This is a genomic window from Porphyromonas pogonae, from assembly GCF_036320655.1.
In the GTDB taxonomy this organism is placed as follows: domain Bacteria; phylum Bacteroidota; class Bacteroidia; order Bacteroidales; family Porphyromonadaceae; genus Porphyromonas; species Porphyromonas pogonae.
This window is the reverse complement of sequence record NZ_CP143258.1, coordinates 1,672,472-1,730,142: the sequence shown is the minus strand read 5'-3', so window position 1 is coordinate 1,730,142 and position 57,671 is coordinate 1,672,472. Positions and strand designations below refer to the sequence as shown.

The 57,671-nt window shown below is 45.3% G+C and carries 59 protein-coding genes and 1 pseudogene (2 of these 60 running past the window's edge); 29 read left to right on the top strand and 31 right to left on the bottom strand.

Annotated elements, in window-relative coordinates; all coding sequences use genetic code 11:
- The 15 genes from pncB to VYJ22_RS06730 all read left to right on the top strand — a co-directional run.
- A protein-coding gene (gene pncB, locus VYJ22_RS06800; RefSeq protein WP_329903145.1) for a nicotinate phosphoribosyltransferase crosses the window boundary here: on the top strand, positions 1-423 show its 3' end. The gene continues 756 nt to the left of window position 1, outside the view; the window shows 423 of its 1,179 coding nt (coding positions 757-1,179); its start codon lies beyond the left edge, outside the window; it ends in the stop codon at positions 421-423.
- Complete coding sequence (nadD, locus tag VYJ22_RS06795) at positions 424-1,035, top strand: nicotinate (nicotinamide) nucleotide adenylyltransferase (RefSeq protein WP_329903144.1); 612 nt, start codon at positions 424-426, stop codon at positions 1,033-1,035.
- A gap of 9 nt (positions 1,036-1,044) precedes the next feature.
- Complete coding sequence (locus VYJ22_RS06790; protein ID WP_329903143.1) at positions 1,045-2,109, top strand: agmatine deiminase family protein; 1,065 nt, start codon at positions 1,045-1,047, stop codon at positions 2,107-2,109.
- Positions 2,106-2,978, top strand: a complete 873-nt coding sequence (locus tag VYJ22_RS06785; RefSeq protein WP_329903142.1) for a carbon-nitrogen hydrolase — start codon at positions 2,106-2,108, stop codon at positions 2,976-2,978. Before VYJ22_RS06790 ends, VYJ22_RS06785 begins: the two co-directional genes overlap by 4 nt.
- Before the next feature lie 46 nt (positions 2,979-3,024).
- Complete coding sequence (locus VYJ22_RS06780) at positions 3,025-4,071, top strand: lysylphosphatidylglycerol synthase transmembrane domain-containing protein (protein ID WP_329903140.1); 1,047 nt, start codon at positions 3,025-3,027, stop codon at positions 4,069-4,071.
- Positions 4,072-4,084: 13 nt separating this feature from the next.
- Positions 4,085-5,062 (top strand): GSCFA domain-containing protein, encoded by a 978-nt coding sequence (locus VYJ22_RS06775; protein ID WP_329903138.1) that lies wholly within the window; start codon positions 4,085-4,087, stop codon positions 5,060-5,062.
- Between the two features lie 36 nt (positions 5,063-5,098).
- Positions 5,099-7,573 (top strand): bifunctional UDP-N-acetylmuramoyl-tripeptide:D-alanyl-D-alanine ligase/alanine racemase, encoded by a 2,475-nt coding sequence (locus VYJ22_RS06770; protein WP_329903137.1) that lies wholly within the window; start codon positions 5,099-5,101, stop codon positions 7,571-7,573.
- A 63-nt stretch (positions 7,574-7,636) separates the two neighbouring features.
- Positions 7,637-8,467: an enoyl-ACP reductase FabI gene (locus VYJ22_RS06765; RefSeq protein WP_329905587.1), complete on the top strand. Its 831-nt coding sequence runs from the start codon at positions 7,637-7,639 to the stop codon at positions 8,465-8,467.
- A 332-nt stretch (positions 8,468-8,799) separates the two neighbouring features.
- Positions 8,800-9,708 carry an IS982 family transposase gene (locus VYJ22_RS06760; RefSeq protein ID WP_329903135.1) on the top strand — a complete coding sequence of 303 codons (909 nt, stop codon included), beginning with the start codon at positions 8,800-8,802 and terminating at the stop codon, positions 9,706-9,708.
- Between the two features lie 63 nt (positions 9,709-9,771).
- Positions 9,772-11,079 carry an IS5 family transposase gene (locus VYJ22_RS06755; protein ID WP_329903133.1) on the top strand — a complete coding sequence of 436 codons (1,308 nt, stop codon included), beginning with the start codon at positions 9,772-9,774 and terminating at the stop codon, positions 11,077-11,079.
- Positions 11,080-11,573: 494 nt separating this feature from the next.
- The gene (locus VYJ22_RS06750; protein WP_329903132.1) at positions 11,574-12,932 is read left to right on the top strand and encodes a DUF7033 domain-containing protein; all 1,359 of its coding nucleotides are present in this window, start codon (positions 11,574-11,576) and stop codon (positions 12,930-12,932) included.
- 16 nt (positions 12,933-12,948) lie between these two features.
- On the top strand, positions 12,949-14,013 hold the full coding sequence (locus VYJ22_RS06745; protein ID WP_329903131.1) for a bifunctional 3-deoxy-7-phosphoheptulonate synthase/chorismate mutase type II: 1,065 nt from the start codon (positions 12,949-12,951) through the stop codon (positions 14,011-14,013).
- Positions 14,010-14,450, top strand: a complete 441-nt coding sequence (locus VYJ22_RS06740) for a 2-amino-4-hydroxy-6-hydroxymethyldihydropteridine diphosphokinase (RefSeq protein WP_329903130.1) — start codon at positions 14,010-14,012, stop codon at positions 14,448-14,450. The genes VYJ22_RS06745 and VYJ22_RS06740 overlap by 4 nt, the downstream gene beginning before the upstream one ends.
- A gap of 37 nt (positions 14,451-14,487) precedes the next feature.
- Positions 14,488-15,345, top strand: coding sequence for an endonuclease/exonuclease/phosphatase family protein (locus tag VYJ22_RS06735; protein WP_329903129.1), 858 nt, complete (start codon positions 14,488-14,490; stop codon positions 15,343-15,345).
- A gap of 268 nt (positions 15,346-15,613) precedes the next feature.
- Positions 15,614-16,252, top strand: a complete 639-nt coding sequence (locus VYJ22_RS06730) for a hypothetical protein (RefSeq protein WP_329903127.1) — start codon at positions 15,614-15,616, stop codon at positions 16,250-16,252.
- 731 nt (positions 16,253-16,983) lie between these two features.
- Here VYJ22_RS06730 and VYJ22_RS06720 read toward each other — a convergent pair.
- Complete coding sequence (locus VYJ22_RS06720; RefSeq protein ID WP_329903125.1) at positions 16,984-17,112, bottom strand: hypothetical protein; 129 nt, start codon at positions 17,110-17,112, stop codon at positions 16,984-16,986.
- Between the two features lie 168 nt (positions 17,113-17,280).
- On the opposite strand from VYJ22_RS06720, the gene VYJ22_RS06715 reads away from it, so the two are divergent.
- The 9 genes from VYJ22_RS06715 (at position 17,281) to VYJ22_RS06675 (ending at position 20,963) form a co-directional block, all read left to right on the top strand.
- A complete protein-coding gene (locus VYJ22_RS06715; RefSeq protein WP_008126037.1) occupies positions 17,281-17,496 on the top strand; it encodes a hypothetical protein in 216 nt (71 codons plus the stop codon).
- Between the two features lie 11 nt (positions 17,497-17,507).
- Positions 17,508-17,729 (top strand): hypothetical protein, encoded by a 222-nt coding sequence (locus VYJ22_RS06710; RefSeq protein ID WP_004371749.1) that lies wholly within the window; start codon positions 17,508-17,510, stop codon positions 17,727-17,729.
- Positions 17,730-17,742: 13 nt separating this feature from the next.
- The gene (locus VYJ22_RS06705) at positions 17,743-18,159 is read left to right on the top strand and encodes a PcfK-like family protein (RefSeq protein ID WP_004371748.1); all 417 of its coding nucleotides are present in this window, start codon (positions 17,743-17,745) and stop codon (positions 18,157-18,159) included.
- A complete protein-coding gene (locus VYJ22_RS06700) occupies positions 18,156-19,487 on the top strand; it encodes a PcfJ domain-containing protein (protein WP_028900990.1) in 1,332 nt (443 codons plus the stop codon). Before VYJ22_RS06705 ends, VYJ22_RS06700 begins: the two co-directional genes overlap by 4 nt.
- Before the next feature lie 24 nt (positions 19,488-19,511).
- Positions 19,512-19,769 (top strand): hypothetical protein, encoded by a 258-nt coding sequence (locus VYJ22_RS06695; protein ID WP_004371745.1) that lies wholly within the window; start codon positions 19,512-19,514, stop codon positions 19,767-19,769.
- 19 nt (positions 19,770-19,788) lie between these two features.
- Positions 19,789-20,019: a DUF3873 domain-containing protein gene (locus tag VYJ22_RS06690; RefSeq protein WP_004293898.1), complete on the top strand. Its 231-nt coding sequence runs from the start codon at positions 19,789-19,791 to the stop codon at positions 20,017-20,019.
- Positions 20,016-20,261: a DUF6956 domain-containing protein gene (locus tag VYJ22_RS06685; protein WP_008126028.1), complete on the top strand. Its 246-nt coding sequence runs from the start codon at positions 20,016-20,018 to the stop codon at positions 20,259-20,261. The genes VYJ22_RS06690 and VYJ22_RS06685 overlap by 4 nt, the downstream gene beginning before the upstream one ends.
- 54 nt (positions 20,262-20,315) lie before the next feature.
- Positions 20,316-20,624, top strand: coding sequence for a hypothetical protein (locus VYJ22_RS06680; protein WP_004371741.1), 309 nt, complete (start codon positions 20,316-20,318; stop codon positions 20,622-20,624).
- 117 nt (positions 20,625-20,741) lie between these two features.
- Positions 20,742-20,963 carry a DUF7688 family protein gene (locus VYJ22_RS06675; RefSeq protein WP_004371739.1) on the top strand — a complete coding sequence of 74 codons (222 nt, stop codon included), beginning with the start codon at positions 20,742-20,744 and terminating at the stop codon, positions 20,961-20,963.
- A gap of 51 nt (positions 20,964-21,014) precedes the next feature.
- On the opposite strand, the gene VYJ22_RS06670 is transcribed toward VYJ22_RS06675, so the two are convergent.
- The 18 genes from VYJ22_RS06670 to VYJ22_RS06585 all read right to left on the bottom strand — a co-directional run bounded on the left by VYJ22_RS06670 (position 21,015) and on the right by VYJ22_RS06585 (position 34,885).
- The gene (locus VYJ22_RS06670; RefSeq protein ID WP_004371737.1) at positions 21,015-21,542 is read right to left on the bottom strand and encodes a glycoside hydrolase family protein; all 528 of its coding nucleotides are present in this window, start codon (positions 21,540-21,542) and stop codon (positions 21,015-21,017) included.
- A complete protein-coding gene (locus VYJ22_RS06665; protein WP_004371735.1) occupies positions 21,539-22,042 on the bottom strand; it encodes a DUF3872 domain-containing protein in 504 nt (167 codons plus the stop codon). Before VYJ22_RS06665 ends, VYJ22_RS06670 begins: the two co-directional genes overlap by 4 nt.
- The gene (locus tag VYJ22_RS06660) at positions 22,039-22,941 is read right to left on the bottom strand and encodes a toprim domain-containing protein (protein ID WP_004371733.1); all 903 of its coding nucleotides are present in this window, start codon (positions 22,939-22,941) and stop codon (positions 22,039-22,041) included. The genes VYJ22_RS06665 and VYJ22_RS06660 overlap by 4 nt, the downstream gene beginning before the upstream one ends.
- 7 nt (positions 22,942-22,948) lie before the next feature.
- Complete coding sequence (locus VYJ22_RS06655; RefSeq protein ID WP_004371731.1) at positions 22,949-23,524, bottom strand: conjugal transfer protein TraO; 576 nt, start codon at positions 23,522-23,524, stop codon at positions 22,949-22,951.
- A 2-nt stretch (positions 23,525-23,526) separates the two neighbouring features.
- The gene (gene traN, locus VYJ22_RS06650) at positions 23,527-24,513 is read right to left on the bottom strand and encodes a conjugative transposon protein TraN (RefSeq protein WP_004371730.1); all 987 of its coding nucleotides are present in this window, start codon (positions 24,511-24,513) and stop codon (positions 23,527-23,529) included.
- 36 nt (positions 24,514-24,549) lie between these two features.
- Complete coding sequence (gene traM, locus VYJ22_RS06645) at positions 24,550-25,896, bottom strand: conjugative transposon protein TraM (protein ID WP_004371729.1); 1,347 nt, start codon at positions 25,894-25,896, stop codon at positions 24,550-24,552.
- Complete coding sequence (locus VYJ22_RS06640; RefSeq protein ID WP_174362025.1) at positions 25,877-26,164, bottom strand: TraL conjugative transposon family protein; 288 nt, start codon at positions 26,162-26,164, stop codon at positions 25,877-25,879. Before VYJ22_RS06640 ends, traM begins: the two co-directional genes overlap by 20 nt.
- Positions 26,165-26,191: 27 nt before the next feature.
- On the bottom strand, positions 26,192-26,815 hold the full coding sequence (traK, locus tag VYJ22_RS06635; RefSeq protein WP_004371727.1) for a conjugative transposon protein TraK: 624 nt from the start codon (positions 26,813-26,815) through the stop codon (positions 26,192-26,194).
- Positions 26,816-26,848: 33 nt separating this feature from the next.
- Entirely contained in the window at positions 26,849-27,853 is a 1,005-nt protein-coding gene (gene traJ / locus VYJ22_RS06630) for a conjugative transposon protein TraJ (protein ID WP_004371726.1), read from the bottom strand.
- A 3-nt stretch (positions 27,854-27,856) separates the two neighbouring features.
- Positions 27,857-28,486, bottom strand: coding sequence for a DUF4141 domain-containing protein (locus VYJ22_RS06625; protein ID WP_025072698.1), 630 nt, complete (start codon positions 28,484-28,486; stop codon positions 27,857-27,859).
- A gap of 23 nt (positions 28,487-28,509) precedes the next feature.
- Positions 28,510-28,890 (bottom strand): DUF3876 domain-containing protein, encoded by a 381-nt coding sequence (locus VYJ22_RS06620; protein ID WP_004371724.1) that lies wholly within the window; start codon positions 28,888-28,890, stop codon positions 28,510-28,512.
- 38 nt (positions 28,891-28,928) lie between these two features.
- The gene (locus tag VYJ22_RS06615; protein WP_004371723.1) at positions 28,929-31,433 is read right to left on the bottom strand and encodes a TraG family conjugative transposon ATPase; all 2,505 of its coding nucleotides are present in this window, start codon (positions 31,431-31,433) and stop codon (positions 28,929-28,931) included.
- Positions 31,430-31,762, bottom strand: coding sequence for a DUF4133 domain-containing protein (locus VYJ22_RS06610; RefSeq protein WP_004371722.1), 333 nt, complete (start codon positions 31,760-31,762; stop codon positions 31,430-31,432). The genes VYJ22_RS06615 and VYJ22_RS06610 overlap by 4 nt, the downstream gene beginning before the upstream one ends.
- 11 nt (positions 31,763-31,773) lie before the next feature.
- Entirely contained in the window at positions 31,774-32,091 is a 318-nt protein-coding gene (locus VYJ22_RS06605) for a DUF4134 domain-containing protein (RefSeq protein ID WP_004371721.1), read from the bottom strand.
- A 200-nt stretch (positions 32,092-32,291) separates the two neighbouring features.
- Positions 32,292-33,020: a hypothetical protein gene (locus VYJ22_RS06600; RefSeq protein WP_004371720.1), complete on the bottom strand. Its 729-nt coding sequence runs from the start codon at positions 33,018-33,020 to the stop codon at positions 32,292-32,294.
- 16 nt (positions 33,021-33,036) lie between these two features.
- Entirely contained in the window at positions 33,037-33,390 is a 354-nt protein-coding gene (locus tag VYJ22_RS06595) for a DUF3408 domain-containing protein (protein ID WP_004371719.1), read from the bottom strand.
- A 2-nt stretch (positions 33,391-33,392) separates the two neighbouring features.
- Entirely contained in the window at positions 33,393-33,833 is a 441-nt protein-coding gene (locus VYJ22_RS06590) for a DUF3408 domain-containing protein (RefSeq protein ID WP_004371718.1), read from the bottom strand.
- A gap of 2 nt (positions 33,834-33,835) precedes the next feature.
- The gene (locus VYJ22_RS06585) at positions 33,836-34,885 is read right to left on the bottom strand and encodes a ParA family protein (RefSeq protein WP_081040383.1); all 1,050 of its coding nucleotides are present in this window, start codon (positions 34,883-34,885) and stop codon (positions 33,836-33,838) included.
- Between the two features lie 421 nt (positions 34,886-35,306).
- On the opposite strand from VYJ22_RS06585, the gene mobA reads away from it, so the two are divergent.
- The 3 genes from mobA to mobC are packed head-to-tail and all read left to right on the top strand — an operon-like array spanning position 35,307 to position 39,070.
- On the top strand, positions 35,307-35,810 hold the full coding sequence (mobA, locus tag VYJ22_RS06580) for a conjugal transfer protein MobA (RefSeq protein WP_004371716.1): 504 nt from the start codon (positions 35,307-35,309) through the stop codon (positions 35,808-35,810).
- On the top strand, positions 35,789-37,036 hold the full coding sequence (mobB, locus tag VYJ22_RS06575; protein WP_008125997.1) for a conjugal transfer protein MobB: 1,248 nt from the start codon (positions 35,789-35,791) through the stop codon (positions 37,034-37,036). The genes mobA and mobB overlap by 22 nt, the downstream gene beginning before the upstream one ends.
- A gap of 30 nt (positions 37,037-37,066) precedes the next feature.
- Positions 37,067-39,070 carry a conjugal transfer protein MobC gene (gene mobC / locus VYJ22_RS06570; RefSeq protein ID WP_004371714.1) on the top strand — a complete coding sequence of 668 codons (2,004 nt, stop codon included), beginning with the start codon at positions 37,067-37,069 and terminating at the stop codon, positions 39,068-39,070.
- A gap of 148 nt (positions 39,071-39,218) precedes the next feature.
- On the opposite strand, the gene VYJ22_RS06565 is transcribed toward mobC, so the two are convergent.
- The 7 genes and pseudogenes from VYJ22_RS06565 to VYJ22_RS06535 all read right to left on the bottom strand — a co-directional run.
- Positions 39,219-40,145, bottom strand: a complete 927-nt coding sequence (locus tag VYJ22_RS06565; protein ID WP_004371713.1) for an Abi family protein — start codon at positions 40,143-40,145, stop codon at positions 39,219-39,221.
- Between the two features lie 182 nt (positions 40,146-40,327).
- Positions 40,328-40,933, bottom strand: coding sequence for an RteC domain-containing protein (locus VYJ22_RS06560; protein WP_008125994.1), 606 nt, complete (start codon positions 40,931-40,933; stop codon positions 40,328-40,330).
- Positions 40,934-41,180: 247 nt separating this feature from the next.
- Complete coding sequence (locus VYJ22_RS06555) at positions 41,181-41,594, bottom strand: dihydrofolate reductase family protein (RefSeq protein ID WP_004371710.1); 414 nt, start codon at positions 41,592-41,594, stop codon at positions 41,181-41,183.
- A 279-nt stretch (positions 41,595-41,873) separates the two neighbouring features.
- Entirely contained in the window at positions 41,874-43,196 is a 1,323-nt protein-coding gene (locus VYJ22_RS06550; RefSeq protein WP_004371709.1) for a sigma-54-dependent transcriptional regulator, read from the bottom strand.
- Entirely contained in the window at positions 43,189-45,507 is a 2,319-nt protein-coding gene (locus tag VYJ22_RS06545) for a hybrid sensor histidine kinase/response regulator (protein ID WP_004371708.1), read from the bottom strand. The genes VYJ22_RS06550 and VYJ22_RS06545 overlap by 8 nt, the downstream gene beginning before the upstream one ends.
- Complete coding sequence (gene tet(Q), locus VYJ22_RS06540; RefSeq protein WP_004371707.1) at positions 45,507-47,432, bottom strand: tetracycline resistance ribosomal protection protein Tet(Q); 1,926 nt, start codon at positions 47,430-47,432, stop codon at positions 45,507-45,509. Before tet(Q) ends, VYJ22_RS06545 begins: the two co-directional genes overlap by 1 nt.
- 656 nt (positions 47,433-48,088) lie before the next feature.
- Positions 48,089-49,654 (bottom strand): annotated as a pseudogene (locus tag VYJ22_RS06535) (helicase-related protein); the annotation flags it as partial.
- Between the two features lie 468 nt (positions 49,655-50,122).
- Here VYJ22_RS06535 and VYJ22_RS06530 point away from each other — a divergent pair.
- Positions 50,123-51,202, top strand: a complete 1,080-nt coding sequence (locus VYJ22_RS06530) for a site-specific integrase (protein ID WP_329903114.1) — start codon at positions 50,123-50,125, stop codon at positions 51,200-51,202.
- 142 nt (positions 51,203-51,344) lie between these two features.
- Here the strand turns inward: VYJ22_RS06530 and VYJ22_RS06525 are convergent, their stop codons facing one another.
- The 4 genes from VYJ22_RS06525 to VYJ22_RS06510 form a co-directional block, all read right to left on the bottom strand.
- A complete protein-coding gene (locus tag VYJ22_RS06525; protein ID WP_329903113.1) occupies positions 51,345-52,610 on the bottom strand; it encodes an MBL fold metallo-hydrolase in 1,266 nt (421 codons plus the stop codon).
- The gene (locus VYJ22_RS06520; protein WP_329903112.1) at positions 52,607-53,542 is read right to left on the bottom strand and encodes a helix-turn-helix transcriptional regulator; all 936 of its coding nucleotides are present in this window, start codon (positions 53,540-53,542) and stop codon (positions 52,607-52,609) included. Before VYJ22_RS06520 ends, VYJ22_RS06525 begins: the two co-directional genes overlap by 4 nt.
- Positions 53,543-53,574: 32 nt before the next feature.
- Positions 53,575-55,278 (bottom strand): ATP-binding protein, encoded by a 1,704-nt coding sequence (locus VYJ22_RS06515; protein WP_329903111.1) that lies wholly within the window; start codon positions 55,276-55,278, stop codon positions 53,575-53,577.
- A 141-nt stretch (positions 55,279-55,419) separates the two neighbouring features.
- Positions 55,420-55,647, bottom strand: a complete 228-nt coding sequence (locus tag VYJ22_RS06510; protein WP_329903110.1) for a hypothetical protein — start codon at positions 55,645-55,647, stop codon at positions 55,420-55,422.
- Positions 55,648-55,712: 65 nt separating this feature from the next.
- Here VYJ22_RS06510 and VYJ22_RS06505 point away from each other — a divergent pair, with 65 nt between their 5' ends.
- Positions 55,713-55,892, top strand: a complete 180-nt coding sequence (locus tag VYJ22_RS06505; protein WP_329903109.1) for a hypothetical protein — start codon at positions 55,713-55,715, stop codon at positions 55,890-55,892.
- A 179-nt stretch (positions 55,893-56,071) separates the two neighbouring features.
- On the opposite strand, the gene VYJ22_RS06500 is transcribed toward VYJ22_RS06505, so the two are convergent.
- On the bottom strand, positions 56,072-57,671 hold the 3' portion of the coding sequence (locus tag VYJ22_RS06500) for a DUF262 domain-containing protein (RefSeq protein ID WP_329903108.1). The gene runs 857 nt beyond the window's last position; only the last 1,600 of its 2,457 coding nucleotides appear in the window; the start codon falls outside the window, past its right edge; it ends in the stop codon at positions 56,072-56,074.

Sequence of the window (57,671 nt, the reverse complement as noted above, 5' to 3'; positions counted from 1 at the left end):
ACCACAGACGTATTTATGCGCAATTTCAGCAAAAAGCATGCAATGCTTTTTACCAGCCTAAGGCACGATAGTGGAGACCCCTACACTTTTATAGATAAGGCAATCAATAGATATCAAGAACTAAAGGTAGATCCACAAATAAAATATATCATTTTTTCTGATGGTCTGGATACGGAAAAGGCAATAGAAATCAAAAGGAGTTGTCAAGGCCGCATTGGAGCAGGCTTCGGCATCGGAACCAATCTCTCCAATGACGTAGGTGATCATGTAAAACCCATGAATATTGTAATGAAGCTATGGAAGTGCAAAATGACCGAAAAAGATAAATGGCACAAATGCATTAAACTGAGCGATGTGCAGGGTAAACATACCGGTGACCCCGAAGAAATATTTTTAGCCCAAAAAACTTTGGAGCTTATCTAAATGATAAAGAAAGAAAAAAACGGAAGTCGCAAGATAGGACTATACTTCGGATCGTTCAATCCCCTGCATATAGGACATATGGCTTTGGCTAATTACACTGTCGAGCAATATGGCTTTGATGAAATATGGTTAGTGCTTAGCCCACTTAATCCGCATAAAAACAAATCGGATCAATTGGATTTCGATTTCCGATCACGCCTCATCATCGATACATTTCAAGGTAATCCACGTTATAAATTGTGTTGTATAGAGGCCTATTTACCTCATCCCCATTATACAGTGAATACTGTCAGAGCCTTGCATATGTTATATCCGGGTGATCATTTCAGCCTTATTATAGGTGCTGACAATTGGTCTAAAATTGAACTATGGCATGCTTATGAAGTTTTACTCAATCTTCTACCTATTTACATTTATCCCAGAAACGGATATGATTTTAAAGAAAGGAATATCAGTGGTAAATTTGTATACATGAGTGAGGCCCCTTTACTGGAAATATCTTCCACAATGATACGGCAGGCTATTGCTCAAGGCAAAGACTTCAGGTTTTGGATCAATGATCCTTACAAATGGGAGGAACTGGTGAATGAGTATAATAAACTAAAATTGTAATATTCCATAATGACTGAAAAAATAACACTGATTCCTGAATGGGAAAAACAAGATTTGATAGTGATATCATGGCCTCACAAGGGTAGCGATTGGGAATATATGCTTGATGAAGTAACAAAATGTTACCTGAATATTGCTGAGAATATCCTTGGATACGAAGATTTGCTGATACTGACTCCTGAACCTCAAGAAATAAAGACTCTATTTTCAGGCAAAGAATATCCACACGAACTATTTGTGATGGAAATGCCATCCAATGATACATGGTGCAGAGACTATGCCCCGCTATCTCTAAGAATCCGCAAAGATGATAAAGAGAGGACGGCTGTAGCCGATTACACATTCAATGGATGGGGTATGAAATTTGCATCAAATTTTGACAATCTTTTGGGACGATTACTGTACATTTCCCGAGCTTACGCCAAAGATGTGGAATATATCAACCGCTTGTTGCTCGTTTTGGAGGGAGGCTCTGTGGAATCAGACGGCATCGGCACTATACTCACAACAGAGAGTTGCCTTCTGGAGCCTAATAGGAATCCGGGATTCAGTCCTGATGAATTGACTGATATCATCCAAGAATCATTGGGAGCAGAAAGACTTCTCATTTTGAAAAACGGGATGCTGGAAGGAGACGATACTGACGGACATGTAGATACATTGGCAAGGTTTATAGACCCATGCACCATAGCCTATGTAAAATGCTATGATAATGATGATAGCCATTACCGCGATTTACAAGAGATGGAAAAGGAACTGCAAGGTTTTACGACTTCTGACGGAAAACCCTATCAGTTGATTCCATTGCCACTGCCCAAGCCTATGCATGACAGTAACGGATGCAGACTACCGGCTACATATGCTAACTTTCTTTTTGTCAATGACGCTTTATTGGTTCCTATTTACAATCAACCTGAGTATGATAAGATGACATTGGATGCCCTCAGAAATGCTTTACCGGGAAGAGAAGTCGTAGGGATAGACTGTACAGCTCTGGTGCAGCAACATGGTAGTCTGCACTGTGCCACCATGCAATTTCCCTTAGGTTTTATGAATAAAAATAAATGGAAATGAAAGTAGGAATAATACAGCAAGCTAATACATCGGATATAGAAGCAAACAAATTAAAGCTCGAAAAAAGCATAAGAGCCATAGCAGAAAAAGGAGCTGAACTCGTGGTGCTTCAAGAGCTACACAATGGACTTTACTTCTGCCAAACGGAAGATGTAGAAGTGTTTAATCAAGCTGAAACAATACCTGGTCCCAGTACTCATTATTATGGGAATATTGCGAAAGAACTGGGTATTGTAATAGTCCTTTCTCTTTTTGAGAAAAGAGCACCCGGTCTTTATCACAACACAGCCGTGGTTGTAGAAAAAGACGGATCTATTGCCGGTAAATACCGAAAGATGCATATCCCTGATGACCCCGCTTATTATGAGAAGTTTTACTTCACACCGGGAGATATTGGATTTGAACCTATACAGACTTCTGCAGGCAAGTTGGGAGTATTGGTGTGTTGGGATCAATGGTATCCCGAGGCAGCCAGACTTATGGCTCTTAAAGGAGCAGAGCTTCTTATTTACCCTACGGCCATAGGTTGGGAATCTTCTGATAAAGATGAAGAGCAGACAAGGCAGCGTGATGCGTGGCAGATAGTACAGAGAGGGCATGCTGTGGCCAATGGAGTACCTGTAATAGCTGTAAATCGTGTGGGAATGGAAGAGGATCCTTCATGCCAAACAAACGGAATCAAGTTTTGGGGACACAGTTTTATTGCAGGGCCGCAAGGAGAGATTATTGCCCAACTTGGTCTTGATGAAGAAGCATGTGTAGCAAACATTGATTTCAAAAGAACAGAAAATGTAAGACGATGGTGGCCATTCTTCCGTGATAGAAGAATTGATTATTTCGGAGATATTACAAAACGGTATATCGATTAGTAACGCTTGTGGCAAGTTCGTTGCTGCATGATAAGAAGAATATGAGATGAAAGATGCCGGACAGAAAGTAGCAGGCAACGTAAAGCACGTATGGATACCAATCCTGATAGGGCTCAGCGTAGTAGGTATTATTTTGTGGAATGAGTTTGATCCCAGTGATTTTGATACACTCGTTATTGACATACAGTTCTATGCCGGTCTGTCTGCGGCTCTTGTTTTTTTTGTCATTCAGTTTATGCTTATGACCTACAGGTTTAGGCTACTCTCATCAGAGCAGCTATCCATGAAACAGAGCTTTGAAGTAAACTCGCTTGTTGAGTTTACTTCTGCTGTAACGCCCGGAATAGTTGGCGGGAGTACTCTGCTTATCTGGTTCCTTAATCGTGAAGGACTTAATATGGGAAAATCTACAGCTATTACCATTACTTGTCTTTTTCTCGATGAATTATTTTTCAGTTTGTCCTGCGGTGTAATTTTACTTTTCACTACATTGGATGATCTTTTCAGTAATACGCCAGTACTTTATTCCGGTATTTCAATCGTCTTTTTTAGTTTGTACGTTGTAATTGTTTTATACACTGTAATGCTATATATATCACTTTTCGTCAAGCCTTCTTGGACGGCAAAAGTGCTTTTACTGTTTTTTAGTCTCCCCGGATTGAGAAAATGGAAGCATAATATTGAGATTCTAAACAAAGATCTTGAAATATGTGCCAGAGAAATGAAGCAAAAATCTTTTGCTTTTTGGATGCAGGCTTTCATGATATCCGCCGTTTCTTGGATATTCAGATATATGATCGTCAATGCCATCTTGTTTGCTTTTAATACAGGCGGTAACCAGTTATTGGCATTGGCGAGACAATTTGTTTTGTGGATATTAATGATAGTAAGCCCCACACCGGGAGGGAGCGGATTGAGTGAGTATATGTTCAAAGTATATTATGCCGATTATTTCTCATCATCAAGCATTGCCCTGATGGCAGCGGTATGCTGGCGCTTTTTTTCATATTATACCAATCTGATTATTGGCGTTTTCATTATTCCGGCATGGCTGAGGAGAAAGAAACAAACATCTATTACAGAAAAATTGTAAATTAATTTTCAAAATGGAATTTATTACCAGGGTAACTCCCGAACCAATGACCCGAAAAATCAAGTTCGGTGAACAGATGGTATTCATGGGATCATGTTTTAGTGATAATATCGGGATGTATATGTACCATAATGGATTTCGCACATTGGTAAATCCTATGGGGACATTGTACAACCCCCTTTCTATAGAACGTTGCATAAAAAAACTTCTAAAAGAGGAACTCTTTACAGCAGATGACTTGTTTGAGTACAATGATCTTTACCATAGTTTTATGCACCATGGATCATACTCAGGCATTCATAAAAAAGAAACACTTGACATGATCAATGATTCTTTTTTGAAAGGCATCAATGCTGTGCAAGAAATGGAATGGCTTTGTCTCACGTGGGGTACGGCATTCGTATACAGATACAAAGAAACAGGTGAAGTAGTGACGAATTGCCATAAGATACCCGATTATTCCTTTGAGAGAAAGCTTTGTTCGATAGAAGAATTACTACAATATTGGGAACCTCTTATACAAACCCTTATCAGCAAAAACAATGAGCTTAAGATAATCATTACTGTGAGTCCTATCAGACACCTAAAAGACGGGGCACATGGAAATCAAGTGAGTAAAGCCATATTACACCTCTTTACATACGAATTACAAAAGCAATTCCCTGATCATATTATTTACTTTCCGGCTTACGAAATCATGATGGATGAGTTGCGGGATTACAGATTCTACAAAGAAGATATGGCTCACCCATCGGATCTGGCAATAAAATACATCTCACAAAAGTTTAAGGATTGGATTATTACCCCCGAATTATACGATGCCATGACTATGCTTAGCAAAATTAAGAGTACATTTGCTCATAGACCACTACATGAGGATGACCCTAATTATATGCTTATGATGGAACAGGCTGAACATAAGCTTAAGGCACTCAAAAATAAATATCCTCTACTATACCTCAATGATGAAGAGCTGGAACAGAGACTCTAATAATAGATTATTATAAATAAATTTGGGACACACACGATGTTTACAATTGAAGGAATTGCAAATCTGCTTAAAGCCGAACATAGGCAAATATCGGAAAATATTGAGATCAAAAACTTATTGACAGACAGCAGATCTCTATCCACCGTTGATAATACGTTGTTTTTTGCTATTATCACTGACCTAGGCAACGGACATCTTTATATCCCCTATTTATACAATACAGGAGTACGTAGCTTTATTGTACAGGAAGATTATGAAATCTTTGCCAATGACTTCCCTGATGCTAATTTTATTTTGGTAAAAGATAGCGTAAAAGCTCTCCAAAAAATAGCACAAACCAAACGTGAACTCATCAATTACCCTGTTATAGGCATTACCGGGAGCAATGGCAAAACGGTAGTAAAAGAATTTATGTATCAGCTCCTTTGCCGAGATTTCAATATAGCCCGTTCACCCAAAAGCTTTAACTCTCAAATAGGTGTTCCACTATCAGTATGGCAGCTTTCCAATGAGCATAACCTTGCTATTTTCGAAGCAGGTATTTCCAAACCGGGAGAAATGATAAAGTTGGAGGGTATCATAAAACCAACGATTGGCGTTATCACCGGGATAGGCGATGCCCACCAAGAAAACTTTGAAAGTGTAGTAGAAAAACTTCGGGAAAAAATGATCCTATTCAAGGATTGTCCCACAATTATATATAATGCCGATAATCCCATGATATCAAATCTGATGCAAAGCTCAGGTTTGATAATCAATGGTGTTGGCTGGAGCAAATCTATTACAGACGCTCCTATGTTTATAAAAGATATTGAAAAAACAGATAAAGAGACTACAATTACTTTTCGCTTTATGGGATTGGAACAGTCTGTTACAATACCTTTTACAGACAACGCGTCCATTGAAAATATCATTCAATGTCTCACAGTCTTAATGGTTATTAAACCTAGTATTTTAAGTGATAGTGAAAGGTTCCAAAAACTCAAGGCTGTAGAAATGCGACTTGAAGTAAAAAATGGGTATCGAGGCAATACGATTATCAATGATGCCTATAGTAATGATTTATTATCACTGGAAATAGCCTTGGATTTTCAGAAAAGGCGCGGTCAATCTTCGTCTAATATGAAAGCTGTTATTATATCTGATATTCAGGAGTCCAATAAAAACAGCGCAGTACTTTATAAAGAATTAGCATCTACCCTAGAGCGATTTCATATAGATTATGTAATAGGTGTGGGGAAAAATATCTCTGAAAAGGCCGATTTTTTCAGAAACCTAAACGCTTCCTTTTATGAAAGTACAGAAAAGCTCCTGCTCTCACATAAAATGGATTACTTGCATAATGCTTCTATCTTGATAAAAGGTGCACGTAAATTTGCTTTTGAAAAACTGACGGAGCGTCTTGCTCAACACATGCATCAGACAATACTTGAGGTCGATCTCAATGCCATACGTGATAATGTAAATCGCTACAAGAGCATGCTTGCTAAAGGGGTCAAGATGGTATGTATGATCAAAGCTCAAGGATACGGTATAGGAGCATATCAGATAGCACGCACCCTTCAGGATATGAATATGGATTATCTGGCAGTAGCAGTAGCTGATGAAGGCAAATATCTTCGCAACAAAGGAATCAAAAGCCCTATAATAGTAATGAATCCGGAGCTTGTTACATGGGATACTCTGATTGAATACAATCTTGAACCAGAAATATACAGTCTCAATTTATTGAAAGATTTTGAGAAGGAACTAATCAGTAGAGATATCAAGAAGTATCCTATCCATATCAAGATAGACACCGGCATGCATCGTCTTGGATTTGACATCAATGAATTGGAAGCTTTGGGTGATTATCTACATTCCTCTGACAACATGAAGGTGATGAGTGTATTCAGTCATCTTGCTGCAGCTGATGATCCGTCGAAAGATGATTTCACAGACAAACAAGTAAAGATATTTGAAAAAGGGACAGAAACCTTCATCCGACATCTGGGATATACCCCTCTAAAGCATATTCTTAACACAGCCGGCATAGAACGATTTGCCACCCATCACTACGATATGGCTCGCTTAGGGATAGGTCTTTATGGATTCAGCCCTGTTACCAATCAGGCGTTTAATCCTATTGCGACTTTATCAACAACAATACTTCAGATAAAAACGGTGCCAGCCGGTGATACGATCGGCTATGGTTGTAAAGGTAAACTCACTCGTGATAGCAAAATAGCCATTATACCCATAGGCTATGCCGATGGATTTAGCAGGAAATTGGGCAATGGAAATTATTTCATAATCATAAATGGTATTCCCTGCCCCACTATTGGTAATATATGTATGGATACCTGCATGATAGATGTAACGGATACTAATGTAAACGAAGGCGACCGAATTGTTCTTTTCGGGACATCAGATATGCCTCTATATCGCATGGCTGATGCTATGAGTACCATTCCTTACGAAATACTCACCAATCTATCCTCTCGCATACAACGAATATATTATCAGGAATAGGGTTGGTTGGTACAAATAGTTATCTTTGTAATTCAGATTTTTAAATTTAAACACATATACATGATGAGTCATAATTTATTAGCAGGCAAAAGAGGTATTATCTTTGGAGCGCTCAATGACCAGTCTATCGCTTGGAAAGTTGCTGAACGAGCTGTAGAAGAAGGAGCTATCATTACACTGAGTAATACCGCAGTAGCCGTTCGCATGGGACAAGTAAACGGGTTGGCTGAAAAGTTGGACGTAGAGGTGATCCCGGCAGATGCAACAAGTGTGGAAGATTTAGAACAAGTTTTTGCAAAATCAGTAGAGATCCTTGGTGGCAAAATTGATTTTGTACTACACTCCATAGGCATGAGCCCCAATGTAAGAAAAGGACGCACATATGATGATCTGGATTACAAAATGCTCAATACTACACTGGATATATCCGCTATTTCTTTTCACAAAATGCTTCAGGTAGCGAAAAAACAAGACGCCATAGCTCAAGGTGGCTCTGTAGTGGCACTCACTTATATAGCAGCCCAACGCACGTTCCTAGGCTACGGAGATATGGCAGACGCCAAAAGTTTGTTGGAGTCTATAACACGTAGTTTCGGATACTATTATGGCAGAGAAAAAGGCGTACGTATCAATACTGTATCGCAATCCCCTACCGTCACAACGGCAGGAAGTGGTGTCAAAGGCATGAGTGATCTTCTTGACTTTGCTGAAGATCTATCACCTCTGGGCAATGCCAATGCGGATGATTGTGCAGATTACTGTATCACTCTATTCAGTGATCTTACTCGGAAAATTACGATGCAAAATCTTTTCAATGACGGAGGGTTTAGTAGTATGGGTATGAGTCTCGAAGCTATTGAAAACTTTGCTCGTGGGAGAGAAAACAAGAAGTAATTAACATACGTCCTTACTCGACAATTGATTATCATCTAAAATCAATTATATGATCTTAACCCTCTGGTATCTTTTTGAAGAAATCAGAGGGTTGTTCTTTGTATGTAGTCGCCCCTTAAAATCGCGTTTATTTTCTGATATACAGCGAATTACATTCTTGTACTCTTTGATAAATCTACGTGAGTTCGATATAAGGGATAATAGGAATAATAGAGTTTACAAGGTGTTGTAAATCAGTGTAATTTCTTATGTATTTCATTGCAAAAGTGGTGAATTATTTGTATCTTAGTAGTTGACAATCAATAAGATATAAACAAACAAAACACCACTTTATGAAAACAAATATAGTTGAAATTTTCTGTCTTACCGATGATTTTTCCAAACTTTTCGATACCTTGATTCAGCAAAGAACCCTTTGCGAAGGAAACAAAAAGCGAAGAAATCGCAAGTTTAGGATGTCCGATGCTGAAATCATGACTATTCTGATTCTTTTCCATCATTCGAGGTATCGCGATTTTAAGTCCTTTTATCTTCAATATATTACGCAACAATGTCATTCGGATTTTCCTTCGTTGGTCTCTTACAATCGTTTTGTGGAATTACAAAGCAAGGTGGCATTCAAACTAATTTCATTTCTCAATATGTGTTGTCTGGGCGAATGCACCGGTATCTCATTCATTGATTCCACACCTTTACGCACCTGCCATATCAAGCGGGCACACGGGCATAAGACCATGAAAGGATGGGCCCAAAAGGGCAAATGCAGTATGGGATGGTTCTATGGTTTCAAACTACATATTGTGATTAACGACCGGGGTGAAATCATTCAATATCAAATCACACCGGGGAATACGGATGACCGTGCTCCACTTAAAGGCGGAACCTTCACGAAGAAACTATTCGGCAAACTTGTTGCCGACAGAGGATACATCTCACAAAGTCTTTTCGATAAGCTCTTCATTGACGACATACACATGATTACGAAGATAAAGAAAAACATGAAAAACACTCTGATGAGCCTGTATGATAGGATATTACTCAGAAAAAGAGCACTTGTGGAAACCGTTAATGATCTACTCAAAAACGTTTGTCAAATAGAGCATACACGACATAGAAGCGTCAATAATTTCGCCATTAATTTGATTGCCGGCATAATTGCCTACAATCTGCTACCCAAAAAGCCGGAATTAAACCTCGAAATCATACACAATCCATCAACCCACTTAGTACACCACGCTTAGACCGAACTCACGTTAAATCTGCAAGTTTTTGTATCTTTGGATGTAGAAACTTGCAGATTTTTTATGATACGCCCTACTCAAACAGTTCAATCTCTATTCTCTTCGCTGGACGATTTGCTTAACCAGCAACATCCTCTGTATAAACTTTCCCATAAAATCGATTGGAAAAGGTTCGAAGAGGATTTTTCTTCCTTGTATTGCCCTGACAATGGTCGTCCCGGTAAGCCTATTCGTTTAATGTGTGGTCTTTTAATTCTGAAGCATTTGCGTAATATTTCAGATGAATCTGTTGTAGAACAATGGAGTGAGAACGCTTATTTTCAATATTTTTGTGGCATGCAGGAGTTTACTCCTTCCTTTCCCTGCAATGCCTCGGAACTGGTTCACTTCCGCAAACGTATCGGCGAAAGAGGGATAGAGCTTATTCTTGCAGAAAGTATTCGTGTGAATGATGACAAAAATGAGAAGGATCACCACGATACCGCTTTTATAGACTCCACCGTGCAGGAAAAGAATGTGACTTATCCTACAGATGCCAAGTTGCATAAGAAGATAGTAGGCAAGGTTCTCAAAATCGTAAGGGCTCTCAATCTACCCATTCGTCAAAGCTATACTTTCGTATTGAAAAGAATTTATCGGGATCAACGTTTTCGCAACCATCCCAAGAACCGTAAGAAAGCTCTTAAAGCGGATAAACGGTTACGAACAATAGCGGGACGTTTGGTTCGGGAACTTAAACGAAACCTGGGTAATAACAGGGAGTACGACAAACTCATTTCCCTCTTTGAAAGGATTCTTTCGCAACGGCGTAATTCCACTCAAAAGATTTATTCTATTCATGAACCGGATGTTCAATGCATCAGTAAAGGTAAGGAGCACAAAAAATATGAGTTTGGAAACAAAGTCTCGATTATACGCTCCATGACGGGAGTGATTTTGGGAGCCTCTTCTTTCCGTAATGAGTACGACGGACATACCATAGAGCAAAGCCTCGATCAGGTGAAGAGACTCACGGGAGAAAGGATTAAGAAACTGGCCGGAGATAGAGGTTACCGTGGGAAAAAAGAAATAAACGGTACGCAAATATTGATTCCTGACACTCCAAAAGCTAAAGACAGTTATTATCAACGTAAAAAGAAGCATCGACTTTTCTGCAAGCGTGCAGGAATAGAACCAACTATCGGACATTTGAAGTCAGATTATCGCTTAGGACGTAACTTTTACAAAGGGCTCTTCGGGGATGCTATCAATGTAATGTTAGCTGCTGCTGCATATAACTTCAAAAGAGCCATGAAGCTTCTTTTGTACCTAATAAACAAAATCAGCGAAACACTCCCAATGGAGAGGATTTCGCTGAAATGTGCTTTTTAAGGGACGACTATGTAGAATCCACAGCTTCACGGTTCCGTGGCATTACGATCATAAACTTTTATCATAAAATTTATTATTTTGCCAAACTGCCAATGAGCCTCTTCTGTATCACAGTTAAAACACAAATCTGTTTTAGTTAAAACACTTTTGTATTACAGTTAAAACACCAAAACATTACAGTTAAGATACGATCGTATTTTAACTGTAATGTTTTGGTCATTTCAGCAATTGCTCCACTGCCACCTCTCAAGCATCATCAGAACAATCACATAAATATTTATAATACTCTTGTTATTGAATGACAATCAATAATAAATTCGTAATCGTAAAAAGATGATATCATACCCATAAGACTCATGAACATCAACATTTCAATACTATTATGGAAGCTTTGCATATAGTTGCATGATGTATATATATCATATTCTTTTGTTTTTTAAGAGTGTTCGACCACAAAGCTGTATATTTGTATGGATAATTAATTTGAGTTCAATATGGTCAGTGGTGAAGTCATTTCTTATGTAATAAATTTTATAGTAGGTGCCCCATTAGGAAACAAACGGATGCCTGATAGTATCATTGGCTATACCTCAGATGAAGAAAAGATATCTCAATACCCCATTATCATAAAACCATCTGGTTTTTTCGAATTGGGGATTTACGGTAGCCCTGCTTCATACCCCATAACTCCCCTATCGAGCTGGCATGGGATACCACTGCTGTATGGAGAGGAGAAAGAAGAGATTTACATAGATCAAAAAGGTGTATCACACCTTATAATTCATGCTGACATAATAGCCTCGGCTTATTTCCTCATAAGTAGGTATGAAGAGATGTTCAAGAGGAATGAGCGTGACCATCTGGGGCGGTTCCCGGGGAAAAGCAGCCTGCCATTCAATCAAGAATTCATCCACAGACCTATCGCAGACGAATATGGCAAAGCTCTAAGATCAATATTGGCCGATGCAGGTTTTAAATTCACACCTCCTACTCAACCTCTATTTTCAGGAGTCAATTTTCTCCACAGCATCAACCGAATGTATGAATATACAGGTGTAAAAGATTTCTTGAAACTTCTGTTCATAGAGCGAAAGCCCCCACTCAAAGCTTTTCATCTTACTTTTTCCAATAAGAAAAAAGATCCGTTTTACACTTTTCCTAGATTTGTCGATTGGGAGAATGATATACGTAAGACCTGTACAAGTCTTCAAAATATCAAAACCCTTTTTTTCCTCAAAACACCCGGGGCAAGGAAGGAAGATCGTCCACATTATAAACTAACTAACATAAGGATGCGCAACTTCTGGACGATTGTAAGGAAAAATAAGGTAAAGATAGGCTTACTCTGCAATTACTCTATTTGCCTCTATCCGGATCAAGTGAAGTATGCTCGCAAATATCTTTATTATTTTACCCGATTCGGTATCAATATCAGTATGAACTATGAGTTATGTGCCCGCGAACCGGAAGATATGGTATCTGTACTCAACTCAGGCATAAAGCATGAATTTTCATTGGGGTACTATGATGTACCTGGCTTCCGTCTAGGGACTTCGCGCCCCGTAAAATTTATAAATCCTAATACAGGGATCCTGTATGATCTCATACAACATCCACTTTGTATCTATGACAAGAGCATCACACAAGATCTAAAAGATGACTATGACAATGCTCACCAGAAATGTATAGAGATATTGAATAATATTGCAGCCAACAACGGTGAGCTAAACATACATTTCAGTAACGAATACCTATCCAAAGATGTACACCCTTTGCACTCCCGTCTATATCGTGACTTACTCAGGCATATAGCGGAACTCGAAGAAAACTATATTATAAATAATAATCAATAGAAAATATTACACAGACATGACATTTGATCCCTTAAGATCAGTTCATTCGACAGCATACCCCTTTATCGTTATAGCCGGGCCTTGCAGTGCCGAGACAGAAAACCAAGTAATGGAAGCCGCCCGTGCACTCAAACGCCATCATATCGATATCTTTCGAGCCAGTTTATGGAAACCCCGAACCAAGCCGGGAGGATTTGAAGGCGTAGGTAGTAAAGGTATTCCATGGCTATTGAGAGTACGAGATGAATTGGGAATGAAAGTGGCTACAGAGGTCGCTACCCGAGCACATGTAGAAGAAATCATCCGTGCTAACATTGATATTATATGGATAGGAGCTCGCACTACTTCGAGCCCTTTTGCCATGGCAGAGATTGCAGATGCACTAAGGGGACATCATAATATCACTGTGTTCATAAAGAACCCTATCAATCCTGACATAGAATTATGGATAGGAGCCATAGAACGCCTCAGGGAGGCAGGCATCAACAAAATAGGAGCTATTCACAGGGGGTTCAGTACCTATGGGCAAAGTGTCTACCGAAATCCTCCTCACTGGCAAATACCTATTGAACTGAAAAGACGCTACCCAACCCTCACTCTTATAGGAGATCCAAGCCATATTACAGGAAAAAGAGAGCTGGTAGCAGAAGTATGCCAAACTTCACTTGACATGCACTATGACGGACTTATCGTAGAGTCGCACTGCCATCCTGCAGAAGCCCAAAGTGATAGTCGCCAACAGATAACACCTGATGAGTTGGGTGATATACTTACACAACTCAAAGTCCATAAACGTGGTGATGATAATAGCTTTCTGCTCGAGGCTTGGCGAAAGCAAATAGATCAAATAGATGAACAACTCATAGAGTTATTGTCTGACAGGATGGTATTGGCAGAAATGATAGGGGACTTTAAGGCTAATCATAATTTATGTATTGTACAGCCTCCTCGCTACAAAGACATGTTGGAAAAAAGAATGGCCAAAGGGGGCTCTACCGGTCTTGATGCCTCTTTCATCAAAGATATCTTTAGTACTATACATGAGCAATCGGTGCTGATACAACAAAGTAAAAAGAAATGAAACATCTCAATACATTTGTTATGAGCATGGGGAGTAATGAAAATAGCGCAATGAATTTTTTACGGGCAAAGAAACTTCTGGATCGATGGTTGCCCAATCTCTCCTACTCCACGCCTATGACAAGTTGTGCGTATGGCTACCCTGACGATGCAAATCCATTTAAAGACATTATAATTATAGGGTACACTTCTTTGAGCCGACAGTCCCTTGGTAAAAGACTTAAAGAAATTGAAACTCTTTGTGGCAGAAAACGCAATGACTTTAAGAGTAATGCATACTGTAAACCCATGCCTATCGACATAGATATACTTATATGGAATGGTATACCTGTAAAGATAAAAGATCTGCATAGACCCTATGTAATCAAGGGATTACATAGCTTGGGTATAAAACAATATGACAAACTGATTGAATACATCACAATGAAATATGCCTAAATTAGGTTTTATTTACTAAAAAAAGAGAAAAAGACTTATGAACTTAAAATCATTGATTGCCGGACTTGCTATCACGGCAATAGGTTGCACTTATTGTGCTGCGGCTATCCCATTGAAAGTGATGACTTATAACATCCGTTATAAAAATGATCATGACAAAGGGGACAATAATTGGGAAAAAAGAAAAGGGTATGTGGCATCTATGATCAATCTTTTTTCGCCCGATATTATAGGTTTGCAAGAAGTTCTCTATCCACAACTATTGTTCATGGAAAAAGCTTTGGCTTGTAATCTGTACGGCGTAGGAAGAGAAGATGGCAAGACTGAGGGAGAATATAGTCCTGTAGGAATAAGAAATAAAAGCTGGACTGTAGTAAAGAAAGGATACTTTTGGCTTTCTGAAAATCCGAATAAACCGGGCAAAGGCTGGGATGCGGCATGTGAAAGAATAGCAACATGGAATGTATTGAAAAATAAGATTAGCGGAAAAGAAATATTCTTCATGAATACTCATCTTGACCACGAGGGCAAAACTGCTAGACACAACTCTGCACTTTTATTGCTCAAAAAGATAAATGAACTCGCAGGCAAAAGACCTGTAATCCTGTGTGGCGATTTCAATTCGATTCCTGATGATGATGTTATCAAAACAATCACTGATAAAAACAATCCATCACACCTGAGAGATTGCAGAATTGAGGCTGAAAACGGGATATTGAGCCCGGGATGGAGTTATCAGGAATTTGGGCGCATACCGGGAAAAGAAGTACTCATAGATTATATTTTTGTTAGAGGAAATATTGACGTAAAAGACTACATGGTATGTGATGTAAAATTTCATGGTAACTACCCTTCTGACCACTGCCCTGTCATCGTCAATCTCGAAATCAAGTAATTTGACTTGATTATATGTCCCAAAAACAATTATTATTGATATCCATATCGATGATCTCATGGAGCTCGATTGTCATTTGCTCCATATTTTTTTTACCGATGTGGATATCAATAGTTGTATTGGGCATCCTCGGATTTGAGTTCATCCTTATCCTCATCGCATATCTTATGGCCTCATCTACAACCCGGGCTTTTCTTGCTTATAATTTTAGTAGATGTTTTGGTGATTCCTCTTATATATTGTCATTTGCTCCATATTTTTTTTACCGATGTGGATATCAATAGTTGTATTGGGCATCCTCGGATTTGAGTTCATCCTTATCCTCATCGCATATCTTATGGCCTCATCTACAACCCGGGCTTTTCTTGCTTATAATTTTAGTAGATGTTTTGGTGATTCCTCTTATATTATGTGGCTACGTTGGACATGGGAGATAATTCAAACTCATTTAGGATTGGGTTACGGTCTTGTATTTATTATTTGTCACAGACATGCGAGGCTAACATGGGCATATGGTGTGACATGGATTATTCAAGACAAAAGTTCGAAATACAATGGTATTAGCTTAGGCTCTAATATTATCCTCAATTTACCTTACGACCAACCTTTTATGACCCCTTCCAAAATATGCTCTGACTATCTGTTTATGCATGAATACGGTCACAGCTTCGATAGTCACAGATGGGGGCCTTTGTATCTAATAGTAATAGGATTGCCAAGCCTTGTAAGCATTATGTATTCACAAAAACCTATCGCCGAAGGAGTGACAATGCATGACTTCAGATGGTTTGAGATCAATGCCAACAAGCATGCAGCCAAGTTTTTCAGCAAGTATGGAGTAGTATGGAACGGCAAGCACTTTCCTGTGTTATCTCTAAATGAATGGCTGAGATATTATTCGAAGTAAAAATGTATCTTTGTTAAATGAAGTTACGAAAAGAGTGTAATTTATTGGAAATGAGCGTTGGTTAATCGCTCTTGATAGTAATAGGTTACGATTTAGTTAGTTATCTACTGCATTATCCTTCTGCGCGTTGCGTAACCTTCAAAGAACTCTTCGTATGCAAAAGTAGCTATTTAATCCGAGATTTTGATATAAACTCCCAGATTTTTATCCCCTCATTCATAAGATTTTTCCGTAAAAGCGGTATTATCCGTCGGCACACCATTGCCCAAAACGAGTTTGGAACAAACGTGTGCCAACTACCGCATAGCCGGAGAAAAGGGCATTGCCTCACGCCTAAACGATGTTTAGACAGATGAAGCAATGCCCCTTTCTTTTGCGCCTATGCCAAGAGGTGCTTTTACGGGTTTTCAGATGATTTTTTTTTTTCGCTGTCCCTTTTGCCGGAAGCGGAAAGTGAATGCAGAGTGTGTCCGCCTGCCCCATGAATGAAACAGGTAGCCACACACAGCGGGCAATCCGGGAAGAATGATTGTTGTCGCCCGGCTGGACAAGTCCTGTCGGATCGGAAAACAATCATACTTCCTTTGTAGTGGTTTGCCCTTTTCACGCTTCCGGTGATGTCTTTTTCCTTTTGGTGATTCCTTTTTTACGGATTTTTCCCTGAAGTTTTTTCTACCCAATCAGCCTCTGTTTTCGTTTACCTCCATTTTTGCGCCTTTCAGTGAGCCGCATCAGGCAGTCATTTCCGTTCTGGGCGCAAAGGTAATTCCGGGATTGGACGGGAAAGCAAGGTCAAGCCTCCTGTTTTCGGTAAAAATCTCCAGCCCTGCGGGTAGTATTTTGACCGAAAAACCTTGCATTCCCTAATCCCTACCTTTTCAAGCACCCGAAACGAAAACGACCGATGCGACAGAAAGACGCATAAAAAAAATGTCGGATAAACGAGAGGCAGATAAGATAGTTTGAAACTCAACTCCCTCAGCTCTTGAATCCGCATAAAAAACAAAAAAATCAAAAACAGCGAAGATATGACAGCAACGGCAAATTTCAGACAAGTGGCGCAATACATCGGGTTGGCGATATGCGGCTTGATGATGCGCACCGCCTTCGGGGTGTTCGGCATCCTTTGGGGCATCATCAGAGAGATTGTAAACGGAGTGTTCCGAGTGGCGATAGGTGTAATCGTGGCTATCCTTTTCACCATTGCCTTCTTCGGCTTCATCCTTTGGTTATTCACCCTTTAACCCTTACCGACATGGCAAAGAGAAACTGCAAGACGGTAGCGCAGCAGTGCAAATATTACGAGGTGGACAACATCTTCGTGTATATGGTGGAAACGTACATCAACGGCAATTTTAGCACTTTCCGAAGATTGTACCACGAACTGAACAAGGACGCACGGAGGGACTTCATGGACTTCCTTCTCAGCGAGGTAGAGCCGACCTATTGGAGAGAGATACTTAAACAGACAATCTAAAAACGACAGCGATATGAAAGGAACAGACCATTTCAAAAGAACGATACAAATGTATCTGGAACAGCGGGCGGAGGAAGATACGCTCTTTGCGAAGAAGTACCGCAACCCTGCCAAAAACATAGACGAGTGTGTGACCCACATTCTGAACTATGTGCAGAAAAGCGGTTGCAGCGGCTTCACGGACGGAGAGATATTCGGGCAAGTCATCCACTACTATGAGGAAAACGAGATAGAGGTGGGCAAACCTATGAACTGCCAAGTGGTGGTGAACCATGTTGTGGAACTCACGGAAGAGGAAAAGGCGGAGGCACGTCAGAATGCAGTCCGCAGATACCAAGAGGAGGAACTCCGCAAGTTGCAGAACCGCAACAGACCGTCAGCGAGAAAAGAAACCCACCCCCAACCCTCATTATTTGATTTAGGCTTATGAAACCGAAGACCAAGATACAGAAAGAGGTGGCAAGACTTTCAGCCAACCTCCGCCCCATATCAACGACACAAATTGAATGGGCATACCGCCACTGCATTGAACATATAGGCTACCGCACCAAGAAAGGGAACATCACCTGCTCCGACTGCGGTCACGAGTGGCACAGCGACAGCGTACTGTGCGACACCCTTGAAGGTTGCACCTGCCCCAAATGCCATGCCGAACTCAAAGTGCAGGACACACGCAAACGTATCTACAAGGAAACGCAGTATTTCAGCGTGATAACCACCTGCAAAGGCTATCAGGTAATCCGTGTGGCGCAGGTCAGATGCGAGAGCAGGAAAGGCGAGCCGATGCACTTCTATTGCCACGAGGTTGTGCAGCGTTGGATTTCACCCGACGGTAAGGTTACGGACATGGCGTTGCTCCGTGGCTTCACATTCTGTTACTGCGATGTATGGGCATTGTGCAGCGCGATGGAGATAAGACCGCACAACAGCCTATACGATGATGTTGTGGCAAGAAGCTGTGCATATCCCAAAATGAGGGTATTACCCCAACTCAGACGCAACGGCTTCAAGGGCGATTTCCACGGCATTTCCCCCGTGCGTCTTTTCAAAGCCTTGCTTTCAGACCCAAGAATTGAAACCCTTATGAAAGGCGGTGAGATTGAGGTTATGAAACACTTTCTTTTCAATGCCCGTACTGCCGATGAATGCTGGGCATCATATCTGATTGCCAAGCGTCACAAGTATCTGATAGACAACTTCTCCATGTGGTGCGACTATCTGCGTATGCTCAACAAACTCGGTCAAGACCTCCGCAACCCGAAGAACATCTGCCCCGAAGATTTCATGGCGGCACACGACAACGCAACCCGAAAGATTGAAACCATACACGAGAAGGAACGAGCCGAGCAACGCCGCCGCTGGGAGATTGAAAGGCGTGAGCGTGAGCAACAGCGGCAACTGCAAAGGGAAAAAGATGCGGAGGATTTCATCGCCAACAAATCCAAATTCTTCGGATTGGTAATCACGGACGAGGAAATAATCATCAAGGTGCTTGAAAGTATAGACGAGTATTACAGCGAGGGCAAGGCACAGAACATCTGCGTGTTCGGCAGTGAATACTACAAGAAAGCCGACACCCTCATACTCTCGGCAAGGATTGGCGGTGAGATAATTGAAACCGTAGAGGTGGATTTGCGGACACTCAAGGTGGTGCAGTGCCACGGCAAGTACAACCAAGACACCGAATACCACGAGCGCATCATAGACCTTGTGAATAAGAACGCCAACCTTATCCGTGAGCGGATGAAAGTGGCATAGCATCAACCCTAAAACAACATTGATATGGAAGTAAGAATTGAAAGCATGATTTGTGTGTGGGACGATAAAATCCCTGCATTGTTCCTTGAATTTGTAAACCTCCTCACTCTCACAACGAGTGAGGGGGAATTGAGAAAGAGCGTAAAGGAGTTTGCCGAGAAGCACGAACTTGACAAGTTCTTCCTTTACGGCTTCGGCTCACACCATTTCTACCTGCACCAACGCTACACGAGCAACCCCGAAATGGTGATGAAGAACAGAGTTCTGTCAGTACATTTTTAACCATCTAAAAAGCAACATTATGGCAACACGAATGACCATCAACGGAGTAAGTACCTGCACGGAAGCAGGTACGGAGAAATACGAGCGTTTCCAATCGGGTATCGGCAGACGCAGGCGGACACTTGTGCAATACGACTACCGCCACACGGACGGAGAATTGTTCGCTTGTGTAAAAACCACATTGGACGAGTGCCGAACCGCAAGGGACAAGTGGCTGAACGCAAAGCAGGGAAAGGAGGGCAACCGATGAACACGACCTATCAAACGCTGATAGTCAAATTCAGCGAACCTATCACGGCATTGGACGGTATCTTTGACGATGCCCAAGCGTGGGGAACTGACACCCTCAAAGGGTGGATAGATGATTACGAAAGCACACGTTTCACCGCCACCGACAGCCATACGGCAGTCATCACGAGCGAGTATAATATGGAATGTGTGAAAGAGTGGCTGCAACGGCAGACACCCATTGCCGAGATGCGAGAATTTTGAACAAGTTGGCGGTGCGGACACCGCCAACACTTAAAACCCTAAAAACAACGGTTAATGATAGCACAGACGATATTACAGCAGATAGGCGGAAGAAGATTTACCGCCATGACGGGTAGCCGTGATTTCATCGACATGGGCAACGGCTTACGGATGAGCCTTACACGGAACAAGACAAGTGCCAACCGCCTTGACATCATCTATGATGCGGGGGCAGACCTCTACAATATGCGGTTCTACCGCAGGACATTCAGCAAAAAGACTTTCGAGTGCAAGGAAAAGTACATTGCCGTACACGAGGGCATCTATTTTGATATGCTGGAAGAAATATTCACGATGGTGACGGGACTTTACACACGCTTTTGAGTTGCGGCGGCGAGAGCCGCCCTACTTTCTTTCGGTGAGCATGATGGCGGACAAAGAAAGTAGCAAAGAAACCTCTGTGCCAATCTGCGATATTATTCACAAAAACAAGTTTTTATTATGGAAACAATCAGGCAGGACGGAAAAATCATCTTGCACGGCAACGACGGCATAAGCATAAAGATGATTTTCAAAAACCTTACGGGAAAGAATTTTCAAGGTAGGGAGTATGCGGACTATATCCGTCACATCGCAATCGGGAGCATGGGATTTACACCCGGAAGCATCGAATTTTGCAGGGATGGTGACGTGATAGATACGGGTACAATCCCGAATGTATGAAAAGCGGAAAATCCGATGAAGTTGGCGGCTTCATCGGATTTTCATTTACAGTCACGGGATATACAGCAGTGCAAACTCCGCCTTTCTCCGTTTGAGCAGCATGGCGTGGCGTTTTCCTTTGTAGTTGCAGAAGGCTACATACTCCCGGTAGATGTTCCTGTCGCCAGCCTCCAGCTTCTTTATCAAGGTGCTTTTAGGGATTGTCTTGCTACCCAAAAGCCGGTATGGACCCACGTTGTAAGCAAGCGTGGCAAGTAAAAGACTATCCTTCCCGAACTGCCGGAACATCGCGCAGAACTTCCGCAGGTCTTTCCGCAGGAGCGCGTCCGCCTGCCGCTTCGTCATGGTTCGTGCCGAGTACCTTTCGCCCGGCAAAATCTTGTGACCCCAACCCACGTATGGGTGGTGCTTTTCCGAGTGCCATCCCTCAAAATACTTCGTGCATCGTACCGCCCTCTCGAATAGAGACAGCCGGTAGATTGCCGCCTGCCCGTCCGTTCCCTCTTGGCGGCTGATCTGTGCGGACACAAAACAGACCGTCAGAAGCGAACAGAGCATTGTCATGAATACACGCATCATTTTAGCAAGGGGCTGAAGTTGCCGATGGGAACGATGGTCAAACCGTCATCCTTTGCATTCCGGTTGTTGAAGTCAAATTCCAACTCGAAAGAGTTGCCGAAGTTGTCCTCCACCACCACAATAAAGTTGTGCGCCTCTTCGCCCTCCGCCGTGTAGTACAGGCGGAACTTTTCGTTCTCCAGCAGGTAGCGGTCGTTAGGCAGGAAGGTGATGCCGTTATCCATTTTCAACTTTCCTTCTCCCTCAAACTGAAAATAGCGGATGGTGTAAAGCGTGTTAGCGAAGTCGCCCTCCTTTTTCAGCTCACAGCGGATTTCCACCGTCTGCCCCTTCGTCACCTTGTTCGGCACGGGCATGACCTCCACCGTGAAGGGATAGGACTGCTGGATGTCCATGTCGTCATCGCACGACACGATGGTGAATGACACAGCGGCTATCAGGCATAACGCCACCACCTTAAAGATATTTGTTCTCTTGTTTCTGTTGTTCAGTATGTTCATTTTTCTTCGATTTTTAGATGGTTGTTTTTCTGTTTTTTCGTTGTCTGTTGCAGATACTCGTTCAAGTCCTTGCAACCGCCATAGAGGGAGGAACGGTCGGCGACATGCGCCCCATACCGTTTGGCAAGAGCGTCAAGCGTCCGCCGTCCGGCTTCGTCACGGTCAAGGAAGCATCCGATGCGCCCGTAGCCGTCCAGCAATCCCGCCGCCTTCTCCACGTTGGCGACAGAGTTCAGTACAAGGCAGTCAGCGTTACCGGTTACGCCAAGCGTCACGGCGGAGAGAAAGTCCATGAAGCCCTCAAACACGAGGCACTCGTCAGCCGGGATTTCCTTCGTCCTTGCCAAAGACACATCTTTTGGCGGGATGCACCCCTTGAAATATCGGCTTCGGACTTCATATCCACCTGCCATATTCAGGAAACCGACAGCGAAATACCGTTTTCCACGCACACTGTAGTTCAGGCGGCAACAGTGGCGGGATGCTACTCCGATTGGTATGCCTCGTTCCTCTAAATACTCCGTCAGCGGTGAACGAAACAGCGGAGCGACCTCCACATCCTCAAAGACAGGTTCGGTCGGCTTCGGGAGATAGGCGGGCTTTTCCCATCCGGCAACCGTCATATTGGCGGCTTCCGCTATGAACTTCGCTTGCTTCATGAAGTCATCGCTTTGCAGAAACTCCCCGGCAAGCGTGAAGATGTCACCGCCCTTGCCCAAACCGAAGTCGTACCAAAGCTGTTTCGCCACGTTCACACGGAAAGAGGGGGTGCGCTCGCCCCTGTACGGGGCGATATACCACAGCTCGTTACCGCTCCTTCTGACAGGCTCATGCCCCAACCGTGCGAGAAAATCCGCAAGCGGCATCCTTCTGATAGCATCTATTTCCGTCCGTTCCATGCCCGTGTCAGTTGATGATGAACTTGACGCCGACCCCGAACTGCGTGTGGAACTTCCGCGTGTCGCCACCCCACAGGCAACGCTCACGCAGGTTGGCAAGCAGGGCGATACGGTCTGTCACGTAGCACTCCACATCGAGCGTCAGCGCACCGCCGTAGATGAAGGCGTCCCGGTCGTGCAGCGTGGAGCCGTCATGCAGCACCTTATTCCCCCAATTCACCGATTCATATCCGGCGAGAGCCGAAGCCCCGGCATAGACGAACACGATTTTTCGGGCGTCCGACAGTATCTTGAAGTAATATCCGCCCTCCGCCGTGAACTGCGCCACGGGTATCTTGGTATCCTTGTAGGGATTGTTTTTCAGGAGGTATTCGCCACCGAACACCCACTTGTTCCCCCTCTTCGTGTAAGTGGAGAGAGCCGCCCCGAAACTGTACCCGCCGTCCTTGCCGCCGGGATTGAAGCCGTCCGCCATGTCCGCCCTCACCTCGATGCCCTGCATCTTCGGCAGACACCGCTGGGCGTGCGCCTGCCCTGTAAAAAGGGCAAGCGACGCGATGATTATTGCGATGTACTTTCTCATGGTCAGCGCACTTGAAGTTCGTTGATGGTACCCGCACGTACCAAATCCTCGTTCTCAATCACGAAGGACTGGTGACGGCCGCCGTTCTTCTCGTTCAGCTCCACCACGAGGCACTTGTCATCGGGGATGGTGAACTTCGCCATCGTGAAGACCGTGCGCTCGCTCTTTTTGCCCGGCACGAGGGTGGCGTAGTTCTGCGCGCGGAGCGGCAGGATGATCTGCTCCTGCACGGCGGTACGCTTCGCCACCTTCTTGTCCACGATTTTCCAAGTGATGTAGTCCACATCGAAAGGCACGTTGCTCTGGTTCTTTATCTCCGTGTGGAAATAGAGCAATCCGTTGTGCGTGTAGATGCCTTTGAGAAGATACTGGATGCCGAAACGCTTGCAGCCGATATGCTTCACCTCGCGCTTGTTCTGTTTGTGGATGGACTTCATGATAAGTCGCACCAGCATCGGGCTTTCGCTGCCCAGCTCTTTCAGATAGATTTCCTGTGCGTTATTCGGGCGGTTCACCGTGCTGCCGTCATGGATGAAGTCGCACATCTCCACATTGAGCAACAGCGGTTCGGCGGCGTACTTCACGTTGAAGGTGTAGAAACTGCCGTCCTCCGTGATGACGGACATATTCGTTTCGTTGGGAAAATTCCTTACGGTAGCCTTCACGCGGATGACGTTCTCCGCTCCGTCGGCTTTCCCGGCAATCAGGTCGGGCGAGCCTAAATCGACATAGCGCACCTCCGCCGGAAAAATGACGTGGACGGTCTTGTCGTAGGTCACTTCCAGACCGTGCGGCGGTATCATGCGGTCGAAGGTCAGCTTGCGCGACAGACCGTGATACAGGTCTCCGTCCGCCTCCTTCTGCGGATAGACCTCCTTCGTCAAGGTCGGCTGTTCACTTCCGTTGGTCGTTTCAACGGTTACATTCTCCTGCGCGTTGGCAGTTGCGATGCCCATAGCGAGGGCAAACATGATGATTACTTTTCTCATTACTTTTGGATTTTAGTGGTAATTTTTTTATTGATTTCAATCTTTTTCTTGGTAAAGCATGACCCTGTACCCGGCTTTCAGATGCACCTTGACGGTGCGCATCTTCCCCGCGATGTACTGGCTCGTTCCTTGTATCAGCCCCTTGCCCAAGTCGGAGGCGAGCTGCGCCCCGGCATTGGTGGAGATATTGATGCTGCTACCCAACGAACCTCCCATGTTGGCGGCGACCTCTCGGACGGCGTTCATCTCCATCGAGTTCGGGATGAAGATGCCGGGCTGTCCGTCCGTGTCATAGACCGCAAGCTCCACGGGGATAATCGTGCCGTCGTATTCCAGCGAGGTGATCCCGATGTCGAGTCGTTCACCCTGTATCTTGCCCGTGCCGACCACCACCGCACCCCGTGGGATTGTCCTGCCCGCCACCGCCATAGGCTCCAGCAGGCGAAGCCTTACCGTCTGCCCGTCCGTCACGCTCTGCGCCTCATGCACACACGCCGGGATGGTGTTCCTGTCCGATACCTCCGCCGTGCCGACAGCCGTGTTGAAACCCCGGTTGCGTTCCTGTGAGAAAGTGGCGACAAACTCCGCGTTGCTCATGGGCTGTGCAAGGGAGGAAACGACTTGGCGGGTCACTTGCCTTACGGGTGTCGCCGTGTTCTTCTTTCCCTTCTGCACGGTGGCAGGCTCTGCCGCCTGTTCCGGCTTCCCACCGTTCTGACCGCCCATGTACTTTGCCGCCAGCTCATAGGACTTCTCCATAAGTGCCACCTGTTCGTCTATAGATGAAGTCCTGCCTTTTTCACTTTCCAGTTCCGATTCCAACGAGGCGATGCGCTCCAATAGCACATCCATCTCCGCATTGTCATTCTTCGGCTGTTCGTAAAAGTTGCCGAGGGTGGCGTTCAGGTCACGGTAGGCGGCTGCGGAGGATTGGATGGTTTGCGGCGTGGCAGGCTTTGCCCTTTCTTCCTTGCCGCCCGGATTGGCGAGGTCGAAGTCCGTACCGTCCTCCGTTCCCGCTATCTCGCGGTCGAACATGTCGCCCAGCTGCCCGATGGCACGGTTGCGGCTCTCCAGCCGCTCTTCCATCTCCCCATGCTCGTAGGCTTTCAGCTTGTCGCCGATAATCTGCCGGTTCGCCTTGTCCGCGTCTGGCATCTCGGTGTTGTAGCCGTCCGTTCCCGGCGGTTGTTCCTTGCCGGAGGAAGGGGCGAATATCAACCACATCGCCCCGATGAAGACCAGCACCATAGCAGGCAGGACTATCATCTTCTGCCGTTTCAGCCGCTGCGCCTCTGTCAGCGGTTCGCGCTCCTTTTTCGGCTTTCCCGCGTCGGGAGCGGCTTTGTTCTCTTTCGTTGATTCATTCTTCGTCTGTTCCATATAAATAAGGTGTTAAGTGATTGTCAGTTTCCACCGGGGTCGGTAGTTCCACCCGTCCGGCATGTCCCGTATCCATACGTGAGCCGTCGTTTCTGCCGATGTCATAGACGGCTCTGCCGAAGGTGTAGAGGGCAAGCATCGCGAAGGCGGCGAGCATCCCCAGCACGATGCGGCGGCGTGTTTCCGGCGGCAAACCGTCCAGATACCCTTTGAGCCTTGCCACCAGCCGTTTCCGTTTGTCGTGGAGTTTCCAATACATGCCCCACATTGATTTTCTGATACTTTTCATGTCCTGTTACCGTTTGATTGTCTGTAAATCCTTGTTCTCGATGATGGTGAACCCCTCGATGGTGAAACCGTTTGGGTTGTCGTCCGACCGCGATGCGTTCAGCAGGCGGCAGGTGGTCACGAGGCTGCGCTCGGTGACGTTGCTTTGCCGGATGATTTTCTGCGTGGCGTAGGTCACGGCACGGTAGGGATAGGCGTTGAAGTCGCACACCACGCTGTCCACTTTCAGCACTTGGTTGATGTTCCCGGCGATGATGCGGTTGTAGTACCCCTTCTCCGCGAAGTCCGAATAATAGTGGTACACGCTCTTGTCCGCCAGCAGCAGGGCACGTTTTACGTTGTGTTCAATCGCGCTTTTTTCAGGTGACAGCGTGAAGAAAAGCTCGTGGAAGCGGCGCACATGCTCCCGTGCTTCCGCCGGGCGGTTCTGCGATAAATCCTGAGAGAGAGCCAGCATCAGCGACTTGCCGTTGTCCAGCACATAGATTTTCTCCCGTTGCTTCTCTGCGAAACGGTAGGAGTTCCACACGCTCCACACCGTCACCACAGCGCACAGCGAGAGGAAGACGATACCGAACAGGCGTAGCTGCCTGAACGATGATTCGATGTTTCTGAGTGACTTAAATTCCATTCTTAATTCTGTTTCAATGATTCTACATGATTGTTATTTCAGCAATTTGCCGGCACGTCCCATCATATTGCCTGTCGCAGCTCCGGCAACACTGCCCGCCATTCCTCCGGCACGTCCCGCCATCTGGTTCACGTTGCGACCGTAACCGCCCATGCCTCCGGCTTGGATAATCCAGCCGGCAACGGTGGGAATGGTGAAGTAGCCGATGATGCCGATGCAGAGGAACACGATGTACACCCCGTCGCTCGAATCCAGCGAGAAGTTCGGGTCTGCCTGCATCCGCTCGATGTCGCTTTGCAGCATCAGCACCTGTATCTTCGCCAGTATGGTGCTGAACATGTCCGACACCGGCAGCCACAGATATACCTGTATGTAGCGGCATATCCACTGCGTGAGCGTGCTTTGGAAACCGTCCCACACCGATATGGCGAAGGCTATCGGACCGAGTATCGCCAGCACCACGAGGAAGAAGGTTCGGACGGTGTCTATCACGAGGGCGGCGGCTTGGAACAGCAATTCCAGTATCTCGCGGAAGAAGTCGCGGATGTTTTTCTTCATGTTGTACATTCCCCGGTCGATATACATCCCCGCCATCGTCACCATGTCGGAGGGCGACCAGCCGAGTTCCTCCAGCTGCTTGTCAAACTCCTCGTTGGACACGAGGTAGGCGGTTTCGGGGTTGCGCATCATCGCCTCGTATTCCAATTTGTCCTTCTGCTGGCGGTAGGTGTTCATGTCCAGCGTTTCCGCCTCCAGCATCTTTGCCGTGCCCTGTACGACGGGTGAGAGGATGCTGTTTATCGTGCCCAGCACCACAGTCGGGAAGAACATGATGCACAGACCGATGGCAAAAGGACGGAGCATCGGGAATACGTCTATCGGTTCGGCTCTCGCCAGCGACTGCCATACCCGGTAGGCGACGTAGAACAGCGCACCCAGTCCGGCGATGCCTTTCGCCACACCCGCCATGTCTCCGCACAACGGCATCATCTGCTCGTAAAGCGAACGTAGAATCTGGTGAAGGTTGTCGAAATTCATAGGCTACCAGTATCTTTCGTTCATGTTTCCGTACAGCCCCATGATGCGGTCGAGGTCGTTCTTCTTTTTCGCACGCAGGTAGCTCACGGAGATGTTCTTGTTCGTGTAGTAACTTACGAGGTTGCGGTAACGCTTCATCTTCGAGTGGCAGCGTTCCACCACGTCCATGCGCTCCTTGTCGGTCATGGAGAGCGTGGTGATGTTCACCACATTCTTCAGTTCCGTCAATACTTCGTTGCTCTCTTCCAGCAGTTTCGTGTAACCGAAAGCGATTGCCGACAGCTCTTCTGGTCTGAAATTTCCATCACGGAGCATCCTTTGGAAACTGTTTACATAAATGTCGGTGATGTCGCCTACCATCAGGATGGTCTGCTGCACCTTGCGGGCGTCCTTGACGAGATTGTTCACCGATTTGAGAGCATCGTAATACTTTTTGCCCTGCTGATAGATTTTCACCGTTTCCTGAAAGTTGCTCACCATGTTCGTGGCAGTCTTGGAGGTATGGATGATGTTTTTGGAGGCATTGATGATACCCTGCGCCAGATTGCCCGGATCGCTTACGACCCACTGTGCGCTTGCCCTGCCTGCGAAAAGCAGGCACAGGCAGATAATCATTGTTATTCTTGTTCTCATGTTACTTTGGATTTTAGTGGTTGTTATTCTTCTGTCGGGTGTCCCGGCTGCGGTTTCACCCGCACATAGTCGCCGCCCGGCGAGAAGGTCAGCACGTCCGTGGCCTCGTTATAGGACACGTCGATGCGGAAGCCGGTGTTCATGAACAGGTTGCCGGTTTTCTCCTGCAAGAGATAGGTTTCCGGTTTCAGCTTGCGGCGCAGACCGCTCCGGCGGAACACCGTCACCTTGTAGGCTTCGCCCTCCTTGTAGATAAGCACGTCGGGCTTCCCCTCCACGCTCTCCCAGTTCCCGCACAGCATATCACGGCGGTTGTCGGCCACGTCGCAGGATTGCAGCATCATGACCGCCAATCCGATCAGACACTTGCTGACTTGCAGCATTTTCACTTTTGGTAAATTCATATGCGTTTTCCTTTTTTTGTTGATACATTCTGTTTTAGTTATTCCTTGTTCCTCCGCCTTTCGGCAAGCTGCCGGATGGCGGCTTCGATGTCACCGCCCAGCTTCTCCGCCAGACGGTAAACCTCCACTTTTTCCGTTTCTTCGGTAGTGTACGCCAGATACTCTTCTGCACTGACCTCGGTGGCATAGACCGCCGATTGTGTGCCACCCAAGCCTATCCACACCTCCTTGTAGAGCCGTGAAGGGTTGTTCGCCATGTTGATGGAGAGTATCTGCGACTTCTCCTTTTCCGTCAGTCCGAGCAACGCCTGTATCTGGTCGAACTTGTTCATATACTTGCGCTGGTCGAGAAGTATCTTGCAGTCGGAGTTGTTGATGATGCTCTCCTTGACCACCGGAGAACTGATGATGTCGTCCACCTCCTGCGTCACCACGATTGCCTCGCCGTAATATTTTCTGACCGTCTTGTACATATAACGTAGGTATTCAGCCATGTTTGCCGAAGAGAGGGCCTTCCAAGCCTCCTCCACGATAAGCTGTTTCCGCACCCCTTTCAGCCGCCGCATCTTGTTGATGAAGGCTTCCATGATGATGATAGTCACGACGGGGAACAGTTCGCGGTTCTCTTTTATACTGTCAATCTCGAAGACGATGAACCGCTTGCCGAGCAGATCGATGTTCTCCGTGGAGTTGAGCAGGAAGTCGTAACGTCCGCCCCGGTAATACTGCCGCATGGTGGTGAGCATGTTGTCGATGTTGAAGTCGGACTTCTCCACCTTGATGTCGCGCTGCGCCAGTTCCGTGCGGTAGTCGTCGCGCATATACTCGTAGAAAGTGTTGAACGACGGCACGATGCTACGGTCGGATTGGATACGCTCGATGTAGGCACTCACGGCACTGCCCAGTTCGCCGCTCTCCGTCTTCGTCACCTTGTCGTCCTCCGATTTCCAGAGCGTAAGAAGCAGGGTCTTGATGCTGTCCTTCTTCTCCACATCGAAGATGTAATCATCGGTGTAGAACGGGTTGAATGATATGGGCTTCTCTTCCGTGTAGGTGAAATACACGCCGTCCACTCCGCCTGTCTTGCGCCGGATCATGCCGCACAAGCCCTGATAGGAGTTTCCCGTGTCCACCAATACCACATGTGCGCCTTGCTCATAATATTGGCGCACGAGGTGGTTCATGAAGAACGACTTGCCGCTGCCCGAAGGACCCAGCACGAACTTGTTGCGGTTGGTCGTGATACCCCGCTTCATCGGAAGGTCGCTGATGTCGAGGTGCAGCGGTTTCCCTGTGAGCCTGTCCACCATCTTGATGCCGAAGGGCGAGAGCGAGCTGCGGTAGTTGGTTTCCTCCGTGAACAGGCACACCGCCTGTTCGATGAAAGTGTGGAAACTCTCTTCCGCCGGGAAGTCCGCCGCATTGCCGGGTATCGCCGCCCAGTAGAGTGTAGGGCAGTCGATGGTGTTGTGGCGCGGCACGCACTCCATGCTTGCCAGCTGGCTGCCCACGTCGTTCCTTATGTGCTTCAGTTCCTCCGCGTCGTCGCTCCACGCCATGACGTTGAAGTGCGCCCGTACCGAGGTCAGCCCGTAGGACCGGGCTTCGTTCAGGTATTGGTCTATCCACTCGCGGTTGATGCTGTTGCTCCTTGAATAGCGTGAGAGCGACTGCATGTTACGGGCGGACTTCTCGAACTTCTGCAAGGCTTCCTCGCTGTTATTTATCAGCACATACTGGTTGTAGATATGGTTGCAGGAGAGCAGCAGCCCCACCGGGGAGGCGAAGGAGAGGCGGCAGTCGCTCCGGTCGGTGGAGAGCTTCTCGTAACGGGTGTCGGTAGCCACCTTGCCCGGCAGGTCTTCCGCGTCGGAGAGGGTGTGCAGACACAGGCGGTTGTCGCCGATGCGCATCTCCCTTGCCGAAAGTTCGATGTCCTGCAAGGTGATGTCACCTTCCGGCATGAGCGAGAAGTAGCGTTCTACCAGCCCCGCCTTACCCTCCGTCCCCACAATCTCGTCGGTGGAGAGGCGGCGCAACCTGACAAGCCCGCTGTCGTTCATGATACGCTCGAACTGTTCGCAGGCTTCCATGAACTTGGTCGTGGTTTCCCTGTCCAGCTCTTTCGGGATGATGTGCCCTCGGCACAGCGTGCTGAAGTTGCTCTGCATCCGGCTACGCTCCTTCGTCGTCTTGGTCAGGTAGAGGTAGCAGGTGTGTTTCAGGTACGGACGCTCGTTGAAGTGACGCTCGAAGCTCCGTGAGAGGAAACTCATGTCGTCCTTCTGAAGCTCCGGCTTGTAGCGTTCCTTGATAAACCAGTCCTGCTTGTGAACGACGGAGTAGTCCGGCAGCACCTTGATTGCCTTGCACCAGCAGCCGTGTATCGCCTCGTACTCCGCGCCCGTCACGGTGTAAAGCTCCGGCAGCTCCACCTCGAAAGCCACCGTGATGTCGGCGTCCTTTGAGATGATGCAGCCATGCTCCACCGCAAGCAGGGGAAACTTGTTTTCCAGTGTTGTCATTTTTGATGTATTCCTCATGTCGTTTCTTCCTTTCGTTGTCGTTTGAACAGACGGGTTATCCGCCGCCGGTTGATAAGGTATCGGGGATGGCTCCGTGACGCTCCCAATTTCATCAGCCCGTGTTCGCCGTACCGGGCGTTCAGCGCGAAGGTCTGCCACACAAGGAGGGAGGACGATGCCGCGCCGAAGCCGATACATATCCACTGGTCGATACCGACCATGTAGAGGATGACGAACAGGACGAAGAGAGCCAGCAGACCTCCGCAGAAAATGAAGAGGTACTGTGCCTTCAAGCCCTTGAACTCTACCGGACGGCCGATACCCTTGTTTACCGGGTATTCAGCCATACATTATTACATTAAAGGAAGAATGAGCGCAGGATGGTGGCGGCTACAATCAGGAAGATACACGCGCCGAACCAGCTTGCTGCTGTTTTTGAGGTGTCGGGGTCACCCGATGAGAATTTTCCGTACACTTTCACGCCCCCGATAAGCCCGACGACCGCGCCGATGGCGTATATCAGTTTAGTTCCGGGGTCGAAATACGAACTCACCATAGAGGTGGCTTCGTTGATGCCCGCGATGCCGTTTCCTTGCGCGAAAGCGGAGGCGGTTGCGGCGATGAAAAGTGCCGCGGATAGGATTGCTTTTCTGTTTTTCAAGATGTTCTTGTTCATGAATTGTCCTTGTTTTTTGCCGTCGAAAGGGTGGATAGTCCTTTGTCGGGCGGTTGTTACTCTGTTACTTTACTTTGGTTTTAGTGGATGCCCGTTTGTTTCCACAGACGTGGGCGTGTCCGTTGCGGACGGGATACGCCTTGCGTTTCCTTGCCGCGTGGGTTGATGTCACTATTTCATGTCCATTCCTTTTTCAGTTGTCATACATAGTTTCGGATGTCGAAATCCTCGATGTTGTCCGGCACGATGAACTCCTTTTCGGGTTTCTTCAGCCGGATCTCGATAAGCCCCTTGATGCGGATGCCTATCTCCGAAGAGCCTTCCATCATTTTCTCGTACAGCTCCGTGCCTTCCATGTCGGTGAACACCTTCGCCGCCTTTTCACGTTCCGCCTGTGTCGCGTCCGGGTTCATGGCGGTCTTGCAGGCGTCGTCAATCTCGTCAAAGCTGCTGCCCGAAGCCCGTGGCGTGTCCGAAGCGTCTTCATCCGGTTCGTCCTCCCCGTATCCCAGTTCCTCCGGCGGCATGCTCGTGAAGGTCTCATCGAGCTTTTCCTCCGGGACTTGCGCCGGGCGGGACGCGGTTTCCGTGTTTCCGTCGTCAAAAGTAGCCTCTTCCTCCGACAGCTCAATGCCTTTTTCCAAAGTGGCGGCTTCTTGCGCCGGTATGGCAGCGATTGTCCGGGTGGATGCCATTTTGAAACGGCTCTTGCCGATGATGTCCCCCTTTGCCGTGGAAACTTCCTCATGTGCCGCTACGCTCTTTGGCCCATTCCTGTCCAACGACCGCCATAATCCGGCGATGCCCTTGAAGAAGCGGACAAGCCGCATGTCCATGATGCGCTCGTAAAGGAGCAGGAACAGGAACCATAGGTTGCAGCCGACCGATACCGCCAGCAGAATGTCTGTCATGCTGATTGTTTCATTCATATACTTCCGGTTTTAGTTAGAATACTGAATTGTAATTCCGGGCGTAAAGGCTCTTTATAGCGTCCTCGCACTGGTTGAAGTGGTGCGTCAGCACATGGTCGATGTAGGCGGACAGTGTAAGCCTATCATGCCCGATTACACGGGTGATGCGCATGATACGCTCGTGGTACTCCGGACGCACATACGCCATCTTGCCCTCCCGCGCCTTTACTTCCGGGTCGCGGATGAATAGACGTTCATAGTCCTTCTCGCAGCATTTGCCGCTCACCGGGACGGGCGACAGTATTTCCACGCTCGCCTGCACTTGGGCAAGCATGCCTCCGCAGTCCTGCTGCGGTCTTTTTTCATTCGGTGTCATTTCTTTTTCCATTTTCAAATCAGATCTTCACGTTGTTTCTTGTACAGTTCGTTGATTCTCTCCTTGTGCTGTTCCAGATGCTGGCGCAGCACGGTATCCACATAGCCGCCCACAGAGATTTCCCCTCCGGCGATGTCGTTCACGATTTTGAGGATCTTGCCGTGTACGTCGCGGCTGATATAGACACACTGGCGGGTCTTTATCTCGTTGCGGCGCAGGAACAGCTCGTTATAGTCCTCGTCCTGCCTTTTCCGGCGGCCGCCTTCCCTCTGCGCTCTCTCCCGTGTCACGGGTTGAGCCGGTGGCGGCTCCGGTGCGGCGGTGTCCTCTCCGGTCGGTACGGCTGCGGGGTCTTCCTGCGCCGGGCGTAGTGTCCCGTCCTGTGTGCGCCGCCCGATAGATGCCAACAGCAGTTCCTCGTCGATGCCTTCCGTGTTTACTTTCCTGCTGCCCATGCTCACTGCGGTCTGATGATGTCGCTTATCTCTTCGGAAAACTCACGGATGCCGCTCCCTTTCAGCAGTGCCGTGTCCATCGGGAAGATGGTGGAGCGGAAAACGCTCTTGCGCTCTTCCGAAAGGTCGCGGCGGAACTTCTTGCTGTCGGGCAGGCGGGTGGAAAGCACCGGGAAGCCCATTTCGGCTATCACTTCCTCGTAGATGCCGTACAGGTCGTTCCTCTCCCTGCCGTCCACCATCGTCCAGAACAGATGCAGCCCCTTTGTTTTCGCTTGCCCGGTTGTCATCAGCCTGTCGCGGAACATCGTGACGAATTTCAGGGTACTTTCCACGACAAAGCGGTCGGCACTCAGGGGCGTGAAGATGTAGTCCATCTGCGAGAGCGTCTTTATCACGCCGTTGCTCCGGAGTGTCCCCGGCATGTCGAAGAAAACCACGTCGGGCTTCACGACCTCGGCGGCGATCATCCTTTCCGCATCGTCGAGGGCGTTCACCGCGTTGCTCTTGATGACCGGATAGGCGTTCTTCTTTATCTTGCGGAAATGGTCGCACGCGAGAGCCTTGAAGTAGATGCTCCTGCCGATGAGTGCCGTCTCATGTTCGCGCAGGCCGTGGATGCTGTGCTGCGGGTCGTCGCAGTCCACGACGGCGACATTGTAGCCTTTCACGTTGTGCAGGTAGCTGGCGGCGAGTGCCGTGACGGTGGATTTGCCGATGCCACCTTTCTGTGTTGCGAATGCAACGAAGATTTCCTTACTCATGGTTCTATTCAGTTTAATTGTTGATGATTTTGTTTTCTGTTTACATGCGAATTGAATTACCGCATTATCCGTTTCCGTGAACAGGCACACGGGCGGGTCACCGCGTATCCGGTTCTGCGGTGAAGCGGTGCGGCGGACAAGTGATGAATGACGACACTGCGTCATGAAGTCATTGAATCCATGCGTCACCGAATTGTCGGACAACCGGGTTTCCGACGGTTCGGGTATCCGTTTCGGCAAGTGTCCGCCGAAGCGGTTGTCCGGGTATTTGAATATTCCTTTCCTCATATCTTCAAACCGTTAGTTTCTTGAATCATGCTGCAAATAAACAAGTATATTTTTGAACTTGTATCACTTCCCAAGCAAGTGGCGGCATGTTGCGCCGGTTGGCAGCCATTGGCCGGGTCAAGTATCTGTTCGTTACCGCTTTAAGAGCGTAACTTTGCACCCGGACGGCAGGGTTCGCCGATGGCGCGCGGCCCGGAGTCCTGAAAGGTATTTTCCCAATCCGTCCCCTGACGGATTTTTATGTTCACCTGAACATAGCAAGGTATGTTTTCAGCCGCTCAAAATATTTTGAGCATCCCGGAAAACGCCTTGCCCTTGCAGGGGGCGGGCTTTCCCTCCGAAGTCGGGAAGCCTTTCAGAACTGCGGTGCCGTGACCCGAAGCGGCGGCTTATGCCGTCAATCCGCTAAATCCAAAGTAATATGAAAGAGAAAAGGAAAAGCAAAGCAGGGAGAAATCCCAAACTTGATCCGGCGGTGTACCGGTACACCGTCCGTTTCAACGAGGAGGAACACAACCGTTTCCTCGCCATGTTCGGAAAATCGGGTGTCTATGCGCGGTCGGTTTTCCTCAAAGCGCACTTCTTCGGACAGCCGTTCAAGGTGCTGAAGGTGGACAAGACGTTGGTGGACTATTACACCAAGCTGTCGGATTTTCATGCGCAGTTCCGCGCCGTAGGTACGAATTACAACCAAGTCGTGAAGGAACTGAGGCTGCATTTTTCAGAGAAAAAGGCGATGGCGTTGCTCTATAAATTGGAGCAACACACCGTCGAACTCGTGAAACTGAGCCGTCAGATTGTGGAACTGTCAAGGGAGCTGAAAGAGCAGCGAGAGCAGAGCCAAACTTGTTTGGACTCTGCCGAGTCGCGTTTGAAGAAGAGTGAAACTCAAATGGAGGCGAAATGGTCGCAAAAATCAGTGTAGGCAGCTCGTTGTACGGCGCGATTGCCTACAACGGGGAGAAGATTAACGAGGCACAGGGGCGGCTTCTCACCACCAACCGCATCTATAATGACGGTTCGGGGAAGGTGGACATCGGCAAGGCGATGGAGGGCTTCCACACCTTCCTGCCACCGCAGATGAAAGTGGAGAAACCGGTGGTGCATATCTCGCTCAACCCGCACCCGGAGGATGTGCTGACCGATGCGGAATTGCAGGACATCGCCCGCGAGTATCTGGAAAAGCTCGGTTTTGGCAACCAGCCTTATCTTGTATTCAAGCACGAGGACATCGACCGTCACCATCTGCACATTGTGACGGTGCGGGTGGATGAGAACGGGAAATGTATCAGCGACAAGAACAACTACTACCGCAGCAAGCAGATTACTCGTGAGCTTGAAAGGAAATACGGGCTGCACGATGCGGAGCGCAGGAACCGCCGTCTTGACACGCCGCTATGTAAAGTGGACGTATCGGCAGGCGATGTGAAGAAGCAGGTAGGCAATACCCTGAAGGCTCTGAACGGGCAGTACCGTTTCCAGACGATGGGCGAATACCGTGCGCTCCTTTCCTTATATAATATGACGGTGGAGGAAGCGAGGGGTAACGTGCGCGGACGGGAATATCACGGGCTGGTCTATTCCGTCACGGACGACAAGGGCAACAAGGTCGGCAACCCGTTCAAGTCCTCGCTTTTCGGGAAGTCCGCAGGCTATGAAGCCGTGCAGAATAAGTTTGCCCGTTCCAAGCTTGAGATTAAGGACAGGAAACTCGCCGACATGACGAAACGCACCGTCCTTTCCGTGCTGCAAGGCACTTATGACAAGGACAGGTTTGTGTCCCTGCTCAAAGAGAAAGGCATCGACACCGTGTTGCGCCATACGGAGGAAGGGCGCATCTACGGGGCTACTTTCATCGACCACCGCACGGGGTGCGTGCTGAACGGCTCACGCATGGGCAAGGAGCTTTCGGCGAATGCCTTGCAGGAACATTTTACCCTGCCATACGCAGGACAGCCGCCGATACCGCTATCCATCCCTGTGGATGCTGCGGACAAGGCGCACGGGCAGACCGCATACGACCGTGAAGACGTATCGGGCGGAATGGGCTTGCTCACTCCCGAAGGTCCGGCGGTAGATGCCGAGGAAGAGGCTTTCATCCGGGCGATGAAGCGCAAAAAGAAGAAAAAGCGCAAGGGCTTGGGTATGTAATCGGAGTATCAACAATTAAAAAATCAATGTATGTCACAACAAGAAGACGATTTGAGGGCATTGGCGAAAATCATGGATTTTCTGCGTGCCGTGAGTATCATTTTAGTGGTCATGAACGTGTACTGGTTCTGCTACGAAGCCATCCGGCTGTGGGGCGTGAACATCGGTGTGGTGGACAAAATCCTGATGAACTTCGACCGCACGGCGGGGCTGTTCCATTCCATACTGTACACGAAGCTGTTTGCCGTCCTGCTGCTTGCCCTGTCCTGTCTGGGTACGAAGGGTGTCAAGGGAGAGAAAATCACTTGGAGAAAAATATGGACGGCACTCGCCATCGGGTCCGTGCTGTTTTTCCTGAACTGGTGGATACTGGCTCTGCCGTTGCCGGTCGAAGCGGTGACGGGGCTGTATATCATTACCATCGGTACAGGCTATGTCTGCCTTTTGATGGGCGGTCTGTGGATGAGCCGTCTGTTGAAACACAATCTGATGGAGGATGTTTTCAACAATGAGAACGAGAGTTTCATGCAGGAAACAAGGCTCATCGAAAGCGAGTATTCGGTCAATCTGCCCACACGCTTCTATTACAAAAAGCGTTGGAACAACGGCTGGATCAATGTGGTGAATCCCTTCCGTGCGTCCATCGTGTTGGGTACGCCGGGCAGCGGCAAATCCTACGCAGTGGTGAACAGCTTTATCAAGCAACAGATTGAAAAGGGCTTCTCAATGTATGTGTACGACTTCAAATTCAGTGACTTGTCCACCATAGCCTACAACCATTTGCTGAACCACCCGGAGGGCTACAAGGTGAAGCCGAAATTCTATGTGATCAATTTCGACGACCCGCGACGCTCACACCGTTGCAATCCCATACACCCGGATTTCATGGAGGATATTACGGACGCTTACGAGAGTGCCTACACGATAATGCTCAACCTCAATAAAACGTGGGTGCAAAAGCAGGGCGACTTCTTCGTGGAGTCACCTATCATTCTGTTTGCCAGTATTATCTGGTATCTCAAAATCTATCAGAACGGGAAATACTGCACGTTTCCCCATGCCATCGAGTTTTTGAACCGCCGTTACGAGGATATTTTTCCGATACTGACTTCCTATCCCGAACTGGAGAATTACCTTTCCCCGTTCATGGATGCTTGGCTCGGAGGGGCTGCGGAGCAGCTCATGGGGCAGATAGCGTCGGCAAAAATTCCGCTTTCGAGGATGATTTCCCCGCAGCTCTACTGGGTGATGTCGGACAGCGAATTTACGCTGGACATCAACAATCCCGAAGAGCCGAAAATCCTATGCGTGGGCAACAATCCCGACCGTCAGAACATTTACGGGGCGGCTCTCGGTCTGTATAACTCCCGTATCGTGAAACTCATCAACAAGAAGGGGATGCTGAAGTCGTCGGTCATCATCGACGAGCTGCCCACGATATACTTCAAAGGGTTGGACAATCTTATAGCTACCGCCCGAAGCAACAAGGTTGCCGTGTGTCTGGGCTTTCAGGATTTCAGCCAGTTAGTGCGCGACTACGGCGATAAGGAAGCAAAAGTCGTGATGAATACGGTCGGTAACATTTTCTCCGGGCAGGTGGTAGGAGAAACGGCAAAGACACTATCGGAGCGGTTCGGGAAGGTGTTGCAGAAACGGCAGTCTATCTCCATCAACCGGCAGGATGTTTCCACCTCCATCAACACGCAGATGGACGCGCTTATCCCGCCGAGCAAGATTTCCGGGCTTACGCAGGGTATGTTTGTCGGTTCGGTGTCCGACAACTTCAACGAGCGCATCGAGCAGAAGATTTTCCACTGCGAGATTGTGGTGGATGCCGAGAAGGTGAAGCGGGAGGAAAGTGCCTACAAGAAAATACCTGTCATTACCGATTTCACGGACGAGGACGGAAACGACCGCATGAAGGATACGGTGCAGGCGAACTACCGGCGCATCAAGGAAGAGGTGAAGCAGATTGTGCAGGATGAACTGGAACGCATCGCAGGCGATGACAACCTGAAGCACCTGTTGCAGTAGAAATAAAAAAACAGAGGTGGCGGAAAATATCTCCGTCACCTCTTAAAATGAAGAACGCCTCCCAAGTATGCTGTCTTACGATGCGCCCAGGAGGTTTATTGTATTGCTTCTCTTTTTGTTTTTCCGCACCTGTAAACAGGCACTTTTTTCATTTCCAAATCGGCTCTTCTTTCCAGCGGTTGAAGAAGCCTATCTTGTAGATGGGCACATCCGCATACTCCTCAAACAATGCCAGCAGTTTCTCTTTGAACGTATGCCCCTCGTCTATGGCATTGCAGAGATATAACATTGCCGTAATCACATAGAACGGTTTTTTCTGCTGTACCTCGGTCAATGGACGGGAAAGCCATGTCATTCGCGGATTATGAATTTCACAAGGCCGTTTGACCATGTTCCGACTCCATATTCTGGAATGGTGCGCGATTATGTTGCGCATATATGAAATGGCTTCAAGCCATCCCGAAAGTTCATTGTGTAGATTCAGCCCCATATCATTGGCTATTGCTGATTTTTCGGGCAGTTGGTGGTTAAGGTTCTTGTATATCTTGGAAAGTGTGCCGAATGTGGCCACTTCAAATATAATCCACGCATCCGGGTGTTCGTCAAGCGTCTTTTCACCGCTTGCATCAGTCACAAGGTGCTTGCGCCTGTAGTCTTTCACAAAAATCTCATTGCTCCGTAAGAATTCTTCTATCAGTTCTTTGAGGTGCTGTGTGTGAAAAGCGACATCAGCAAACAATCTCGGGTCACGATACCACAGCCCTCCGTAGGATTGTGAAAGATGATAAATCATCTTTGTGCGTAGCGTGATTTCTATTGTTTCGATGGCATCAAATAAAATAAGGCGCAGTTCCTTGTCGAAATAATAGCGTGTGATTACATCTTCCAGTTTGGAATCCGGCTGAAACAGATGATTGGCTCTATCGGACTGCATGTCCCACCAATATCCCTTCAAACGATAGTAGCTGATATGAGCCAAATGTCGGGCAGCGAAACCTTCATCGCCGACAAGCATTCCTCTTTGTTTGAGCAGTTCTATTTGTTCATCAATGGAACGTGATTCCTTATTTGCCATACCGTTATAAAAAAGAATGACCCGCCGGCAGATCTTACGGTATGCCAAACGGGTACTGTTATCGTTGAACACGGTCAGAACCGCATGTCTTCTTAATTGTAGATGCAAAGATAAGACTTTTTTATGTAACGACAAAAAATAAGCCGATTTTTCATTCAAACGATGAAAAGGTATAGAAATACTTACCGTCTTTTTATTTCCAGTTCCTCATCGCGCATCATCCTCTCATTCAGTTTCTCCTGCATCCTGTCAAGGAAGTAGGTGCGGCTTTCGTTCTTCCGGCGTTTGATATCGGTGTAGAAGCGGTAGCAGTCCTTCGACTCAACCCCGAATATCTTGTAAAGAAGCGGGGCAAGCTGTTTGAGCGGCATATTGCCGTTGTTGATACAACCCATCTCGTCGATGCCGTAGATAAGCTCCACGAGGTCTATGGCGTTGCCCGTCCATTGCAGGAGGCTGGCGGTGTTTTCAGTTGCGTTGTTGGCGGATATTAGTGGCGGCACTTGGGGCGTGGCAAGGAATTTTTGCATCTTCCTGATGAAAGACAGGGCCTTGCTGATGTAGGCGGCAATCTCTTTTCTTTCTTCTGATAGATTGCGCACGGGATGGTGCTGCAACTCGATTTCGATGTAAGCAAGCGCGATAATGGTAAGGTTCGCATCCATGCCGCCGTTACACAGTTCAATCACTTGGGTGGCGAAAGCCGTATATGCCGTTTCCATATTGCAGTCACCGGCTTCGTTTATCAGGCGGAAGAAGTCGGTTTCCGCCAGCAAGAAATAATTCATGGTTCTGTCAATTTTGAAAATTACACTTTGTTTTCTGCGTGCGCACATAAATATAATTGGCAAAACATGTGTCAGAAAGCAAAAAATCCGGCACCGGCTTTTTCAAGGTGCTGGAATTCAGTGGTATAAAATTCAATATTTTTCCAAAGGAATGAATTTATACGGGATTAAATTGTTCATAATCAGAACATTTCTTCTATTTCCGAAAACAAAATTGTATGACTGCCGTACATTTTGGCTGTCTTGCTTATTTGTCAAGGGTGTAGATACTTCGGCATACACCGTTAGGATAGCTTTTCACAGAGGAAAGCGTCCAGTGTTGCTTTGGCAGAGCCGATTTGAAAAAATGCCGCCCACTTCCTAAAATGAAAGGAACGTTGTATAGTATGATTTCATCCACAGCGTGCATACGCAGTAGTCCGTTTATATAATCTGCCGTATCCGGTGTGGCTTCCGCGAGGTAACGGATGTTTGTGCCGTCTTTTCTCCATTCGTGCAGCATTGAAATGGAATAGTCCGGTGTCACACGGTAAAGGGCTTTCTTCCTGATTTCATCAAGACCGCAACGGTCAAGGCACAAATCCTGATGTGTTTTATCATATAACTCTGAAGAAAGACATCCGTCCATCGTCAGTACAGCGAGAATCTGAACTTTACCCATAATCGTTTCTTTTCGTTAGGCAAGGGTAAAAAAGTAGCGTGCAATTCACACTACCTTCAAGCGATGGCTCTGGTAAAGCCTTTACGGAGAGTACGTGAATGCACGCTATGCGTAAGCATAGCATAAGCATCACGCAATCGTCTCCGTAGTTCCAATTTACCAGATTTTCGCTTGAAACGCCTTGCGGTCTTATCCTATATGTTGGCGGCGAAAAGCTCCTGCCAATCGCCGTTTTTCTCAAATGTTATGCAAAGATAGCCAAATTCAGTGAATTACAGGCTATGATTGCTTGAATTTATATTTAAGTCCATACTCTTCAAGTTTGCTGTATAGTGTTGTCCTGCCTATTCCGAGCAGTTCGGCGGCGACACTCCGGTTGCCGTTTGCCTGTTTCAACGCACGCAATATCCGCTCCTTATCCTCCGCGTCATTGCGCAAGGCGAAGCTGACAGTAGAGGTCGGTTTCGTCACGGCAAGTTCCAGATGCTCTTTCATGACAACACCTTCCTGCGCCTGCAATACAGCACCCATAACTTTCTGCCGAAGTTCCCGCACGTTGCCCGGCCATGTGTGGGTCAGTAACGCTTTTCGGGCTTCGGAACTGAAACCGCTCACATTACACTCCAGTTCCTTGTTGGCTATCTCGCGGAAGAACTCCGCAAGCGGCATGATGTCCTCCTTACAGTCACGCAAAGGCGGCACGGTTATCACGAAGTCATGCAAGCGGTAGAGTAAATCCTGTCGGAAACGCTTTTCATTCACCGCTACTTCCAAATCCTCGTTGGTGGCGGCGATGATGCGGACATTGAAACTCCTGTCCGATTTGTCACCAACCGGGCGATACCGCCTCTCTTGTATGGCACGGAGCAACATCTGTTGGGTTTCCAACGCGAGGTTTCCCACCTCGTCCAGAAACAACGTGCCGCCTTCCGCTTCATGGAAATACCCTTTCTTGGTGCTGTCCGCACCTGTAAACGCTCCCTTGACGTGTCCGAAGAATGCCGACGGCGCAAGTTCTTTTGAGAGTGAACCGCAGTCAACCGCCACGAAGGGTTTGCCCGTACGTTTGCTCTTGTCGTGCAGGTGGTGGGCGATATGTTCCTTGCCCGTGCCGTTCTCTCCGAATATCATCACGCTCATGTCGGTTGCTGCTACCAGCCTTATGCGGTGCATGATTTTCTGAAAGGCGGAACCTTCACGGGCGAACACGGGCATACGGGATTGTCCCGCCTGCCGTTCTTTCTGTATGGAACGGAGAAGAGGGACAAGTTTATCCTCCACAAGTTGTTTGGGGATATAGTCTATCGAACCGAGCTTCATGCTTTCCACTGCGGTATGCACTTCGGCATAGTCTGTCATGATAATGAAAGGTTGCATCTTTCCCTCCTTTCGCATCCAGCGCAAGAGGTCTATGCCGTTACCGTCAGGCAGGCGCAGGTCGGCAACCACGATGTCATTATCCGTCGCCTGTTGCAGATGTTTCTTCGCTGTTGACAGGTGGTAAGCCTTCACGGTACGGTAGCCCTCCCGTGACAGCATGTTGCAGACAAACTCGCAGTACACGATGTTGTCTTCCACCACAATTATTTTTGTCTTATCCATTTTCGTATTTTCTCCTTTCCTCTTCTGCCAACCGGATTATTTCCGCTCCCTTGTTCAACACGGCGATCACGGCATGGCTTAACACTTCTTCATCTGGGATTACATCGCTATGAAGCAATCTGTAAAGTTCCCTCAACGGTTGGTCAGCACGGAGTATCTCCCATGAGCTACGCAGGTGGTGTGTCAGGGAATCTAACTTTCGCAGGTCTTTTTCTGTTGCCGCTTCCCGTATTGTCTGCATCTCCTTTTCGGTTTCCGTCATCAACTTTTCCAGCATAACGGCTTCATTGCCGTAGGACAACAAGGCTGAAAAATCCGGTTTCCCGTCCGGTGTTTCTTTTATGGCACACCTGTCGGAAACCTCCATCAACTCCGATATGGAGAACGGCTTGAACAGGCATCCGGCAAAGCCTTTTGCCAATAGTTCCCCTTTGTTACAACTGCCCGAAGCGGTTGCCACAACCACCGGGATTGTTGGTGAATTGCCCACGTTGGACGAACGCAATAGTTCCAGCAATTCGAAACCGTTTATACCGGACATATTCAAGTCTGTCAGCAACAGGCTGTATTCTTTCTGGCGTATCATTTCCATCAGTGCCGCAGCATCGGTGCAAGTGTCGCAGTGTATTCCTTCTTGGGAATACATCTCTTTCAGCATCAGAAGTAATACCTCATCATTGTCAATGGCGACAACATCATGGAATTTATTGTTATGATAAACAGGTGTATTGCTTGTATATCCAAGCTGTTCTTCAGCTTCCTGCATAGAAATTTCAACTGTGAAACGACTGCCTTTCCCTTTCTTGCTGTCCAAACGGATTGTTCCGCCAAGCATCGACACAATATTACGCATTATGGCAAGCCCAAGCCCGAAACCCTCCTTTGCGGCGGCATTTGATAGACGTTCAAACGCACCGAACGCTTGTTTCTGTTCCTCTTCTGTCATGCCTGTACCTGTATCTTCAACGACCAGTGTCAGAACTCCATTGTCATATTCAGTAATCAAAGAAACACCGCCTTCTTCTGTGAACTTGACAGCGTTTGACAGCAGGTTATTCCCGATTTGTATTATTCGCTCTTTGTCGGTCAATACAATGGCATCGTGTCCAGTCTTCACGGACAAGGACAACCCTTTGTTCACGGCAACAGGCATGAACTCCGTTTCAAGTGTGTGCGTGATTGCAGAAATCCGGCAGGGTGACAGACGGGGCTGTTCCTTGCCGTTGTCCAGGCGGAAGAAGTCAAGCAAAGTGTTGAGCATATCCCGCATACGGTCGGAGGATTGCAGTATATTTTGGATATATTGCCCATTATTACCGCTATTGCATTCTTTCCGCAAAAGTTCGGTATAGCCGGTTATTGCCGTCAGTGGTGTACGCAACTCATGGGTAATAGTATGTACCGCTTTCTTTCGGGAGGTTATGAGTACCTCATTTTGTTGCACGGACTGTTCCAATTGCTCGATCAAATCCGTTGTCTTGCGTTTGTATCGTTTAATGTTCTTTGCATCACGGTGTATGATGATATCGGAAATGACCAACAGCAAAAGAACAAATCCCATCAAGCCGCCTATCTGCATAAATGATTTTTTACGCATGGCTGTTATCTCGCTTTCTCTATTTTGTAAATCAGATTGTACCTTCTTTTCGATTTGGCAAATCAATCCTTGCAGTTGTCTGTTAAGTTCTGCATTACGGGCAGCAAGACTATCGGCTTGTTCTGACAATCGACGGCTCTGCGCTTTCTGTTCGTTGACCATGTTTCTATTGGATGAACGGAGCGTAGTCGTTGTTGTCGTTGGCTTCGTTCCCTCTTTTTTGCCGAAGATGCTCAAGAAACCTTTTCGTTTTGGCTTTTTGGACTGTTCCTGCACACTTTTCTGCACAATAACCGGAATTTGATTGGCTATCTTCTTGTTAATAGATTGTTGTTCATCCATTAACCGGACTATCTGGAACATCTGTCGTTCCTTATCCTCTAAAAGACTGCGCACACTATCGATGCGCTCTGCTGGATAGGTGGCCTTGAAACGGCAGAGCATACTGTCCATTGCCATACGCCGTGCATGGTAATGCTCGATATCTTTATCGTTCCATTCCAGTATTGTTTCACCCAATAGAGAAAATTTTATCATTTGAATATTGATATTGTTTATTTCTTTTCGGAGCTCGTCTATTTTTTTATTGCCAAGTTCTAATGCTTCTATCTCCTGCCATTCATAGAGGCTATTATATGCCATACATCCGATAAGAATGGAGATAAGTATATATCCCAACCGTATTGCCTTATAGAAATTTCCTGACCGCTCCATTATTTTGATGACATTGATTTTTGAAACATGAATAAAAGTTTATCTTTTTCGTTCATACGGATATTATCAGAATAATCGCCTTTTGTTATTTGATACCCGCATGGCTTAACCATAAAAACGCCTAAGCCCTTAGTGTATGAACTTACTTCTGAGGCGTAGTCTTTACTTGTATTTAATGGAACTTTCCCTTTAATATGACACCACTCATTATTGCAACTGATGTCTTCAATCTCAGACATCATTTTTTGCAAATCTGTAATAGCTTTGGAACTTGCCGATTGGGGTATCTGCAACTCAAAATAGAGCATCGGTTCGAGGATGTCCACACCTGACTGTTGCAAGGCCAGCCTGAAGACATAAGGGGTCAGCTGTCTGAAATCAGCAGGTGTACTTACCGGGCTATAATACTCGGCTTGAGTAAAAGTTACTTTCAGATCAGTCACTTCCCATCCATGTAAACCAGATTGGCAAGACATACGAATCCCTTCAAAAACGGCATTTTGAAAAGAATGGTTCAGATAACCATAGGAGATGTCACTTTCGATTTGCAACCCTGTCCCTAACGGTAAGGGTTCAATAGTCAGCCCTATTGTGGCCCAATAAGGGTTGGGCGGCACTTCGATCTGAATAATCTTATTCACCTTTTTTATAGGTCGTTCTTTGTAGATAGTCTTGATCTCATCAAAATGGACCTTGACGGAAAATCGTTCTTCCAGCAATGTCTGTATGATTTCCTTTTGTGTCAAACCATATAACGAGATTTCCAATTCATCACTATATGAGTTTATGGAAAAGGACAAAGACGGGTCTTCAATCCACAATGTATTCAGAGCGGATATCACCTTGCTTCTCTCTTCGGGCCTGTCTGGCCGGACGGAGGATTTGAGAGCGGGATGCTGACGAGATAACCCTTGAATCAAACAAGGTTTAGCACCTAAATAATCTCCGATTCGAAAATCTTCCATATCTTCTACAATCGCGATATCATTGGCCCCCACTTCATCAACATTTATCTCTCTGCCCTGATAAATAGTCTTTAGATTTTTAATCTTGATGAATTTTTCCGAATCGTTGATTCTTACAATGTCTCGAAGTCTCAGACTTCCGTCAATTATTTTTAGAAAACTTCTTTTATGTCCTTTGGGGTCATGCTCTATCTTATAGAGATAAGCTGAAAGTCTGTTTGAGACTGATTCTGGAGGAAGTATAAAAGAAGAGATGGCGTCCAACAACTCATTGATACCGATATTGAACATTGCTGATCCATGTAGTACCGGATAGACTTTGGCTTTTGCCACAAGATCGATTATCGTATTCCAATAATCAGCCGGTGAAATTTCGCTATCCGCCAAATATCGTTCTAATATATTGTCGTCATGGTTGCATACAAATTCTTTGTATTCTTCCTTTATATATGTTTGGGAGCAAATCGGATAAACCAATCCATCGACAATAGTTTGCATAAACAGGACATCTTGAGACAGATTTGTTTTTATATCCAGATACAAACGCTCTAAATTCACACCGTCACGGTCAATTTTATTGATAAATATAATTGTCGGGATTTGCAGTTTTTGTAAAGTATTGAACAGCAACTTTGTTTGCGCTTGTATGCCTTCCTTTGCGGATAAGATGAGGACTGCTCCATCAAGCATTTTGAATGTCCGCTCCACTTCCGCAATAAAATCCATGTGTCCCGGAGTGTCAATGATATTGCATTTCACACCATTCCTGATAATAGATGTCGTAGAAGCCCGAACAGTAATTCCTCTACGTTTCTCTATATCCATAGAGTCTGTTATGGTGTCACCATTATCCACACGGCCGCACTTTTCCGTTGCTCCACTGGCAAACAGCAGATTCTCGGTTACGGAAGTTTTTCCTGCATCAATGTGAGCAAGAATTCCTAAATTTATAATATTCATTTGGATTAAGCAATAATATACTACAATAGATGCATTGTCGAAATGCACCTTTTAATACCTCCTCGTAGCATGTGAGAACTACAGGATTACTAACTCGTATTAATATGTATATTATTACTGCCGCATAACGATTACAAAATTACACAAAAAAATATATCTAACAAAAGTGGGAGGATTTTTTAACTTTTTACCATAGACATTTTATTAGGGAAGCGTAGGTTCAACTGGCAAGTACAAATAAGTAGAAATGTTTGAACAACACCGTTTTAGGAAGTTGAAAAATCAAGTTTCTCTCTCGGTATAACGTTTATTTTGGCCAATATCTTCTTTAGTTTGGCATTTGAGTATTTCCCATTCGTGTTCTATTTAGCTCCTTATTATGAGTATGTAGCAAGTTGCTTATCAAATTCAGCCTCTTTGAGGGTCAAATATGGTTTTGCAAATGGTGACTGACAAGACATAAACAAGGTCAGCAGGATTTTTTACATAAATGAACATGAATGTATATAACCTAAAATAAGAATAAATTTTAATAAGGGCTGCCCAAAAAGAAAAAAATGCAGTTGCCATCCTACAGATACTTGCAGAAAGGATAAAATTTACTTTTAGACCTTTTGGGATAGCCCTTATTAATACTTCAGATAAAATTCCTAAGGTTATATTTTCAATCCTTTGGACCGGGTTTCCTCCTTGGCATACAGTCCTGGACGCCCGATTATGACATGGTTGGCAACGATACTATCCGCCGGACTGCGTATCTGCGGCGGTGCATTTTCGGGATATTGCACCTGCCTGTTCCGCACATCTTCCGCTTCCGGTTTGACCTGTTGCCCCTCGTTCTCCTTTTCGGCGACTTCGGGCGTGGGCGGCGCAAGCTCCAGCTGTATCTTGCGGTCAAGGGCGGCAAGTTCGGACTTCAACTGCTTCAACTCGTCCTCCTTCTTCCACACCTTGCCAGCTATCTCCTGCAACTGCGGTATCTCCCTTTTCAGTACCTCGTTCTTCGCCTTATACTGGTCGATGATTGAGGGTATCCTCTCAATCGCGTTGAGGAAATTGCGGGCGGCAGCCAACGGGTCAGCCAGCGCCAGATGCCCGTTGTTGTAGGTGTACTTGTAGTTTCCCTCTATCACGAAACGGTTGTCGGTAAACTCCAATCCCTCTTTGAGTATCCTTTCGCTCACCACCTTTATCGGAAAACCGTAAAGCTCTCCGACCTGCGTGTAAAGCCCGCCCGTAGTGGCGTTTTTCGCTATCTCCTGCAAACGCTTTCCGATAACCTTCTCATCGGCGGAATCCACACCGTCCACCTTAATTATATTAAGGCGGTTGCCCTCCTTGTCGGTCTGCACCACCGACAGGAAGCGGTTCCAGTCCTCCGTCATGGCATCTATGAAAGCCGTGTTGTTGCGCAACTCGCCGGTCTTTGACTCCAGCTTGAACTCCGAATCACGCTTGCCCTTGTTGAACGACTTGCGTTCCCCTTCGAGCGATGCGATCCGCTTCTCCAGTTTCGCCTTATCCAAAAGGTCGGTGTTGCCGGATAACAACGCCATGTACTCCGAGAAGTTCATGCCCGATTTCTCGTCCATTGCCCCCTCGTCGATGGTACGCGCCCCCATAGCACCGCTTTTGAGCTGCGAGATGAAAGTTTGCTTGCAGTGCAGGAGGTTGAACTTGTAGCTGTCCAGTGACTTCTCCACCGCGTAGATGATTACATCCACGTTGTTCCCGGCGAAATGCTTGGCAATCTCATTTCCTGCCCTAACTCCGCGTCCGTCACGCTGTTGCAGGTCGGATGGCCGCCACGGTGTGTCCAAATGATGGATTGCCACACACCTTTTCTGCGCATTCACACCCGTTCCGAGCATGGAGGTGGAGCCGAACAGCACACGCACCGTTCCGGCATTCATGGCGTCTATCACCGCCTTCCGCGCCTTGTCGGTCTTGCACTCCTGAATGAAGCGCACCTCGCTTGGCGGTATGCCGTAGTCCTCCGTCAGCTTGCGCTTGATTTCCGAATAGACGTTCCACCCATCGCCCGGCTGATATGTCCCCAAGTCCGAGAAAACGAACTGCGTTCCCTTTTGCGCGTCGTATTTTTGGTAATATTCCGCGATCATCTTGGCACAGTGGCTCGCCTTGTTGTCGGGATGGTCTTCATAATTCGGGTCTATCATGCGCATGTCGAGTGCCATTTTCCGGGCATAATCAGCAGCTAAGAATTAAGGGAAACGGAGGGAAAAGTAGGGAATGTAACTATTTGAAATATCATCATTTAGCATTTTCTTACTATTTTGAGAGTAAGCAAAAACGAGCATCAAACGGCAGGAGTTCCGTGCCTAAACTCTGCACCAAAAACGCAAGAAACAGAGAAACGGCGTAAGTGTCTGAACCATCGGTGATAACTTCATTATTCTACCCTCCGCAGCAAGCAGTAAAAAAGCAAGATATTGTGTACTTAGGAAGACTTTCCGTTACGAATACGTTACCTGTTTTTCAGTTGCGGCAACCATTCAACCAACGAATTTTCTTCTGACTGAAACGATTCGGAACGATTCTGACAAACAAGGCTATGTTATCTTGGTTTTATACCCGGAATCCGTTTCTTATTCATTAATCCACAATACTTTGCGTAACGTTGATTAGCTCTATAACAGTTAATTTTGTAACCTGTAAAAGAGTTAATTATGCAAGCAGTAAAAGTAAGCTTTTACCTCAAACGAAATGAGGAGAAAGCAGACGGAACAATCCCTATTCTGGGACGTATCCGCATCGAAAAATCAATGGTGCAATTCAGTACCAAAGTTTATGTTCCCGTATCCCTTTGGGATACTAAATCGGGCAGAGCAACCGGCAAAAGTAAAACCGCCCTTACTGTCAATACATCCTTAAACAAGATTTGTGTCGCCATCCATTCCGCATACAAGGATTTGCTGGTGAAAAAAGAAAACATTTCCGCCTTGGAAGTAAAGAACACCTTTCAGGGAATTGCTTCCCAACAGGATACCCTTGTCAAATACTTTGAGGCTCATAATGAGAAATTCTTACAAAATGTAGGCATAAACCGTGCAGAAGGAACGTATAAACGCTTCCTTACCTCTTTGGGACATCTGAAACGTTTTATGCGAAAGAAATATAATATTTCCGACATACCCTTTCAGGCATTGACTCCTTCCTTTGTTCCCGATTATGACTACTACCTGCGTATTGAACTTGGTCTTGCTTGTGGAACAATAATCAATACAATCGTTCATCTGCGGAGAATCATCAAAATAGCGATAAACAATGGCTTGGTTCGCAACGATCCATTCATTGACTACAAGTACATTGCCCAAGAGCCTATTCCCAAGTCATTGACTTCGGATGAATTACAAACCTTGATAAAAGCGAAGCTGTCTCGCCCGAATTTGAACTTTATTCGAGATATGTTCTTATTTTCCTCATTCACAGGCATCGCATTCAGCGATATGCGTAATTTGACTGCAAAAAATATTTCCAGAGCTGAAGATAGAGTCTGGTGGATTCATCTCAATCGTAAAAAGACTGGAGCACCCTGCCATATCCCTCTATTGGAAATACCACTTCAACTCATCAAAAAGTATCGTGGAATAGCCAAAGATGGCAGGTTATTTCCGATGATAAGTTGCAGTAAAACCAATATCTACCTGAAACGAATCGCTAAGGAATGCGGTATAGACAAACGAGTCACCTTCCACCTTGCAAGACATAGCATTTCGTCTTATGCGCTATATACAAGCAAATTATAAACTGAATTTTTCCGATAGGTAACGAATTAGAAACGAGCGAGGTACTTTATTCCGCTTCACTTTGCATAAAATATAAAGAGCGACTTAACTTTCACAAAGGTACAAAATTAACATCAACAATAGTCGTTTTTATCTGTGATTTTTATTTTATTTCGACAGTTAAATCTCCTATTGTAGAACTTTTGAAAATGACTTTAGATTTCTGATCTAGGGTAATTGGTAAATCTAAATATTTATTTGAGTGTTCACTGTGAATCGGTATTATACATAGCCTAGGATTTGTGAGTTCACAAACTTCTGTAAGGCATTCTCGAGATGCGTGCCCGCTAGTGTGTAACTTGCGTAAGTTCGCAAATTTAGAAACAAAATCAAGGCATTCTCGTTTTGCATGGCAACTCGAAGTATTTATATATTCACCCCACATTGAAAATATTACAACTGTATTATTTGGATTGATTTTTGGCAATAGCTTATCGACCCAATATCCAAATTTATCGGTACAGCGTACCAGCATTGTAAATCCGTTATGCCAGATATCTGCTTGTTTGCTTTCAAATGTAACCACATCTCTAAAATTAAATAGATCAGTCTTGATTTTGCCTGCTGTTTGAGAGAAAATATCGAATATGTCTTTCTGAAACTCGTCACAGATAAAGGGGGCTTGTGGACGAACCGCTCTATGTGCTGCATAAATGCTTGTCAACCTCTCTAAATCGGTTGAAGAGCAAACTACAAAGCAGTTTTTATAATCTTTCATAGTATGAATAAACTCCTGTTTCAATTCATTCTCATGCCGAACTTGTTCATCTCTACGAGATAGCATCGTCCCTTCGGTTATCAAAATATCAACTTGTCTGATGTGTGTTTTAAGAACTTTCGTAAGCCCTTTACCAAAATAGCCATGATCTCTGAAATCGCCTGTGTGCAACACCCGCTTGCCATCAGCTTCTATCAGAAGCATAAAAGATTCATACGCAGAATGGCTCACAAAATAAGGCGTAATGATAATATCGCCAACGATAAACGTTTTACCTCCGCTCATCGCTTTCATAAGACTGATTGCCTCTACTTCCTGAGCAGAAAGTTCTTTTCGCCCTTTTATTTGCCCTAACTTCCTGTGTTTGCAGAGTGCGACTTGTTGTGCTGTCTCCCCGATATATTGATCTTTGTCTTTAGGGACAAGGTTAAATAACCCAATGTGATCACCATGATAGTGAGTATATATTACTGCATTGATTTTGGATGTAAGTTTCTCAATTTCTTCTTTTGTTGCGAGAGGGTCATTTATATTACCCTCGTTGTCAGGCAAATTTTGTCCCAAGTCTATCAATATACGAGTATTATTTGTTGCAATCTCCGTAATACTTCCCCCAATCTGGTCTATGCCTCTATGAATTGTTATTTTCATTTTCCGTAATTACTTTTTTGCTCATTAATAATGGCAATAATCTCTTCTCTGAACCAAAGAGGAGAGATAACCTCCACTTCTGCACCATGTGAAAGTAACTCTTGACGAAAGTCGTATGTTGGCTTAATATAATAACGGAAAACTGTATAATCTTTAGTTTGCTCTATCATTTCTTGCGAGTGATGAAGTGGAAGTGATTCTAAATACCGATTCTTTTTATCTCCATTAAAAACTTTTATAGCAACAAATTCTGCTTTACCGTAATTGCTGATACCAAAGCTGTTTATAAAATATTCTTCACCATCAAAATCCTTAGGTAATGCAAATTTATTTTCGGTGATTTGGAGTGACTGCACACGATCAAGCGAATAAATACGTATCTCCTCTTTAGCACTATTACCAACTACATACCATCGCTGTTTGAAAACTTTTACACAGTAGGGATGAACCTCAAACGTGTGTGGTTTGTCATGCCAATAGTTTTGGTAGACTACCTCCACAGTCAAATTATCACGCATAGCCTCAATAATAGGAGTCAAAAACTGCTGCCCGCTCGGAATGTGTTCAAAGAGAATTCTATTTTTCAGTTTATGACTTTCATTGATCAGGTTATTTACAGCAAATGTATTCATTAGCCATGAGCGTACACCTCCACGTTTCAAATCATCGGAATTTTCTATATAGTAGACATAGCCATTTTTCTTATCACACTCAATATTTATATCAAACATCTGCTCAATAGCTTTGCGATGGTTGTGAAACGTACGCAATGGAATATCTTCGCCTGATTCATTTAATATTGATCGAGACCATTTATCATTAATAGCCTCAAATGTAGTCTTGCCTGCTTGATAAACTGTGTCAACAAGCCAAACGTAACGATTAAACAGATTTGCAGTATTCTCTTTTGATGAAGTTCTTCCTTTTATCATATTATCTAACGTATTGAAAATTTCTAAAATTGTTATATTCTAAAACCAATGCGTTGTCTTTCTGTTGCTTTATACAATAGCTCTGACCTACAGTAGCTATGCAATGTCTCCAACGTAGGTTCTACTCCGCCAATAATGACATCAACTGTTCGTTTACGAGCGACATTTTCAATTTGCCCTCCACTGAAATCATAACTACGTGCCAATTCTTCAGCATCAGCATCTGATAAAGACATTATTGACTTCCATATTGATTGCTTAGCTTCCAATGTGGGACGTGAAAACTCAATTTTGTATAAAAATCTTCGTTCAAAAGCCTTGTCTAAATTTTGAGTAAGATTTGTAGTTGCAATCATTATCCCATCAAGAGTTTCCATCTCCTGAAGTATAATATTTTGGATTGAGTTCTCCATCTTGTCAACACCTCTTTGAGCTGCCTCTTGACGGATGCCAATAATGGCATCAGCCTCATTAAAAAGAAGAATTGGAGCAACCTCATAACTACGCACGTATTCCCGATATCTATCGAAAAGGGCTTTTATGTTTTTCTCACTTTCACCGACCCAACAGCTCTTTATTTCAGAAACGTTGACAATCATAATATCTCGTCCTGTTTTCCTCGCAATTTGATATGCAGTTTCTGTTTTTCCTGTTCCAGGAGAGCCATAGAACAGACAGGCAAAACCTTTGCGCATACCGCTATCAGATAGGCGATTTTGAATATTTTGAAAGTTGCTATTTTGAAGTAAATTCTCTAGCTTGTTAATTTGTAATGTTTCGCTGGCATTATAGTACAGTTCTTTAGGGGCAATAGTAGTATGCAATAAAAAATCTCGCATCGGCTTCACTTCAATATCTTTCAACTTGTAGTCAGATAATAATTCTTTTTTTGCTTTTGAAGTTAGTTTGAAATATTCGTGATTCTCAAATCCGCCATCGTTGATAAATTCAATTAAATTATAGCCATTTTTCATCAGTAAGTGCTCTCCACGCCCCATATCTCGTTTGGTAACCATCTGCGATCTTTTATCCCCAAGAAGGTCAATAAAGTTATGAAATCCAACCATATTATCATCATCATTTACAAGTAGAGAGCAAAATGTAATAAGAATTAGAAAGTTGTCAGAATCATGATGATATGGACGTACTTTTTTGCAAAATTCGAGGTGTTGATTTTGCTCTATAATGTAACTTAAATCATCAATGATAGTTCGATATGAACACTCTCCATCATCACGCAATTTAATTAGTTTTTCAATTGTAATAAATAATGAATCTTTGTCTAAATTGATGTATTGGGTAGGAACATAAGGGGTCTCCTTGCGAACTGCTTCAATAAAATCGCTTGGTACACAGAATTGGCAAGTTTTATCATTCTGCCTAGCACGGATATACTTCTTTTCTACCAAAATATCAATATCATTCATCATTCTTATCATAGCGACATTGGAACAATTTACAATTCGAGACAGTTCTTTTAGTTCAATGCGTTGGTCATCGCTATTGTTAATGAAGAGCGAAATCAAAACTGACTGTACAGGTGTAAGCTCTAAAGTTTTGCTAACATATTCACTGTGAGTCTTAACTGTTCTGTAAAACTCAGCCGATAGTTTTGAATCTTTTGCTTGATCTACAATTTTTTCGATATGACCCATAAGGTCTAAAGTTACTTCTTGTTTTCTCCTATTCGCTTTCTTACAAGTCTCATTCTGAGGAATGATTTCTAACTGTCTCATATGCATTTTTGTTATTATGATACAAAGATACGGCTGCGTTATGCTAAATAATGGCACATGTAAATGAATAGTCTAAAAAAACTGCTCATTTGAGCAGTTTTGAATCGAGGAGCAGAAATGGTTGTAAAATGCAGCTTCCCATTAACCGAGTTTTTCAACAGTCCAATTTCCCGCAGATTTGTAGCTACGCGAATTATTATCATCGAATCCTGCACGAATAATTGCATTTTCTACATCTTTCGCATCTGGCTTAGGTATAGAGTTTGATGCTACCTGAAGTACAAAACCTTTAGGTATTTTGCCCATTTGTCTTGTGGCTGTTAATTTATATGCTGGCATAACATTAATGTTTGATTTGTATTTTTGCATACTCTGTATGGTTTTCGGCATCGCCATTGTGTTGGGATTCGAAAGCATCTTGTGGATTCATTCCAGTGACTAAAAACGAATTTGGAAGTCGAATCCGCTTACCTTTCTACAATGCAGGAGCATGCTTGCCTTTACCTGCACCATTGGGAGGCCTAGAGCAACTCGATGCCGTTAATGAAGAAAGTGAGGAGAAAGACTGCCCACAGTATTTGCAGGTATATTTCGCCTTCTCACTCCCTTCATAAAGTTTGTGTTTGCCCTTGCCTGCTCCGTTAGGATGACGCGAGCAACTTGATGCCGTTAATGAACTAACTGACGAGAACTTTTGTCCGCAGTATTCACAATAAAAATTTGCCATATTATTTCGAATTTATTTGTTAATATATTGCACAAATATATATAGAGGTTGTGCCTAATCATAGCACTATATTAATAGAGATTCTAATATATCTTCAATTTCTTGATGGTTACTCGATGGCATCTTGTGTACTTTGCAATTATTCTCATCAGAGGTTCTCCATGACATTATTTGATATTCGCCTAACCATTCATTTTCCGATGTTGCTATAAATTGCAAATGAATTTTTCTATCTTCCCGGTTGAAAATAGCCGTAAACGGAGTTGCATCGTTGGTCGAATCAAGATATGTGTCATTCTCATTCTGCTTAAATTTCAAGTGCCAATAAAAAGTTCGAAGCTCTTTGTGTCTTGATGACCAGCGAGTTTTACTCAACAAAGCAATATCGCCATCCCCTTTTTCATCATCCCAATTCCACCAACTAATTTTCTTGTCATATAGTTCATCATAAATCTGAGGAAATTCAATAAAACATTTTCGCCAATCTGTTGGAATATTATTCTTTATGTATGATTGACATGAATCTTCAATATTATGATGACCATCCAGTACATCTATGAGTAATTTTATATTTTTTGCTTTATCCTGTTCTCTAAGATATCTTTTCCAACTCCAATCACGATTTTTGTCAGTATCATATACGAAACAGTTGTTTAGTAAATACCATTGATCAATACACATTAAGGTATTATTGAACAAATGTTTATTTGATAGTTCTCGTATAATACCATTATCGTCAAAAAAAGAAGATATAACAACCATATATTTCTCAAATACTTTTACATCCCCTTCTGACCAATCAAGCAAAAATCGTATTTGACCTAAGAAATATTTATGTTCTTCTGCCTCACGAATAACTTTGCTCCATTTATCTCCCAATACAGGATCTGAAATGAATCTCGCTTTAATAATTTCCTCGTTAATTTGGTCATTATTAAAACCACTTAAGCTTTGTAAATGACAAAGAAATGAAAGTATAGTATTATTAGGATTTTTGCGGTATACCAACTCTGACCACTCATCAATAACTTTAATTGACTTATAAAAGTCATCCCAAGTATTATAATAATATGTATTGGTATTTGTTGATAGATTTCGAATTATACGCATCCATGAATTTAATTCTATTTTCATTGCTTCGTTATTGACTATGTGTTCTGCTTTGTGATATTCACTAAATTTTAACAACGCATAATACTGAATACGAGCATCATAATCAATCTTTTCATCTATAAAAACATCAAATAGGTTTTGTATTTTATGTTCAAACCAAACACCATTGATTATTTCTGATAGTTCGTGCTTCTCATCATTAATCCTATATATTACATTTGCAAATGTTTTAATAATAAAATCGAATAAGGAGTCATTAAAAAACTTCGTTTTACATAAAAATGGCATCAATTGGAGAATATCATTTCTGACTGAATATTCCCGAATCTTATCTATGAGATTTTCTCCTTCGTGAAATTCAAATGGCAATATTCGGTTCAACTCCACAATCTTTAGCAACCCATCCTTATCCGAAAATTCGTTCACATTTATTGGATTATCTATAGAATATAGATGAAAAACCATCATTCTTTTAAAAAACCTCAAATAGCCATTTTCAACAGAATTTACGTAAACTACTTCATTTTCCGATTTCCCATGATCACTTAGATAT

Coding starts and splice junctions, on each gene's coding strand:
- traK (WP_004371727.1), bottom strand. CDS start 26,815: ATGGAATTTAAGTCACTCAGAAACATCGAATCATCGTTCAGGCAGCTA.
- nadD (WP_329903144.1), top strand. CDS start 424: ATGATAAAGAAAGAAAAAAACGGAAGTCGCAAGATAGGACTATACTTC.
- VYJ22_RS06750 (WP_329903132.1), top strand. CDS start 11,574: ATGGTCAGTGGTGAAGTCATTTCTTATGTAATAAATTTTATAGTAGGT.
- VYJ22_RS06605 (WP_004371721.1), bottom strand. CDS start 32,091: ATGAACAAGAACATCTTGAAAAACAGAAAAGCAATCCTATCCGCGGCA.
- VYJ22_RS06600 (WP_004371720.1), bottom strand. CDS start 33,020: ATGAATGAAACAATCAGCATGACAGACATTCTGCTGGCGGTATCGGTC.
- VYJ22_RS06615 (WP_004371723.1), bottom strand. CDS start 31,433: ATGAGGAATACATCAAAAATGACAACACTGGAAAACAAGTTTCCCCTG.
- VYJ22_RS06595 (WP_004371719.1), bottom strand. CDS start 33,390: ATGGAAAAAGAAATGACACCGAATGAAAAAAGACCGCAGCAGGACTGC.
- VYJ22_RS06620 (WP_004371724.1), bottom strand. CDS start 28,890: ATGAATTTACCAAAAGTGAAAATGCTGCAAGTCAGCAAGTGTCTGATC.
- VYJ22_RS06745 (WP_329903131.1), top strand. CDS start 12,949: ATGACATTTGATCCCTTAAGATCAGTTCATTCGACAGCATACCCCTTT.
- VYJ22_RS06680 (WP_004371741.1), top strand. CDS start 20,316: ATGATAGCACAGACGATATTACAGCAGATAGGCGGAAGAAGATTTACC.
- VYJ22_RS06685 (WP_008126028.1), top strand. CDS start 20,016: ATGAACACGACCTATCAAACGCTGATAGTCAAATTCAGCGAACCTATC.
- VYJ22_RS06690 (WP_004293898.1), top strand. CDS start 19,789: ATGGCAACACGAATGACCATCAACGGAGTAAGTACCTGCACGGAAGCA.
- VYJ22_RS06715 (WP_008126037.1), top strand. CDS start 17,281: ATGACAGCAACGGCAAATTTCAGACAAGTGGCGCAATACATCGGGTTG.
- VYJ22_RS06775 (WP_329903138.1), top strand. CDS start 4,085: ATGGAATTTATTACCAGGGTAACTCCCGAACCAATGACCCGAAAAATC.
- VYJ22_RS06515 (WP_329903111.1), bottom strand. CDS start 55,278: ATGAGACAGTTAGAAATCATTCCTCAGAATGAGACTTGTAAGAAAGCG.
- VYJ22_RS06670 (WP_004371737.1), bottom strand. CDS start 21,542: ATGATGCGTGTATTCATGACAATGCTCTGTTCGCTTCTGACGGTCTGT.
- VYJ22_RS06590 (WP_004371718.1), bottom strand. CDS start 33,833: ATGGGCAGCAGGAAAGTAAACACGGAAGGCATCGACGAGGAACTGCTG.
- VYJ22_RS06510 (WP_329903110.1), bottom strand. CDS start 55,647: ATGCAAAAATACAAATCAAACATTAATGTTATGCCAGCATATAAATTA.
- VYJ22_RS06525 (WP_329903113.1), bottom strand. CDS start 52,610: ATGAAAATAACAATTCATAGAGGCATAGACCAGATTGGGGGAAGTATT.
- VYJ22_RS06625 (WP_025072698.1), bottom strand. CDS start 28,486: ATGAGAACAAGAATAACAATGATTATCTGCCTGTGCCTGCTTTTCGCA.
- VYJ22_RS06770 (WP_329903137.1), top strand. CDS start 5,099: ATGTTTACAATTGAAGGAATTGCAAATCTGCTTAAAGCCGAACATAGG.
- VYJ22_RS06730 (WP_329903127.1), top strand. CDS start 15,614: ATGTGGATATCAATAGTTGTATTGGGCATCCTCGGATTTGAGTTCATC.
- VYJ22_RS06640 (WP_174362025.1), bottom strand. CDS start 26,164: ATGTGGGGCATGTATTGGAAACTCCACGACAAACGGAAACGGCTGGTG.
- VYJ22_RS06675 (WP_004371739.1), top strand. CDS start 20,742: ATGGAAACAATCAGGCAGGACGGAAAAATCATCTTGCACGGCAACGAC.
- VYJ22_RS06710 (WP_004371749.1), top strand. CDS start 17,508: ATGGCAAAGAGAAACTGCAAGACGGTAGCGCAGCAGTGCAAATATTAC.
- VYJ22_RS06735 (WP_329903129.1), top strand. CDS start 14,488: ATGAACTTAAAATCATTGATTGCCGGACTTGCTATCACGGCAATAGGT.
- traM (WP_004371729.1), bottom strand. CDS start 25,896: ATGGAACAGACGAAGAATGAATCAACGAAAGAGAACAAAGCCGCTCCC.
- VYJ22_RS06765 (WP_329905587.1), top strand. CDS start 7,637: ATGAGTCATAATTTATTAGCAGGCAAAAGAGGTATTATCTTTGGAGCG.
- VYJ22_RS06695 (WP_004371745.1), top strand. CDS start 19,512: ATGGAAGTAAGAATTGAAAGCATGATTTGTGTGTGGGACGATAAAATC.
- traN (WP_004371730.1), bottom strand. CDS start 24,513: ATGAGAAAAGTAATCATCATGTTTGCCCTCGCTATGGGCATCGCAACT.
- mobC (WP_004371714.1), top strand. CDS start 37,067: ATGTCACAACAAGAAGACGATTTGAGGGCATTGGCGAAAATCATGGAT.
- VYJ22_RS06550 (WP_004371709.1), bottom strand. CDS start 43,196: ATGGATAAGACAAAAATAATTGTGGTGGAAGACAACATCGTGTACTGC.
- VYJ22_RS06780 (WP_329903140.1), top strand. CDS start 3,025: ATGAAAGATGCCGGACAGAAAGTAGCAGGCAACGTAAAGCACGTATGG.
- VYJ22_RS06565 (WP_004371713.1), bottom strand. CDS start 40,145: ATGGCAAATAAGGAATCACGTTCCATTGATGAACAAATAGAACTGCTC.
- VYJ22_RS06700 (WP_028900990.1), top strand. CDS start 18,156: ATGAAACCGAAGACCAAGATACAGAAAGAGGTGGCAAGACTTTCAGCC.
- traJ (WP_004371726.1), bottom strand. CDS start 27,853: ATGAATTTCGACAACCTTCACCAGATTCTACGTTCGCTTTACGAGCAG.
- VYJ22_RS06530 (WP_329903114.1), top strand. CDS start 50,123: ATGCAAGCAGTAAAAGTAAGCTTTTACCTCAAACGAAATGAGGAGAAA.
- VYJ22_RS06720 (WP_329903125.1), bottom strand. CDS start 17,112: ATGCAAGGTTTTTCGGTCAAAATACTACCCGCAGGGCTGGAGATTTTT.
- mobA (WP_004371716.1), top strand. CDS start 35,307: ATGAAAGAGAAAAGGAAAAGCAAAGCAGGGAGAAATCCCAAACTTGAT.
- VYJ22_RS06790 (WP_329903143.1), top strand. CDS start 1,045: ATGACTGAAAAAATAACACTGATTCCTGAATGGGAAAAACAAGATTTG.
- VYJ22_RS06520 (WP_329903112.1), bottom strand. CDS start 53,542: ATGATAAAAGGAAGAACTTCATCAAAAGAGAATACTGCAAATCTGTTT.
- VYJ22_RS06585 (WP_081040383.1), bottom strand. CDS start 34,885: ATGAGGAAAGGAATATTCAAATACCCGGACAACCGCTTCGGCGGACAC.
- VYJ22_RS06560 (WP_008125994.1), bottom strand. CDS start 40,933: ATGAATTATTTCTTGCTGGCGGAAACCGACTTCTTCCGCCTGATAAAC.
- mobB (WP_008125997.1), top strand. CDS start 35,789: ATGGTCGCAAAAATCAGTGTAGGCAGCTCGTTGTACGGCGCGATTGCC.
- VYJ22_RS06760 (WP_329903135.1), top strand. CDS start 8,800: ATGAAAACAAATATAGTTGAAATTTTCTGTCTTACCGATGATTTTTCC.
- VYJ22_RS06755 (WP_329903133.1), top strand. CDS start 9,772: ATGATACGCCCTACTCAAACAGTTCAATCTCTATTCTCTTCGCTGGAC.
- VYJ22_RS06665 (WP_004371735.1), bottom strand. CDS start 22,042: ATGAACATACTGAACAACAGAAACAAGAGAACAAATATCTTTAAGGTG.
- VYJ22_RS06660 (WP_004371733.1), bottom strand. CDS start 22,941: ATGGAACGGACGGAAATAGATGCTATCAGAAGGATGCCGCTTGCGGAT.
- VYJ22_RS06610 (WP_004371722.1), bottom strand. CDS start 31,762: ATGGCTGAATACCCGGTAAACAAGGGTATCGGCCGTCCGGTAGAGTTC.
- VYJ22_RS06655 (WP_004371731.1), bottom strand. CDS start 23,524: ATGAGAAAGTACATCGCAATAATCATCGCGTCGCTTGCCCTTTTTACA.
- VYJ22_RS06545 (WP_004371708.1), bottom strand. CDS start 45,507: ATGGAGCGGTCAGGAAATTTCTATAAGGCAATACGGTTGGGATATATA.
- VYJ22_RS06705 (WP_004371748.1), top strand. CDS start 17,743: ATGAAAGGAACAGACCATTTCAAAAGAACGATACAAATGTATCTGGAA.
- VYJ22_RS06555 (WP_004371710.1), bottom strand. CDS start 41,594: ATGGGTAAAGTTCAGATTCTCGCTGTACTGACGATGGACGGATGTCTT.
- VYJ22_RS06785 (WP_329903142.1), top strand. CDS start 2,106: ATGAAAGTAGGAATAATACAGCAAGCTAATACATCGGATATAGAAGCA.
- VYJ22_RS06740 (WP_329903130.1), top strand. CDS start 14,010: ATGAAACATCTCAATACATTTGTTATGAGCATGGGGAGTAATGAAAAT.